Source organism: Cupriavidus sp. FW305-27, from assembly GCF_058787995.1.
Map to the genome: position 1 here is coordinate 1 of NZ_JBYTAG010000034.1, position 57,072 is coordinate 57,072.

Sequence of the window (57,072 nt, forward strand, 5' to 3'; positions counted from 1 at the left end):
CCTCGATCCCCAGCTTGCGCTTCAGGTTCAGCCGGTGCGTCTCCACCGTGCGCACCGAAACCCCCAGCTGCGCCGCGATCTCCTTGTTGGCCAGGCCCCGCCCGATGCCGCGCAGGATGTCGCGCTCGCGCGGCGTGAGCGCATCGAGCGGCCCTGCGGCGGGGCTCTGCTCGGCCATGCCGCGCGCAATGCGGGCGCTGTAGAAGACCCGTCCGGCCAGCACGGACTGGATCGCCGCCATCAGCTCGTCGGCGGGCGCGTCCTTGAGCACATAGCCGCGCGCACCCGCACGCACCGCCTGGCGCACGTATTCCAGGTTGTCGTGCATCGACACGATCAGCACCGCCAGTTCCGGATAGCGGTCATGCAGCGCCGCGGCCAGGGCAATGCCGCCCATGCCGCGCATGCCGATATCGGTGATGACCAGGTCGGGCAGCTCGGCGGCACCGGCTCGGTCCAGCCACGCCAGCGCGGCCTCGCCGTCGTCGGCTTCACCGACCACGCGCAGGCCGGGCTGCAGCGCCAGATGCATGCGCATTCCGTCGCGCACCAGCGCATGGTCGTCGATCAGTAATACGCGGGCGGGCACTTCGGCGGAGTCGGCTAGCTGGGTCATGACGGCGAGGGTCCTGCTGAAACGGGATCGTGCGCAATGGCCGCGGGCCTGGCCAGCGGCAGTGAAGCGACCAGCTGGGTGCCGCCCATGCCCGAAACGATGTCGAACTGCCCGCACAGCGCGGCGATGCGCTCGCGCAGGTTGCGCAGTCCGATGCCGCGCTGCGGGTCCTCCTGCATGCGCGCCACGTCGAAGCCATGCCCGTCGTCGCGCACGGTGAGGCGCGTGGCATCGGCATCGAAGGCCAGCGCCACCACGACCCGGCGCGCGCCGGCATGGCGCTCGACGTTGGTCAAGGCTTCCTGGGCGATCCGGAACAGCGCCGTGGCCTGCTCGTCGGGCAGTTCGCGCGGGGTGCCGCTCTGAGTCACCGCAATTTCCAGCCCGCTGCCGCCCTGCATCTCGCGCGCCAGGTGCTGCAGCGCGGCGTACAGGCCCAGGTCGTCGAGCAGGGCGGGGCGCAGGTTGCGCGCCACGCGGCGCACTTCATTGAACACGGTATCGAGCCGGTTCAGCGCCATGCCCAGCACCGGCGCCACCGCGGCGCCTTCGGCCGGGGCCAGGCGCAGGCGGTTGGTGGCGGTTTCCAGCACCAGCTTGACCGACACCAGCAGCTGGCTGATGCCGTCGTGCAGCTCGCGCGAGAGCCGGGCGCGCTCTTCTTCCTGCGACTGCACCACGCGCTGCGCCAGCTGGCGCAGCTTGGCGTCGGCCTCGCGGTGCTCGCTGACGTTCAGCGCCAGGCCGCTGGCGGCGACCAGCAGGATGCTGATGCCGGCAATCACGCCGATCCAGGCCATGGTCTGGCGGATATCGGTCTCGGCACGGGCATCGAGCTGGCGCAGCGTGCTTTCCACGTCATCCAGGTAGATGCCGGTGCCCACCATCCAGCCCCATTCGGGCACCGCCACCACATAGCCGAGCTTGGGCGCCAGCTGCTGCGACGAGGGCTTTCTCCACAGGTAGCGCACCGCGCCGCCACCGCCCTTGGCCGCGGCAATCAGTTGCTGGATGGTCAGCGCGCCCTGCGGGTCGCGCAGCGTCCACAGGTCCTGGCCGACCAGTTCGGGCTGACGCGGGTGCATCAGGTTGCGGCCGTGCAGGTCATACAGGAAGAAATAGCCGTCGGGGCCGTAGTCCAGCCGCGCAAGTGCCTCCATCGCGGCCTGCCGGGTGGCGGCGTCGGTGCGCCCGGAGCGCACCAGCGGCGCGATCGCGCTCTGCGCCAGTTCTACGTAGTGGCGCAGCTCGGTTTCCTTGCTCTGCAGGTAGGCGGCCTCGACCAGCGCGCGTTCATGCTGCGCGAGCTGCGTGGCCTGGAAGCGCACGGCAAGTGCGATGCCCAGCATGGCAACCGCAAGTGGCGCCACGGCTAGCAACAGGATCTTCTGGCGGAGTTTCATACGAGTGCGGGGGGACCGGGGGTAAACACCGATGCCGCGCAGGCGGCATGCCACCGTCGATTTGCGTAGTACTACGCAGAAGTGCTGCGTAGTTACGCGCTTGTGCGGGGTTTGGCGGGTGTCAATACTACACGCCGATCGCGCCGCCGCCCCAGCAGGGCGCATGCGCGGACGCAGCTGGTGCACCGTCCACACCCGGACGGTGCGTCGCCTGCCTGCAAGACGAGATCCGGAAACGACGACACAACCGGGCGCGCAGCAGCTATCCCAGGAGACACCCTCACCGCCGGATTGCCCCCGCTGCCCGCCCTCGGCGCACCCCCGCTGCCGATCCTGCCAGTTGCCTGTTACCAGTCTTTCGCCGCCGCAGGCTATCCATATCCCGGTCTGAGGAGACCCTTCACTATGAATCGCATCGGAGAACACCTGGTGTGGCTGGCTGTCGCCGTCCTTGGCGCGTTTGCCTTCGGCACTGTCGCGCTGGCGCGCGGCGAGGCCGTCAGCGCGCTGTGGATCGTGGTTGCCGCGCTCTGCATCTACCTGATCGCCTACCGCTACTACAGCCGCTTTATCGCCGACAAGGTGATGCAGCTCGATCCCAAACGGATGACGCCCGCGTGGCGCCATAACGACGGCCTGGACTACGTGCCGACCAACAAGGCGGTGCTGTTCGGCCACCACTTCGCCGCCATCGCCGGCGCCGGCCCGCTGGTCGGCCCGGTGCTGGCCGCGCAGATGGGCTATATGCCGGGCATGCTGTGGCTGCTCGCCGGCGTGGTGTTCGCCGGCGCGGTGCAGGACTTCATGGTGCTGTTCATCTCCACGCGCCGCGACGGCCGCTCGCTGGGCGACCTGGTCAAGTCCGAGATGGGCACGATCCCGGGCATGATCGCGCTGTTCGGCTGCTTCATGATCATGGTCATCATCCTGGCGGTGCTGGCGCTGATCGTGGTGAAGGCGCTGGCCGACTCGCCGTGGGGCACGTTCACCGTGGCGGTGACGATCCCGATCGCGCTGTTCATGGGCATCTATACGCGCTATATCCGCCCGGGCCGCATCGGCGAGGTGTCGGTGATCGGCTTCGTGCTGCTGATGCTGGCCATCATCGGCGGCCAGTACGTACACGAGAGCGCCGTGCTGGCGCCGCTGTTCACCTATGACGGCAAGGCGCTGACGTGGATGCTGATCATCTACGGCTTTATCGCCGCCGTGCTGCCAGTGTGGCTGCTGCTGGCGCCGCGCGACTACTTGTCGACCTTCCTGAAGATCGGCACCATCATCGCGCTGGCGGTCGGCATCCTGATCGTCGCCCCGGACCTGAAGATGCCGGCCTTCACGCAGTTCGCGCAAGGCGGCGGACCGGTGTGGTCGGGCAACCTGTTTCCGTTCCTCTTCATCACCATCGCCTGCGGCGCGGTGTCGGGCTTCCACGCGCTGATCTCGTCGGGCACCACGCCCAAGCTGCTGGAGAACGAGACCCACGCGCGCTTTATCGGCTACGGCGCGATGCTGGCTGAATCGTTCGTCGCGATCATGGCACTGGTAGCCGCCTCGGTGATCGAGCCGGGCGTGTACTTCGCCATGAACAGCCCGGCGGCCGTGATCGGCACCACGCCGGAAGCGGTGGCGCACGCGGTCTCGATCTGGGGCTTCGTGATCACGCCTGACGTGCTGGTGCAGACCGCCAAGGACGTCGGCGAAAACACCATCCTCTCGCGCGCCGGCGGCGCGCCGACGCTGGCCGTGGGCATCGCCCATATCCTGCACCAGGTGGTGGGCGGCCAGGCCATGATGGCGTTCTGGTACCACTTCGCCATCCTGTTCGAGGCGCTGTTCATCCTGACCGCCGTCGACGCGGGCACCCGCGCCGGCCGCTTCATGCTGCAGGACCTGCTGGGCAGCTTTATCCCGTCGATGCGCAAGACCGATTCGCTGGTCGCCAACCTGACCGCCACCGCGCTGTGCGTGGCGGCATGGGGTTACTTCCTGTACCAGGGCGTGGTCGATCCGCTGGGCGGCATCAACACGCTGTGGCCGCTGTTCGGCATCTCCAACCAGATGCTCGCCGCGGTGGCGCTGGTGCTGGGCACCTGCGTGCTGGTCAAAATGAAGCGCGGCCAGTACGCCTGGGTCACGCTGGTGCCGACCGTGTGGCTGCTGATCTGCACGCTGACCGCCGGCTGGCAGAAGCTGTTCCATGCCGACCCCAAGGTCAGCTTCCTGACCCACGCCGCCAAGTTCAGCGCCGCCATTGCCGAAGGCAAGGTGCTGGCCCCGGCCAAGTCGATGGAGCAGATGCACCGCATCGTCTTCAACGACTACCTGGACGCCGGCCTGTGCGCGCTGTTCATGCTGGTGGTGCTGTCGATCGTGTTCTACGGCTTCAAGACCGCGCTGCAGGCGCGCGCCGCGAAGCGCCCGACCGACAAGGAAACGCCGTTCGAGCCGCTGCCGGGCGCCGCCTCGGCCCAGTCCTGATACCGGAGCCCGCCATGCTGGAACAACTCGGAACGATGGGACGCTACCTGGGGCAGTCGCTCAGGCTGATGGTCGGGCTGCCCGACTACCAGACCTACGTGGCCCATATGGAAAGCACCCACCCCGACCGCGAGCCGATGAGCTACGAGGAATTCTTCCGCGAGCGCCAGGAGGCACGCTACGGCGGCGGGCAGGGCAAGTGCTGCTGAGCACACGCTGAACGCCGTCCTCCTGCGGGGCCGGCGGCATACAAAGCAGACAGGCGATCACTTGATCGCCTGTCTTTTTATCAAGTGTTGCGTGTTTACCGCGCTTTTGTAATGCACGGATACCGTTTCTGTAGCGGGTTACAGGGCTTTACAGGTAGTTACAGCAAGGGTGCGGCTCCTTCTCTACACTTGCGACACATCATGGCAATTCGAGGAAAAAAGATATGACTCGCCATCCCGTTCGCAATCTGACCATTGCCCTCGCCCTGGCGGCCTGCGCGCTGCCGGCCGTCGCGAGTGACATGAACAACGCCCTGGGCGGCGCACTCGGCGGCGTCGCCGGTGCCGCGGTGGGCGGCGCGCTGGGCGGCAGCACCGGCGCAGTGATCGGTGGTGCAGTGGGCGGCGGCGCCGGTGGCGCAGTGACCTCCAACCGCCGTGAGCGCACCGGTGCCATCATCGGCGGCGCGCTGGGTGGCGGTGCCGGCACCGCAGCTGGCAACGCCATGGGCGGCCGCACCGGTGGCCTGATCGGCGCCGGCCTGGGCGGCGGCGCGGGTGCGGCGCTGGGCGGCAATGTCTCGCGCAGCAACTCGTACGACGATGACCACCGCCGCTATTACAAGAGCAGCTACAAGCGCAAGAAGCACAAGCACCATCGCCACCACTACGACGACTAAGAAGTCGTAGTGGTCAGCAAAACGGGCCGTCATGGCCCGTTTTTCATTTGCGGCGTCTGGCATAATCATTCGCCAGTGCTTGCAAAGCCGCCGGATGCAGAAACAAAGAAGCCCGCAACCGGAACCGGTGCGGGCTTTTTCTCCAATAAAGGCGGAGAGGCTGCAAGGCGCTCCCCCAAGGACCTGTGGAGACCAGGTTTGAAGCAGGCGGGGCCGCACAAGCGGAGGAAGCGGCCCCGGGATCGCGCTGCCAGAGACCGCCGGGGAGGCAGGCCTGAGGCGGCCAGGCGGCCTTACAGCGGCGCGCGATCGGTAGTGGTGTCGTACTTGCCGCCTTCGGTGTAGGTGTCGAACTTGCCGGTGCGGGCGCCATCGACGTACGGATCGAACTTGCCGGTGCGGGCGCCATCGACGTACGGATCGAACTTGCCGGTGCGGGCGCCGTCGGTGTACGGATCGAACTTGGCTACCTTGGCGCCGTCGGTGAACACATCGAACTTGCCGTTCTTGGCAAAGGCCGGTGCGGCCGACAGGGCGGCGGCGAGGGTGGCGACAGCGATCAGGGCGTAGCGGTTGGTTTTCATGATTCAGGCTTTCTCTATTGCATGGATGCCTGAGCCGTCACTTCGACGAAAGACTATGTTGCATTGCGGCATCCGATGGCTAGATATTAGGCATTTCCCTCATATCAATAAATATCAGGATCCACAATGATTAGTTTTGATTCGAACAATAAAATAGGCTGATTACGTAAGAATTCAGCGCAGAACCGGGAGACTGTGTCATGGATCGCCTGCAATCGATGCGTGTGTTTTCCAAGGTGGTGGAACTGGGAAGCTTCGCGCGTGCAGCGCAGCAGCTGGAAATGTCCAACGCAGTGGTGACGCGCTACGTGGCCGACCTGGAGAGCCACCTGGGCACGCGCCTGCTCAACCGCACCACCCGCAGCCTGTCGCTGACCGACGCCGGCGAAACCTACCTGCAGCGCTGCCAGCAGATCCTGGAAGACGTGGAAGAAGCCGAAAGCGTGGTCACGGCGCGCAGCCAGTCGCTGTCAGGCACGCTGCGGCTGGTCACCCCGGTGATGTTCGGCCTGCACCTGCTGCCGGAATTGCTGGCGCGCTTCCAGCAGCTGTATCCGGACGTGGTGTTCGACGTGATCCTGTCGGACCGCAACGTCGATATCGTCGAAGAAGGCCGCGACGTGGCCGTGATGCTGTCCGACCTGGGCCTGGGCTCGCACCTGGTGGCGCGCCCGCTGCTGTCGGCCGAAGTGATCCTGTGCGCATCGCCGGGCTATGTGGCGGCGCACGCGCCGATCCGCCATGCCCATGAACTCAGCCACCACCGCTGCATTGCCATGCGCCTGCCCAGCGCCGAGCACGAATGGACGCTGCTGGGCCCGGAAGGCGAGGTGACCGTGCCGATCCGCCCGGGGCTGCTGTGCAGCAATGCCGAGCTGGCCCACCAGGCGGCGCTGGCCGACATGGGCGTGGCCATGCTGTCGTCCTACCTGGCGCGTCCCAATATCGAATCCGGCAAGCTGGTGCATGTGCTGCCGCAATACCAGCTGCCGCGGCGCGATGTCAGCGTGGTCTACCCGAGCCGCAAGTTCTTGCCGACCAAGGTGCGCGCCTTTATCGACTTCCTGCTCGAAGAAGGGCAGGTACGCGGCAAGGAAGCGCAGCCGGCGCCAGCCGCCAGCCACGGCACGCAAGCCGTGCGCACCTGAGCGGCTACCTAGGCCGATCCACCCAAAGCAAAACGCCCGGCGATGCCGGGCGTTTTGCCGTGACGCGCTGACGCTTACTCGCCGGCGGCCGCCGCGCGCGACTTCTTGGCCGCGGCGGTCTTGGCGGGGGCCTTCTTGGCTGCCGCCTTCTTGGCCGGTGCCTTGGTGGCCGGAGCCTTGGCGGCTGGCGTCTTGGCCGCGGTCTTCGCTGCCGTCTTGGTTGCCGGCGCCGCCTCGGCCGTGCCATTCGATGCCGCCTTGGCCGTGGTCTTCGCCGCCGTCTTGGCGCCCGCCTTGGGCTCGCGCGCCTCGAACTCGAAGCCGATCTTGCCGTCCGGCTGCTTGACCAGGAAGGCCTTGAAGTTGCGGCCGGTGCGCGACGACTTGAACCCCGTCAGCAGGTCGGTCTTGCCGTCGGTGAGCAGCTTGCCGATCTGCTCGCGGCTGATTTCCTGCTGCAGGATGATCTTGCCGGTGGTGAAGTCGCAGCTCTTGGGGCTGGTCGCGCTGTTCTCGCAGACGTACTTCATGCCGTGCTCGAACACCGAGCCGCCGCACTTCGGACAGGTGCCCACCGGCTCCTGGCCGCTGAAGTCGACCGGCTCGCCGTCGTTGTCGTCGTCGTTCTGGCCGAAGTCGAATTCCATCTTGTAATGGCCTTCGTCGTCCTTGCCCAGCTTGAGGATGGCGGCGAACGGACGGCCCATCTTGCTGCGGAAACCCTGCAGCGGACCGATTTCCTTCTTCAGCAGCAGTTCTTCGACCTCTTCGATCTCGAACTGGCGCCCGCCCGGGATCTTGCTGATCGAGAACTCGCACGCGGTGCAGGCAAAGCGGCGGTAGTTCTCCTTGACCTGTCCGCCGCATTGCGGGCACGGCGTGTCCAGCGTGGCGTAGTCGCCCGGGATGGTGTCGCTGTCGTATTCCTTGGCGCGCTTGACGATCTGCTGGGTCATCTGCGCGATCTCAAGCATGAACTCGTCGCGCTTCAGGCGCCCGCGCTCGATCTGCGAGAGCTTGTGTTCCCACTCGCCCGTCAGCTCGGCCTGCGTCAGTTCCTGCACGCCCAGGCCGCGCAGCAGCGTCATCAACTGGAACGCCTTGGCAGTCGGAATCAGCTCGCGGCCTTCGCGCACCAGGTATTTTTCCGTCAGCAGGCCTTCGATGATGGCCGCGCGCGTCGCCGGCGTGCCCAGGCCCTTGCCGGCCATGGCCTCGCGCAGCGCGTCGTCGTCCACCAGCTTGCCGGCGCCTTCCATCGCCGACAGCAGCGTGGCTTCGTTGTAGCGCGCGGGCGGCTTGGTGGTCAGGCCGACGCTCTCGACCTTGTCGGTCTTGACCTTCTCGTCCTTGGCCACCGGCACCAGGTTGGCGGCGTCCTTGTCGCCCTGCGCCTCGCGGCCGTAGATCACCAGCCAGCCCGGGTTGACCAGCACCTTGCCTTCGGTCTTGAAGTGGTGGCCGGCGACTTCCGTGATGCGGGTGGTGACCTGGAACTCGGCCGCCGGGAAGAACACCGCCAGGAAGCGGCGCACTACCAGGTCGTACAGCTTCTGCTCCGGTTCGGACAGGTTCTTTGGCGCCTGCAGCGTCGGGATGATGGCGAAGTGGTCGCTGATCTTGCTGTTGTCGAAGATCTTCTTGTTCGGCTTGACCCAGCCCTGCGCCAGAATCTTCTTGGCGTGCGGCAGGTAGTTGGGCGAGCTGTCGGCCAGCATGTCCATGGTCTGCTTGACCGTGTCCAGGTAGTCCTCGGGCAGCGCGCGCGCATCGGTACGCGGGTAGGTCAGGACCTTGTGCTTTTCATACAGCGCCTGCGCCAGGCCGAGCGTGTTCTTGGCCGAGAAGCCGAAGCGCGAGTTGGCCTCGCGCTGCAGCGTGGTCAGGTCGAACAGCGCCGGCGACTGCTGCGTCGACGGCTTGGATTCCTCGGTGACGGTGCCCGGCTTGTCGCGGCAGGCGGCGACGATGCTCTTGGCCTCGGCCTCGCTCCACAGGCGCGATTCGCGCGCCTCGGGATCGAACTCGCTCTTCTTGAACTTGGGGTCGAACCAGCGGCCTTCATACAGGCCGGCGGCGGCGATGAACTCGGCCCGCACTTCCCAGTAGTCGCGCGGCACGAAGTGCTTGATCTTCTCTTCACGCTCCACCACGATCGACAGCGTCGGCGTCTGCACGCGGCCCACGGTGGTCAGGAAGAAGCCACCGCCCTTGCTGTTGAAGGCGGTCATGGCGCGGGTGCCGTTGATGCCGACCAGCCAGTCGGCCTCGGAGCGGCAACGCGCGGCGTCGGCCAGCGGCAGCATGTCTTCGTCTTCGCGCAGGCTGGCGAAGCCATCGCGGATCGCCTGCTGCGTCATCGACTGCAGCCACAGCCGGCGCACCGGCTGCTTGGCCTTGGCCTGTTGCGCGATCAGCCGGAAGATCAGTTCGCCTTCGCGTCCCGCGTCACAGGCGTTGATCAGGGCGGTGACGTCCTTGCGCTTGATCAGCCGGTTCAGCACCTTCAGGCGCGACTCGGTCTTGGCGATCGGGCGCAGGTCGAAATGCGGCGGGATCACCGGCAGGTTGGCGAAACTCCACTTGCCGCGCTTGACCTCGTATTCGTCCGGCGCGGCGATCTCGACCAGGTGGCCGACGGCGGAGGACAGCACGTAGTCGTCGCTCTCGAAATACTCGTCGTGCTTGGTAAACCCCCCGAGGGCACGGGCGATATCCGCCGCGACCGACGGTTTTTCCGCGATGATGAGGGCTTTTGACATGGGAAGGGTCCTTGCGAGCTGCATCCGGCAACCCGCGAATTGCACTACAAACGAAGTAATCAGAACGCCGGGGGGCTATGAGGCGCCAATAATAAGCGCGCTTTCAACGGCGGTGCAAGCAAGCCCCGCCGCCGACCCTGTCGCCACCTAGGCGGCGCTGCTCCCCCCGGCAAGCAACCAGTCCAGCACCTGCGGCACGTCTTCGGCACTCGCCGGCATCGCCGCACCGCGGCTCAGCATGCGTTCCAGCACCTCGATGTGCGGCAGCAGGGTGCCATAGAACTGGGGCGTGCCGCCCGACGCAGGCTGCACCAGCAGCGTCGGGAAATTCTCAATATCGATATCGCCAAGCGCATCCGCGTGCGTCTCGATGTCGATCCAGACGAAGCAATCCTCCGGATGGCGCGAGGCCAGCGCGGTCAGCGCCGCCAGGTAGTCCCGGCACGTGCCGCACCACTGCGCGCACAGGCAGGCCACCAGGCGGCCCTGCGGCCGCGCTGCCAGGCACCCGGCAATGGCGCCTGCGTCACGTTCTGGAAAGTAAACGGTCATGGCATCGGAAACATGAGGCGCCCGCGGCACGCGGGCTGCCGGCGATTGTATCGGTATTGCGCTGCGGCTCACCCAAGCCGCCGAAACACGTTTCCCGGTAGACGCTCGGCGTGCCCGGCCAGTTCCAGTTCCAGCAGGCGCGCCGCGACGGCTTCCGGCGGCTGGCCGCTGCGCTCGCACAGCGCATCCAGCGTAACCGGATCGTAGCCGAGAGCGGCCAGCAGGGGGTCGGCGTGGCCGGCAAAGTCAGAAAGATCTGGTTGCTCCGGTACGGACGCGGGAACGCGCGCGGCAGCGGGGCGGGCAGGTGCCGGCAGCAGGTTGATCTCTTCCAGCACATCCTCCACGCGCTCCACCAGCTTCGCTCCCTGGCGGATCAGCAGGTGGCAGCCGGCTGACAGCGGCGCGTGGATCGAGCCCGGCACCGCAAATACCTCGCGCCCCAGGTCGGCCGCCAGCCGTGCGGTGATCAGCGAGCCCGAGCGCGCCGCGGCCTCCACCACCAGCACCCCGCGTGCCAGGGCGGCGATGATACGGTTGCGGCGCGGGAAGTTGGCGGGCAGGCCCTGCATGCCGAGCGGGAATTCGGTGACGATCGCGCCGCGCGCGGCCACTTCGTGGGCCAGCGCCAGGTTCTCGGCCGGATAGACCCGGTCGGCCCCCGTACCCGTAACAGCGACGGTACCGCCGCAACCCTGCAGCCCGCCGGCATGGGCGGCGGCATCGACGCCCAGCGCCAGCCCCGAGACCACCGCCAGCCCCGACTCGGACAGCGCCCGCCCGAAGGCCTGCGCATCGCGCTTGCCCTGCTCGGTGGCGCCACGCGCGCCGACGATGGCCACCGCAGGACGCGCCAGCAGCGCAGGATCGCCCTTGATATATAGCAGCGGCGGCGGGTCGGGCAGGTCGAACAGGCGGGCAGGGTAGGCGTCGTCGCCAAACGTGACCACGTGGTTGCCGGGCGTGCCGAGCCAGGCGAGGGTGCGTTCGACCAGTGCCGGCAGCCCGGTGCCGGGCCTGGCCAGCACCGCGCGGGCGTGTTTCTTGGGGACGACGGACGACAGCGCTGCCACGCTCTGCGCCAGGATCTGCTGCGGCAACCCGAATGCGGTCAGCAGCAGGCGCACCGTGACCGGGCCGACCCCGGGCGCGCAGGCGAGCTGCAGCCACGCCTTCAGCTCGTCGGGATCGCGCGTGGTGAGCTGCCGGGCAGCGCCTGCATGGCAAAGAGAAGCGGCGGCCGCCAGGGCCGCCTGCGATGTCGCCAAGACCGGCTCAGCGCGGCGAGGTCGCCCGGTCGCCGACCGCGATCACGTTGGAGGCGTCGGTGACCAGCGCATACGACACCCCCGGGAACACGCGGAAGACAAAGGCCAGGCCGTAGCGCTCGTCGGGCAGGCGGATGGCGCGGTTGCTGTCGGTCTTGTCGGCGACGGTCTCGCCAGTGCGCGACAGCGCCAGCACATGCCCGGGCTCCACCCCGGCCTGGCTGCCGAGGTTGAGCACCACCACCTGCTTGGCGCCGCCGAACTCGACCCCGCCATAGACCTTGGCCACGCGGCCGTCGAGTTGCGTATCGGGCGCGTGCGGCACATAGCGCGCCGCTTCGCGCGCGGGCTGCGGCATCAGCAGCGTGCCCACGCCCATTTCCTGCCTGGCCTGCGTGACCTGCATGGTCGAGACCGCATCCGGGCCCTGCGCAGCGCGCGCCAGGCGCACGTTGCCTTCGTATTCGGCCTCGTAGCCGAGCACGGCATTGGAGACGGGGTCGCGCACCGGGGTGACCGGACGGTAGGCCTGCCAGTCGCTGCCTTGCGGCGCGTCGGCGGGGATGCCGCGCGCGTAGCCGGTATCGTCGCGGCCAAGGATGACGCGCGACTCGGACACGGCGACGATGCGTGCCGAGGTGGCCAGCGTATCCTGGTCGACCACCAGCGGGCGGATCAGGAAGGGCTCGATATCGGAAGACGCGATGCTCAGGATGGCGGCGCCGTCGGCGGCGTTGCCGCGTATCTGCGGCGACAGGCGCACCGTGCCGCTGCCGGCGGGCGTGGTCGACAGCCAGGCGCGGCCGTCGCGCTGGATCAGGTACAGGATCTGTCCCGGATAGATCAGGTGCGGGTTGCGGATCTGTTGCCGGTTCATGCCCCATAGCTCAGGCCAGCGCCATGGCTGGCGCAGGAAGCGGCCCGAGATCCCCCACAGCGTGTCACCCGTGCGCACGGTGTACTGCGACGGCGCATTGGCAGCCAGGTCTGAAACGGGGATGCCCTGTTGGGCCGTGCGCTGGGCTTCGGCCTGCTGCGCCGGCGTGACCGTCAGGTCCGCAGCCAGGGCCGGAAGCGCGGCCGCCGCAGTGATGCCGGCGGCACTCAGCAACGCATAGGCAAGCTTAGGGATGAACGCGTGCAGCCTGCGGCCCGACGCCGCCTGGTGTTCTTTGGTAAGATCGCGCATTTTCCTGACCGGCCGGTGGTTTCGGCCAGATTGACCCGGGAGAGCGTGCCTGTTTCGGCGCGCCTTGAATTTTTGTACTTGCGCCCCGATTCTGCATGTAAACACCCGCCGCCGCAACGCGGCCCGGTTGCCGGCAGCAGCCGGCGTTGCGCCTGAGCATCATGGCAAAACTCGATATCCTGACCTACCCCGATCCCCGTCTGCACACCGTTGCCAAACCCGTTGCGGCAGTGGACGACCGCATCCGCCAGCTGGTGAAGGACATGGCCGAAACCATGTACGAAGCGCCCGGCATCGGGCTGGCCGCCACGCAGGTCAACGTGCATGAGCAGGTGGTGGTGATCGACGTCTCGGAAACGCGCGACCAGCTCCAGGTCTTTATCAACCCGGAGATCGTCTGGGCCAGCGACAACCGAAAGGTGTGGGAAGAGGGCTGCCTGTCGGTGCCCGAGGTCTATGACCGCGTCGAGCGCCCCGACCGGGTGCGCGTGCGCGCGCTCAACGAGAAGGGCGAGAGCTTCGAGCTCGAAGCAGACGACCTGCTGGCCGTCTGCATCCAGCATGAGATCGATCACCTGCGCGGCAAGGTCTTTGTCGAATACCTGTCGCCGCTCAAGCTCAACCGCATCAAGAGCAAGCTGCAGAAGCGCGAGCGCACCCGCATGTAAGCGGCGCCCTGCCACAAAGATGTAACAGCCCGCCCGGATTCCCGCCGCCAGCGCGCGGCACCCGCGCGGGGTCTGTTATCTTTATGACTTCCGAAGAACAAAAAAACCGGCCGCGATAGCGGCCGGTCCTGTTTCAGGCCACGGAACCTGCCATGTCCCAAGCCAGACCCCTGCGTGTTGCCTTTGCCGGCACGCCCGAGTTCGCGCGCGTCGCGCTGGAAGCCATCCACGCCGCCGGTTTTCCCATCGTGGCGGTGCTGACGCAGCCTGACCGCCCCGCCGGCCGCGGCCTGCAGCTGCACGCCAGCCCGGTGAAGCAGTTCGCCGCCGCCAGCGGCCTTGGGCCAGTGCTGCAGCCGCGCTCGCTGCGCCGCCAGGGCAAGTACCCGGAAGACGCCGCCGCGGCCATCGACGCGCTCGCCGGCACTGCGCCCGACGTGATGGTGGTGGCCGCCTACGGCCTGATCCTGCCGGCCGAGGTGCTGGCCCTGCCGCGCCTGGGCTGCCTGAATATCCACGGCTCGCTGCTGCCGCGCTGGCGCGGCGCGGCGCCGATCCACCGCGCCATCGAGGCGGGCGATGCCGAGACCGGCATCACGCTGATGCAGATGGACGAAGGCCTGGACACCGGCGACATGCTCACGCGCGCGGCCGTGCCGATCGGCCCGGACGACACCACCGGCACGCTGCACGACACGCTGGCCGCGCTGGGCGCGCGCATGACCGTGGCAGCGCTGCAGGAGCTCGCCGCCGGCCGCGCGCTGGCCGCCACGCCGCAGCCGGCCGAAGGCGTCACCTACGCCGAGAAGATCGCCAAGGACGAGGCCCCGCTGGACCTGCGCCGCCCGGCCGCGGCGCTGGCCAACCAGGTGCGCGCGTTCAACCCCTTCCCGGGCGCGACGGTGCAGGTCGGCGATACCGTGATCAAGTGCTGGCAGGCCGTGCCGCTGGCCGCCGCCAGCAGCCTGCCGCATCCGCCCGGCACAGTGCTGGCGGCCGACGCCGCCGGCGTCCTCATCGCCTGCGGCGAGGGCAGCGCACTGCAGGTCACCGAGCTGCAGAAGCCGGGCGGGCGCCGCCAGCCGGCGCAGCAGTTCCTGCAGGCCCTGCCGCTGCCGCCGGGCACGCGCTGCGCGGTACCCGGCAACGGCGCCGCGCAGGCATGATCGGACGGGCCTTGGCCGCACATGGCGGCATAAGTGCCGGCGGCACCGCCCCGGCCGGCGCAAGCGGCCACGGCTCCCCCCTGAAACCGTTGAACAGCCGTTGAATTTTCGGGTATCGCCCCCTATCTAACGGTCATCGCGTCCGCTTTCCCCCGGGACGCGGCTCACGATTACACGGAGATCACCGCAATGTTCAACTGGGTCAAGACCTTCATGCTGATGGCGGCCATCACGGCGCTGTTCATCGTCATCGGCGGCATGATCGGCGGGCGCAGCGGCATGATGATGGCGCTGCTGCTTGCGCTGGGCATGAACTTCTTCTCCTACTGGTTCTCGGACAAGATGGTCCTGCGCATGTACAACGCGCAGGAAGTCGACGCCGGCAGCGCGCCGCAGTTCTACGGCATGGTGCAGGACCTGGCGCAGCGCGCCGGCCTGCCGATGCCGCGCGTGTACCTGATCAACGAAGACGCGCCCAACGCCTTTGCCACCGGCCGCAACCCGGAGCACGCCGCGGTGGCGGCCACCACCGGCATCCTGCGGGTGCTGTCCGAGCGCGAACTGCGCGGCGTGATGGCGCATGAGCTGGCGCACGTGCGCCACCGCGACATCCTGACTTCGACCATCGCCGCCACCATGGCCGGTGCGATCTCGGCGCTGGCCAACATGGCGATGTTCTTCGGCGGCCGCGACGAGAACGGCAACCGCAGCAACCCGATCGCCAGCATTGCCGTGGCAATCCTGGCCCCGCTGGCGGCATCGCTGATCCAGATGGCAATCTCGCGCGCACGTGAATTCGAAGCCGACCGCGGCGGCGCCGAGATCAGCGGCGACCCGCAGGCACTGGCCAGCGCACTGGACAAGATCCACCGCTACGCCCAGGGCATCCCGTTCCAGGCGGCCGAAGAACACCCTGCCACGGCGCAGATGATGATCATGAACCCGCTCTCGGGCGGCGCCATCGCCAATTTGTTCTCGACCCACCCGGCCACCGAGGAGCGCATCGCGCGCCTGATGCAGATGGCCCAGACCGGCACCTATCCCGCCTGAGCGGCCGGAAATCCGGGGCAGGGCCCCCGCACAGGGTAAACTGCCCGCTGTTCCGCATGGACCGGCGGGCTTTTTTTGTGCCCGCGCCGGCCTGCTTCCCGATTCCAACGCCTGATCCGCCGCCTGACCGATATGCGCCTGCCTCCCGATTCGCTTGCCTTCCAGATGCTTGGCGCCGCCGCCGCGGTGCGCGCCGTCAGCGAAGGCGCAGCCCTGCCCCAGGCGATCGAGGACGCCGCCGCGCAGCTGCGGCTGGACCGCGTGCAGGATGCCACCACGCGCGGCGCGCTGCAGGACATCGCCTATCGCACCATGCGCCAGTTCGGTACGGCACGCGCACTGGTGACAAAGCTGGTCACGCGCCCGCCGGGCGCGCAGGTCGATTCGCTGCTGGCGGTGGCGCTGGCGCTGCTGCTGGAACACGCACCGGGCCCGCGCGACAAGCAGGACGGCGCGGACGCCGGCCGCCCGGGCTACAGCACCTTCACCGTGGTCGACCAGGCAGTCAGCGCCGCCGCCTCCGAACCCAAGACTGCGCATGCGCGCGGCCTGGTCAACGCGGTGCTGCGCCGTTTCCTGCGCGAACGCAAGGCGCTGCTGGCCGAGGTCAACCGCGACGAGCAGGCGCGCTGGAACCTGCCGCCGTGGTGGCTGCGCATGCTGCGCGAGGCCTACCCGGACCAGTGGATGGCCCTGGCCGCCAGCGCCAACGTGCGCCCGCCGATGACGGTGCGCGTCAACACCGCGCGCGTGTCCGTGCAGCAGTACCAGACCGATCTTGCCAACGCCGGCCTGGCCGGCCACGTGGTTGGCCCGCAGGCCGTGCGCCTGGTGCGCGCGGTGCCGGTGACGCAGTTGCCGGGCTTTGCCGAAGGCGTGGTCTCGGTGCAGGATGCCGGCGCGCAGCTGGCCGCGCCGCTGCTCGAGGTGGCCGACGGCATGCGCGTGCTGGATGCCTGCGCGGCGCCCGGCGGCAAGACCGGGCACCTGCTGGAACTGGCCGATATTGAAGTCACCGCGGTGGAAAGCGACCCGCAGCGCACCACCCGCATCGCCGAGAACCTGGCGCGCCTGGGCAAGCAAGCGCGGATCGTGGTCGGCGATGCCAGCCGGCCCGCCGACTGGTGGGACGGCCAGCCCTTTGACCGCATCCTGGCCGACGTGCCGTGCTCGGCTTCGGGCATCGTGCGGCGCCATCCCGATATCCGCTGGCTGCGCCGCGAGACCGATATTGCCAAGCTCGTCACCGAGCAGCGCCGCATCGTTTCGCAACTGTGGCCGCTGCTCAAACCGGGCGGCATCCTGGTCTATGTCACCTGTTCAATTTTCCCAACGGAAGGCGAGGAGCAGGCGCGCTGGTTTGGTGCGCAGCTGGCAGATGCGATACGATTGCAGGCGCCGGGGCAGCTGCTGCCCGGCACCCATGCCACGCAAGCCGCCGGCGCCAATGGCGAAAAGGACGCCACTGCCGGCACCAGCCTGCCGTCGGATCACGATGGCTTCTTCTACGCCCGCTTCCAGAAACGCGCCTGATCTGATCCGATGCTGAGCACGCCGCGCCTGTCAGACTTCCGCGTCATGGTGGACACGAACGTGGACACTGCCGCGGACCGGGCGTGCCTGCATCTGCGCCCCGGCGGCGCGGGCAGGCGTGGCCTGCTGGCGCGGTGGTGGCTGGCACTGGTGCTGGCGCTCGCCTCGCTACTGTGGCTGCCGCCCGTCGCGCGCGCGCAGGTCATCGAGGCCACCGAGGCGCGCATCGAATTCCAGGACGGCGGCTTCGAGCTTGCCGCCAGCTTCGACTTCGACCTGCCGCCCGCGCTGGAAGACGCATTGCACAAGGGCATCTCCCTCTATTTCGCGGTCGACTTCCAGCTCTCGCGCTCGCGCTGGTACTGGTTCGACGACAAGCCGGTCAACACCACCCGCAGCGTGCGCCTGTCGTACCAGCCGCTGACGCGCCAGTACCGTGTCTCCACCGGCGGCCTGCAGCTGCCGTTCACGCGCCTGAAGGGCGCGCTGCAGTTCATCCAGCGCGTGCGCGGCTGGCGCGTGTTCGAGCGCAATGTGGTCAAGCCGGGCGAGACCTACCACGCGGAAGTGCGCATGCGGCTGGACCTGTCGCAACTGCCCAAGCCGTTCCAGATCAACGCCGTCAACACGCGTGAATGGAACCTGGCCTCCGACTGGCGGCGCTTCGCCTATACGGTGCCGACGGACCTGAACGCAGCGCCGCCGCCGCCGCCGCCGCCGCCGCCCGCAGCGCCGCCGCCCGCGCCGGCCCCAGGCCCCGTGTCGCCGGCGCTGCCGGCCTCGCCCGCCGTACCCGCGCCTGCGTCGGCGCCTGCTGCTGCCATTGACGCACGCGGCCTGACCATGCAGACGGTGTCCTACGGACTGTCGCCCGCACTGCTGCTGCAGCCCGCCTCGAGCCAGCCATGAACAACTCGCTGTGGGACAGCCGGTTCCGGCGCGTGCTGTACCGCGTCGTGGCCGGGATCATCGTCTTCCTGGCACTGGTGCTGGTGGGCCTGCTGGCCGGCGCATCGGCCAACACCGAATTCTTCGATCGCTATTTCACGCTGCTGTTCAAGGTGAACCTGGTGATCGGCGCCCTGCTGGTACTGATCGTGGGTGCGCTGGCGCTGACGCTGTGGCTGCGCTATCGCCGCGGCAAGTTCGGCACGCGGCTGATGACCAAGCTCGCCGTGTTCTTCGGCGTGGTGGGCGTGCTGCCCGGCGTGCTGATCTACCTGGTATCGCTGCAGTTCGTCTCGCGCAGCATCGAGTCCTGGTTCGACGTGCGCGTGGAAACCGCGCTCGAGGCGGGCCTGAACCTGGGCCGCTCCACCATCGACAGCTCGCTCGCCGACCTGCAGGTCAAGGCACGCCTGATGGCCGAGCAGCTCGCCGGCGCCTCCGGCGTGGCCACTTCGCTGCAGCTGAACCGGCTGCGCGAGCAGTATGGCGTCCAGGAAGCCGCCATCTTCACCGGCAGCGGCCGCGTGCTGGCCACGGCGTCCAGCAACTACGCGTCGCTGGTGCCGGACCTGCCTTCGGGCGTGCTGGCCGAACAGGCGCGGCTGGCCGGCGGCTACGCGGCGGTGGAGGGCGGCACCGACCCGTCGGGCGACGGCAGCCCGAGCCCCGAACGCGTCGACAGCAGCCACCTGTACCGGCTGCGCGTGATCATTCCGCTGGGCGCCAGTCCAACCGCGGCACAGGATGACGCCGCAGGCGGCAGCGCCCCGCGCGCGCTGGCCAAGCCGCCGCGCTGGGCCGGCTCCGGCCTGTCCGTGGAGCGCCGCCCGGAGGAATCGCCGTCGAGCGGCTTCGGCCTGGTCGGCGAGACCGTGCGCGAGGAACGCTACCTGCAGGTGCTGCACCCCGTGCCGGCGGTGCTCGCGCGCAATGCCGACGAGGTCCAGCGCGCGTACCAGGAATACCAGGAGAAAGCGCTGGGCCGCACCGGCCTGCGCAAGATGTATATCGGCACGCTGACGCTGACGCTGTTCCTGGCCGTGTTCATCGCGGTGATGCTGGCGCTGCTGCTGGGCGGGCAATTGGCGCGGCCGCTGCTGATGCTGCTGCAGGGGACCAAGGAAGTGGCCGAGGGCGACCTCTCGCCCAAGCGCGAACTGAAAAGCCGCGACGAGCTCGGCATGCTCACGCAGCAGTTCAACCAGATGACGCGACAGCTGGCCGAGGCGCGGCTGGCGGTGGAAGAGAACCGCACCGCGCTCGAGCAATCGAAGGCCTACCTGGAAAGCGTGCTGCAGAACCTGACCGCCGGCGTGCTGGTGTTCGACCGCCGCTTTGTGCTGATTACCGCCAATCCGGGCGCGGAGCGCATCTTCCGCCAGCCGTTCGGCGCGGTGCTGGGCCTGCCGGTTGAGCAGATCCCTGGCATGGGGCCGTTCGGCGAGATCGTGCGCCAGGCCTTCTCGGACCAGAACACCAGCGAGGTGCTGGGCGGCGCCGAGCACTGGCAGAAGCAGATCGAGCTGCCGCAGGGCGAGGAACAGCCGCTTACGCTGCTGGTGCGCGGCGCACGCCTGCCCGGCGGCGAGCGCGATGAGCCCGGCTACGTGATCGTCTTCGACGATATCTCCGATGTGATTTCCGCTCAACGCTCGGTGGCCTGGGGCGAGGTGGCACGGCGCCTTGCGCACGAGATCAAGAACCCGCTGACGCCGATCCAGCTCTCGGCCGAGCGCCTGCAGATGAAGCTCTCGCCCAAGCTCGAAGGCACCGACGCCGATGTGCTCAAGCGTGGCGCGGCCACCATCGTCAACCAGGTGGCCGCGATGAAGCGCATGGTCGATGACTTCCGCGACTACGCGCGCACACCGCCCGCGGTGCTGCAGTCGCTGCAGCTCAACAGCCTGGTGGCGGAAGTGCTGCACCTGTATGGCATCGATGATCCCGCGGTGCACGAGCATCCGGTGATTCATCCGACGCTGGGCACCGCGCTGCCCGAGATCAAGGGCGATCCGACGCAGTTGCGCCAGGTCATCCACAACCTGCTGCAGAACGCACAGGATGCCGCCACCGAGAACGTCGCGGCCGGTAGGGCGGCGCCCCATATCACTCTGAACACCGAGACTGTAGAATACAAAGATTCTGCCGGCGAAAACCGGCAGGCCGTCAAGCTCACCATTGCGGACAATGGTCCCGGTTTTGCGCCACGAATCCTGAGCCGTGCGTTCGAGCCCTACGTGACCACGAAAGCCAAGGGCACGGGCCTGGGGCTCGCGATGGTAAAGAAGATCATTGACGAACACGGCGCGCGAATCGAGATGCGCAATCGCATGGAAGGTGCGGAGATCGTCGGTGCACAGATCTCGATCCTGTTCGTTAAACTGACATAGTCAACAATGGCGTCCGGTCCCGGAACGCTGCGGTGGGGTTAAGAGGGGAAGTATGGCAACGATCCTCGTAGTCGATGACGAAATGGGAATCCGGGAGCTGCTCTCGGAGATCCTCAGCGACGAAGGCCACGTGGTTGAACTCGCGGAGAACGCGCTGCAAGCGCGCGAATACCGCGCGGCGGGTACGCCCGACCTCGTGCTGCTCGATATCTGGATGCCCGATACCGATGGCGTGACCCTGCTCAAGGAATGGTCCGCGCAGGGACAGCTGACGATGCCCGTCATCATGATGTCGGGCCACGCCACCATCGACACGGCGGTCGAGGCGACCAAGATCGGCGCGCTCAATTTCCTTGAGAAGCCGATCGCACTGCAGAAGCTGCTGTCCGCGGTCGAGCAGGGCCTGGCCCGCGGCATCGAACGCCCGCGCAGCAGCTCGGCCACCACCGCCGCCCCCGCCACGGTCCCGTCTGCCGAACCCGGTTCGTCAGACATCGTGCCCGAGACCACTGCCGAGGCCGCCCCCAACGGCAGCCCCGCGCGCGTGCCCGAGGCCGAGATGCAGTTCTCCTTCGACATGCCGCTGCGCGAAGCGCGCGACCTGTTCGAGCGCGCCTACTTCGAATACCACCTGCTGCGCGAACACGGCAGCATGACCCGCGTGGCCGAGAAGACCGGGCTGGAGCGCACCCACCTGTACCGCAAGCTCAAGCAGCTCGGCGTCGAACTGGGCCGCAACAAGCCCGAGCCGGCCGAGCAATGAGGCTGTGACGCACATGACGCTTGACTGACCAAAAAAGTCCAGTTATAGTTTCGCTTCTTTGGCCCGGTAGCTCAGTCGGTAGAGCAGAGGATTGAAAATCCTTGTGTCGGCGGTTCGATTCCGTCCCAGGCCACCAGAACAAGAAAAGCCCGGCTCCCGCAAGAGCCGGGCTTTTTGCTTTGTGGCATCGCATAGGCAGATTTGTGTACAGGCAGCGCTGGGCCCTGTGAACCGGCGTTGGTAACCCGCCGCGAGGTACTGAACCATGTCGACGAAACGCAAAATCCATATCCCATCTGATGCCGAGGACAAGGCGCTGACGCTTGCCGCGCGCGCGGACGCGGACAACCCCCCGCTCACCGCCCGGGAACTGGCCCGCATGCGGCCGGCGCAGGAAATCCTGCCGAGACTGGTAGGGGATAAGATGGCCCTGGTCATGCTGCAGCCCCGCTGCCGGCGTGCTTGACCAACGCGCAACAGCCAACCCAGAAGTAAATATCTTCTACTTGGCAGCCGATATATGTATCTCTACGATGGCCTGACGCGCTGCCGCCCGGCGGCGCGGACCGAGCCGGCCAAGCCGCACCCATAACGCGGACAGCCGGTCCAGGGCTTACTTTCTTACCGGGGGGTCTGATGGATACGTTGATCGGGACAGACAACCGCTGGCCGCCGCAGACTGCGGGCGAAGAGCGCGGATTGTGGAAGAGCACCATGGCCGCGGCCAGCCACGCGCTGGGGGCGGCGGGGCGGGTGCAGCAGGCGGTCTCGCAGACGCTGAAGCTGCAGCACAAGATCCGCGCGCTGCGCGACGAGCTGCACCAGATGGAGGCCGAGCGCGACGTCTACCGCGAGCTGCATGCGCGCACGGTCGAGGAGCTGCACCAGGCGATCGACCGCAGCCCGGCAGAGATCCGGCGGCTGCGTGCGGAGACCGAGGCCATGCAGGTGCGCCACCGCGCCTACAAGCTGCTGGTGCAGCACTACATGCGCCTGGGCACGCCGATCGATCCCGGGGTCTTTGCCGAGCAGCGCAGCCGCGTGCAGCAGCACATCCTGTTCCAGCGCCGCAAGGGCATTCCGGTGGCACAGATCCGCGTCGAGGACATCGCGTTCCTGCTGCGCTGAGGCGCGCTGCAGCCGTCAAGCCATGCGCTTTGCCGCGATGGGCCAGGCTGCACTAACATGGCGGCAGCGATGCATCCCGCACTCGCATCCGACACTGCCAGGCCACCATGTTCGACATCCAGAACTACACCAGCTTCGTGCTCGCCATCCTGGTGTTCCAGCTGATCCCCGGCCCGGGCACGATCGCCATTCTCAACGCCACCGCGCGCAATGGCATGGCGGCCGGCATGGGCGCGGTCTGCGGCACGCTGCTGGGCGACCTTGTGTACATGCTCGCCGCGGTGGCGGGGCTGGCGGCGGTGATGCAGGCCAATCCGCTGCTGTTCCACGGCTTGCAATGGTTCGGTGCCGCGTACCTGTGCTGGATGGGGGTGCAGCTGCTGCGTACACGCTTTGCCGCGGACGCCGGCGTGCCCGAGCCGCGCAAGTCCACGCGCGTATACCTGCGCCAGGGCTTCACGGTGAGCCTGACCAACCCCAAGGTAGTGCTGTTCTTTGTCGCGTTCTTCCCGCTGTTCCTGCGCCCGGATGCGTCGCCGGCCACGCTGGCGGCGATGATGGCCCACGTCACGGTGCTCAGCCTTGCCTACCAGGCGGCGCTGGTGCTGGCGGGCAACGCGGTGGCCAGCCGGCTGCGGGCGCTGCCGTTCGCGCGCACGCTGGCAACGCGACTGGCCGGGATCGCGCTGGTCGGCTTCGGCCTGCGGCTGGCGGCCAGCAACCGGTAACGGCCCGCGGCCAGCGCCGCGATTCGATACCGCGCGTCTGCACACAACAAAGCGGCCACGCATTGACGCGCTCCGTGCACGAACGGAACACTGTCGCGTCCGCGCTCACCGCATGTGCGCGGGCTTGCTACTGAACCGCCACCGTTCGAGGCGTCGTCTCAGGCGACGTTGTCCATCTTGCCGCTGCACGTTTTCCTTACTGCCTTTGCCGCGATCTCGCGGTCGCTCTCGTATCCCGTTCGTTGCTCCGCTTTATCGCTGCCGCGCGCCGTCAACGGAGCGCAGCGATGAGTACGCTCGTACGCCGCCTGGTGGCCGAAGGCCTGGGCACGGCCCTGCTGGTGGCGATCGTGGTGGGCTCCGGCATCCGTGCCGAGCGCCTCGCCGCAGGCGACACCGCGCTGGCGCTGCTGGCCAATTCGCTGGCCACCGGGGCTGGGCTGGTGGCGCTGCTGGTGTCGCTGGGCCCGGTGTCGGGCGGCCATTTCAATCCGGTGGTGAGCCTGTCGGCGCTGCTGCAGGGCACGCTGCCGCCGCGCGATGCGCTGCGCTATGTGCTGGTGCAGGTGGCGGGCGGAGTCTGCGGCGTGCTGGCCGCCCATGCGATGTTCGGCGAGCCGGCGCTGGCCTGGTCGGCCCAGAGCCGCACCGGCGCGGCGATGTGGTGGAGCGAGTGCGTGGCCACCTTCGGCCTGGTCGGCGTGGGCATCGGCACGCTGCGCAGCCGGCCGCAGCTGGTGCCGTTCGTGGTGGCAGGCTATATCACCGCGGGCTACTGGTTCACGTCGTCGACCTCGTTTGCCAACCCGGCGCTGACCATCGCCTGCGCGCTGACCGATACCTTCACCGGGATCCGGCCGCAAGACGTGCCGGGCTTCGTGCTGGCCCAGATCGGCGGCGGGCTGGCTGCCACGCTGCTGTTCCACTGGCTGTGCCGCAAACCCGCTGCGGCCGCCACGGCGCAGGCCGACTGGCGCGCTGCGCCCGCCAGCGCCCCTACCAGCGCCGATTGAGCTGCACGCCGAAGATCGAGCCGCTCGCCTGCGAGGCCCACGCGTCGGCCGGCGCGGTGTAGCCGATGCCGTCGACGTCGCTGGCACGGCTATAGGTGTAGAAGGCGCGCAGGTTGGCATTGCCGGCCGACTTGCCCAGCGTCAGCGTGGGCGCCACGGTCAGCGCGGTGCGCTGGCCGCTGACGCCGAAGCCGGACGAGATCTGGTCGTGCGAGACCTCGAAGTTCAGGCGGAACTGGTTGCTGGCCACGTAAGCAGGACGCAAGCGCGTGGTGGTCCACTGCAGCGTGCCGACCGGCGACCGGTCGAACTGCAGGCTTTGCTCCACCGCGCCGCTCAGCCCTGAACGGCCCCTCCATTCCATCGATTCCGCCACGCGCGTGCGCGACAGTGCCGGTCCCATGCCGGTGTAGCCGGTCATGGCGTTGCGCGATCCCGATCCGAACTGCACCCCGAACCGGTTGGTGCCGTACAGCACGCCTTTCTGCTCATGCAACGCAGACGCCCACCATGCACCGCCGGGGTCCTGCACCAGCGGCTGCGCCTCCACCCGCGTGAAGCCGAGCTGGATCGAACCCTGTTCGTTGGTGTTGATGGGCGCGGTGCGCAGCGAGTGGTAGCTGGGCAGGTTCTGGCCGTTCTGGTCGGCGCGCGCGGTGTACTGGTAGCTCAGGCCGATATCGCCGATCACCTTGGCGTTGTCGATGCCGAAGCGCATCGCCGTGGAATTGGGCGGCAGCAGGCCGGACGACAGCAGGAACGGCGCATTGTCGCGCCGGCCGGCCCACATGGTGGCGCCGTCCAGCACCGCCAGGCCGCTGACGGCGGTATAGAACTGCGGCACCAGGGCGTAGGGATCGATCGCCGCGGGGCGGCCATTGACCGTGGTGGCGTCGGTGCCGCGCGCCTGCGCGATCAGCATCACCTGCGCGCCGCCATCCAGGTCCAGCACCGATTCGCGGATCTTGACCTCGCCGGCGCTGCGGCAGGCCAGGCCGTTGCCGATGCCGGTGGAAAGCGCACCGCCGGGGCAGGCGCGCATGGTGGCCGGGCGTTCCTCGGCCGCGGCGCGGCCGCTGTAGCCGAGGCGCCACACGGAATCCCCGGCGGGGTCGTCGGCGGGCAGCTGCGAGTGCAGTACCGGCGGGGCGTCCGGCGGTATGCCACCGGTGGTGCTGTCCGCCGGCTCGGCGGGCGCCTCGGCCTGGAACTGGCCGAGCCGGGGCGGGAAAAGCACCAGTGGCGGCGGCGGCTGGGGTGGCGGTTCAGGCGGTCCGACGAAGCTCGGGTCGACAGCGGAGCTGGTGCCGGCCAGGGTTGCCGGCGCGCTGCCGTCAGGCTGCACGCCGGGCTGGGCAGCCGGCTCGCCCGTGGTACCTGGCGCCGGTGCCGCTGGCACGGTCACGCTGGCCGCGGGTGCCGCTTCGCCGGCGATCAGCGCCGCCAGTGGATCCTCCGTGCTTGCCGTGGCCGGCGTGGCAGGCTCGGCGGCTTGCGCCGAACCAGCGGTCACCACCGGCGGCACCGCCGGACGCGGTTCGATGCGGGGCGGCGGGGTGGTCGCGCTGGTCGTCGCATCCCCGGTCTGCGCGCACGCGACCAGGCCCCACGCGGCCAGCACGGCAAAACCGAGGCGGCGCAGGGGCAGGCCACCGCGTCCGGCAGGGCCGGGACAAAGCGGGATGGCGGGAATCCGACGAGAGACTGGCGGCAATTCGGACAGCAATTCAGTCAAGCAACATCGATGGCCGGAGCAGGCAAGGGCTCCGGAGGCGGGACTGTTTTTTATCAGCCGACCCATTTGACCGCAAGCCGGGTTACAAAATCCATCACACTGTGCGCCGTCTCACAATGCGAAAAACCCCCGGATATGGCGCGATTGACTAGCGAAAACCCGCACTTGCGCGATACCCCGTGGCGAAAGAGCCACCGCTATAATCGGCTGGCTTGTCTTTCGGGTAAGACAGCCCTTTGCCGTGGCCCGCGTCCGGCGCCAGGCATGCTGGGCACGCCGCCGTGCCCGTTCGCAACAGGCACAGCGTTGCGCAAGCCGCTGTACCCCGGCGGCTGGTGCGTCACGGTCCGGCGCGCGGCATCATGCAAGCCGCGAGCCTGCATCCGAATCAATATCTATAAGAGGAGAAGTGGAGATGGAACGTCGTTCCTTTCTGTTGAAAGCGTCGGCCGTGGCCGCCACCGGGGCACTGGCCGCGTGCGGCAAGGGTGAAGAGAAGGCTGCACCTGCCGCCGCCAGCGGGCCGGCAGCGCCGGCCGTGGTCGGCAGCAACCCGGCCGTGGAATGGCGCCTGGCCTCGAGCTTCCCCAAGTCGCTCGACACCATCTTCGGCGGTTCCGAACTGCTGTCGGCCCGCGTCAAGGAACTGACCGACGGCAAGTTCAACATCAAGGTCTTTGCCGCCGGTGAAATCGTGCCGGGCCTGCAGGTGCTGGACGCGGTGCAGAATAACACCGTGCAGATAGGCCACACCGCCGGCTACTACTACTTCGGCAAGAACCCGACGCTGTGCTTCGACACCACGGTGCCGTTCGGCCTGACCGCACGCCAGCAGAACGCCTGGATGATGCAGGGCAACGGCATGAAGCTGATGCGCGAGTTCTTCAAGGAATACAACGTCGTCAATTTCCTGGGCGGCAACACCAATGCACAGATGGGCGGCTGGTTCCGCAAGGAAATCAAGACCGTGGCCGACCTGCAGGGCCTGAAGTACCGCATCGCCGGCTTTGCCGGCGTGGTGCTGTCGCGCCTGGGCGTGGTGCCGCAGCAGATCGCCGGCGGCGACATCTACCCTGCGCTGGAAAAGGGCACCATCGATGCAGCCGAGTGGGTGGGCCCGTACGATGACGAGAAGCTGGGCTTCTACAAGGTGGCGCCGTACTACTACTACCCGGGCTGGTGGGAAGGCAGCGCGCAGCTGTCGTTCTACGCCTCGGCCACCGAGTACGAGAAGCTGCCGGCGCTGTACAAGCGCGCGCTGGAAACCGCCACCATCGAGGCGCACACCAACATGATGGCCAAGTACGACACGGTCAACCCGCAGGCGCTGGCCCGCCTGCTGGAAAACGGCGTCAAGCTGCGCCCGTTCTCCAAGGAGATCATGGAGGCCTGCTTCAAGGCGACCCAGGAATCCTACGCCGACGAAACCGCCAAGAACCCGTCGTTCAAGAAGATCTACGACGACTGGCGCGTGTTCCGCAACAACCAGGCCGCCTGGTTCAACGTGGCCGAGCAGGGCTTCGCGCAGTTCAGCTTCGCGCGCAAGCTGTAAGCGGCACACTGCCCCGGGCCGCACGGGGCTTGCCGCAAACCCCATGTTCCCTCGGGAGCATGGGGTTTTTTGTTGGCCACGGCAGGCGGGCGCCCGCCGGGCGGGGATCGCGCGGCGCCGGTAGAATCGCCGGCATCTACCGGAAATCCCTATGCAACTCGGCATTCTCTACGCCCTCCTGGCCTACATCATCTGGGGGCTGCTCCCGCTCTATATCAAATCGCTGCCCGGCATTGCGCCGCTGGAGATCCTGCTGCATCGGATGGTGTGGTCGCTGGTATTCCTCGGCCTGATCCTGACCTGGCGGCACCAGTGGGCGTGGCTCGGCCGGGTGCTCAGGGACCGGCGCCTGCTGCTGTCGTTCGGCGCCAGCGCGGCGCTGCTGTGCGCCAACTGGTTCCTCTACATCTGGGCGGTGTCGGCCAACCGCGTGGTCGATGCCAGCCTGGGCTACTTCATCAACCCGCTGTTCAGCGTGCTGCTGGGCGTGGTGTTCCTGCATGAGCGGCTGCGCCTGGTGCAATGGCTGTCGATCGCGGTAGCCGCGGCCGGGGTGGCCTGGCTGACGGTGGCGGCAGGCCAGCTGCCGTGGATCGCGCTGGGGCTGGCGGCCAGTTTCGGCGGCTATGGCCTGCTGCGCAAGACCGGCGCGCTGGGTGCGCTGGAAGGGCTGTCGCTGGAGACGCTGCTGGTGTTCCCGATGGCCGCGGCGGCACTGGCCTGGCTGTTCGCGACCGGCCAGGACAGCTTCACCCACGCAGCGCCGGGTACGCAGTGGCTGCTGCTGCTGGCCGGGCCGGTCACGGCGGTGCCGCTGCTGTTCTTTGCGGCCGGCGCGCGGCGCATTCCGCTGTCGTTGCTGGGCCTGCTGCAGTACACCGGGCCGACGCTGCAGCTGCTGCTGGGCGTGTGGCTGTGGAACGAGCCGTTCCCGGCGCAGAAGCAGGTCGGCTACGCGCTGATCTGGCTATCGCTGGCCTTGTATGCAGCCGAGGGGCTATGGATGAATACGCGGCAGAAGCCCGCTATCATCCAGTCGACCAATGAAATCAACTAAAAATCAACTCATTTCATTTGTCACACGCATAACTGATACGGTGCCTGGCCACCATGTCTGCCCCGCCTGATGCCACTCCCGCAGTCCAGCGCAAGATCATCCATTGCGACTGCGACTGTTTCTACGCCTCGGTCGAGATGCGCGACGACCTCTCGCTGCGCGGCCGCCCGATGGCCGTGGGCGGCTCGCCCGACCGGCGCGGGGTGATTGCCACCTGCAACTATGAAGCGCGCGCCTTTGGCGTGCGTTCGGCGATGCCGTCGGCGCAGGCGCTCAAGCGTTGCCCGGACCTGCTGATCGTGCGCCCGGCGATGGACAAGTACCGCGAGGTCTCGCGCCGGATCTTCGCGATCTATCGCGAATACACCACGCTGGTCGAACCGCTGTCGCTGGACGAAGCCTACCTGGACGTGAGCCTTTGCACCCGCCACGCCGGCAGCGCCACCCGCATCGCCGAGGAAATCCGCCAGCGTGTGCGCGATGAAGTGGGCGTGACGGTATCGGCCGGGGTGGGGCCGAGCAAGTTCGTGGCCAAGATCGCCAGCGACTGGAACAAGCCCGACGGGCTGTTCGTGGTCAAGCCGGCGGCGGTCGATGGCTTTGTCGCCGCGCTGCCGGTGGAACGCATCCACGGCGTAGGCAAGGTCACCGCGGCCAAGCTGCGGCGCCTGGGTGCCGGGACCTGCGGCGACCTGCGGCCGTGGTCGCCGGACCGGCTGCACCGCGAGTTCGGCGTCTTCGGGGCGCGGCTCTACAAGCTGTGCCGCGGGGTCGACGAGCGCGAGGTCACGCCCGAGCGCGAGCGCAAGTCGATCAGCGTGGAAGAGACCTATGCCGACGACCTGCCCGACCTGCAGGCCTGCATGGCCGAGCTGGAACCGCTCATCGCCATGCTGGAAGCCCGCATTGAGCGGGCTCAGGCACACGACACCATCGACAAGCTGACCGTGAAGCTGCGCTTCTCTGACTTCCGCCAGACCACGGTGGAATGCCGCGGCCACGCGCCGGACCGCACCGTCTACGCGCGCCTGCTGGCCGAGGGCCATGCGCGCCGGGGCTTGCCAGTGCGGCTGCTGGGGGTGGGGGTAGGGACCAGCGACCGGGATACGTCGCAGCTGGAACTGTTCGACTGAGCGCAGGATTATTCGAGCGAATAATCAACACACCTTAAATAATGGTGTATTGATAAATCGCATCAATAGCCAAGCTATTGCAGGTCGTTGCGCATCACCAGCAGCCACGGCATATGCGAATTGGTGACGCCGTCGAGCCGGCCCGAATCGCCCAGCTCGATCTCCTCCATCGACACCGACTGCTGGACATTGCCGCCGATGGCACGCACCACGCGCGTGGCCGGATCCACGCCGACCACGATGTCGCAGTGCATAGGGGTGGTGCCGAAGCCGATTTCGGCGATGTCCTCCAGATAGCGGTCGCGTCCGCGCCCGGCGCAGATGATGTCGCCGGGCCGGGGCATGGCGGGGACGGGCTCGATATGGAAGGCTGGCCTGGGCAGGATGCCGTCGCGGGCATCGACCACGTACATCGAGTGCGACTGCCCGGTCAGGAACTGGCGCTCGTCCAGCCCCGCCTTGCGCAGCACCCATGAGATAAACACCGCCGACCAGGCCCAGGATCCCTGCGTCACCTGCCGGCAGCCGGGCGCTTCGCCGACGATGCCCCAGTAGCGGCGCGCCAGCGAGCAGCCCAGGGGCGTGGCTTCCATGCCGGTGCCGTCCGGAAAGGACAGGCAGCTGGCGGCCGGTGGCGGATTGCCGTTGGTCTTGGATTCGGTATCGGTGGTGGCGGCAGCGGGTGCCCCGGCCTCCGCGGGGGACGGTGGCTGGGCCTCCGGGATCTCTGGCAGTGGCGCAGGCAGTTCCGGTGCGGGCACCGGGCTGTAGGTGACGCAGGAGGTGTCGTCCCGGCCCAGCCGCACCACCTGCCCGCCCCAGCGGGCCCATTCCTGCGTGGCGATCTCGACGATGCGTTCGCGCGGCGTGGCGCCCGGGCGCGTCACCGGCCTTTCGGTGTCGGGCAGCGCGCGCGCCTGCGGCCGCACCGGCTCGCTGACGGTGGTGCAGGCACTCAGCAGTGCCAGCGCCACGGCAACACAGGCCGCGCGCATGGTGCCTGCAGCCTGTGGAGAAAGCTGTGGAACCGGCTGTGGAAAGCGCTGTGCATAACGCTGTGGAGATCTGCGGCGCGGCGGACGGGCAAGCATGGAGGCCCCATGTGGCACGGCACCCGGTCCGGCCTGTCACGGCCACGGCTGGACGCCTGTTGGAAGACTTCGCGCGCGATCGCTCCGGCGACGGATTCAGCGATGCGGCGGATACTGCAGAAAATCAGCTTACCGCTGTGGATAACGTCCCCCGCCTGGCGCTCGCCAGCGCCCTCGGGCACCGGGCGGCGGCATGGCGGGGTCTGACAATTCGGGCCCTGCAGTGCAGCCCGTCAGGCTCACTGGTTGACAGCGTCCTTGAACTTCTGGCCAGCCTTGAACTTCACGGTCTTGGCTGCTTCGACCTTGATTTCTTCGCCGGTACGCGGGTTGCGCGCCATGCGCTCGCCACGCTCGCCCTTGCTGAACGTGCCAAAGCCGATGAGGCTCAGCGTTTCGCCCTTGGCCACGGCGTCCATGATGGCCGACAGGGTCACGTTCAGTGCCTGTTCCGCCTTGGACTTGGTCAGACCGTCCACCCCGGCTGCGATAGCGTCGATCAGTTCGGTTTTCGTCATGCTTCACTCCGTATCGAGTTGATAAAACACAGGCGTCCGCATGCCGGGCGGCCTGACTGGCACCGCTCCGGCAAAGACACCGCGGGCCACATGATACCGTGTCGGACAAGGCGCACCGGGAACAGATTGTTACCTGGCAGTTTCCGCGAGGCCGCGCCAGGCTGGGCTTCGCGGCAAATCGACGCAGCTGGGTACAGCCATCGCAAGCCGCGGAAGGTGACGAAAGCGTCCTAAGCTGACAGGCAGGGGCCCCCAGGTCGCGCAGGCGAGATAGCGGGCGGGCCGCGTACCTAGCCTCTCACCCATCCCTCGCCAGAGGCCCTCAGAGGCCCTCTGCCCACGCGCAGGCGCATTGGACAGGGCTGGAGAGCTACTGACGGCCAGAAACGCTTGCAGGCGCTCTGGCAGCCTCGGAGGCGCAGACTGCACTATGTTGCATGTTGTCGGATCATTGGGCTGGCGGCGAACCCAGCCGCTATTCGGCGCATGCATGGCACCTTGCCGGGGCGGTTTACGAACCGGCTCCAGATCCTGCGGGCGGCGTATACGTGAAAGTCGGTGTGGTTGGGCGTATACGCCCGAGGTATACGCCGAATCTTCAAATCCAAAACCACAAAGCTTCGCGCTATCGCGACGTTTACAGTCCCGGCCATTTGGATGATGCCTTGGGGGCATTCTTTTGCTGACGCCGTTGGTTCGTTCTTTCGGTTTACCTTCTTCTTTCATGTATACAAATAGTAGTAGTAAGTAAACACCCGCCCCCGCTGTGGAAAACCACGTAAACGTCTTTCGGTTCAACGGTTTACGTAAACGAGAAGTGGTCGTATCCAATGTTGGTCGAGGTGGATGACTCAACCATCCGGAGGAGGCCAGTGCCGCAAGCCCTCCGACTTATGCCTGAGGCATCCCCATGCCAGCCCCAGGCAGCCCACATCCAATCCGCGTGCTTGTCCACAGTTCGAGGCGGGGTTATCCACACGCGGGGACGTAAACGGGCGTCGCGGCTGAGGCGGAAATGGGGTGCCGTATACGTGTCAATCGCAACCAGGGCGTATACGGTGAGGTCGCCGGAAAGGGGTGTTACGTATACGTGTCACGGTTGCACCGGTATCATCCCCGATCGCGCCGGAACGGCCGGCACAGCGGGCCACTCAGGCAAACAGGCGACGAGCACGGAAAGGCAAATGGCGGACAAGGCAAAGCGCAAGGCAGCGGACGAGGGCAAGAAGAAGACGGCGAGCGACCGGATCGAGGTGCGCCAGTCAGGCGTGCACGGCAAGGGCGTCTATGCGATCGGCCAGATCGCCGAAGGCGAACGCGTGATCGAGTACAAGGGCGAGCACATTTCGTGGAAGAAGGCGCTGGAGCGCCATCCGCACGATCCCAGCGATCCCAACCACACTTTCTACTTCAGCCTGGACGACGGCAGCGTCATCGACGCCAAGTACGGCGGTAACCGCGCGCGCTGGATCAACCACGCCTGCGAACCCAACTGCGAAGCGCGCGAGAAAAAGGGCCGCGTCTTCATCCACGCGCTGCGCGACATTGCCGAGGGCGAGGAGTTGTTCTACGACTACGGCCTGGTCATCGACGCGCGCTATACCGCCAAGCTGAAGAAGGAGTTCGAGTGCCGCTGCGGCAGCCCGCAATGCCGCGGCACCATGCTGGCACCGAAGGAAAAGAAGAAGAAGGCCAAGTAAGGCGCGCGTCCCAACCCGCGCCGCCGCCAGCGCAGCGGCGGGTTCAGGCCACCGATCCTGGCGGTTCGCAGGGGATCCGGATCACGAAGCGCATGGTCGGCCGCCGTTCGGGCGCGCCGTCCGCGGCCGGGGTATCGCCGGCCGCACCTGGAACCGGCGGCACGTCCTCGATGCGGATGGTGCCCTGGTGCAGCGTCACGATCTCATGGACGATGGCCAGCCCCAGCCCGGCGCCGCCGCTATGGGCCGCCCGCCCGCCGCCCGGCTCAGGGGCGCGGTCGCCGCGGAAGAAGCGCTTGAAGACTTCCTCGCGCCGCTGCGGCGGGATGCCGGGGCCGTTGTCTTCCACCATCACCACCGCCATGCCGCGGTGACCCATGGCCTCGCCGCCGGCGCGCACCGTGATGCGCCCGCCCGCGGGCACGTACTTCACCGCGTTGTCGATCAGGTTGGACAGGGCCTCGCGCATCAGCAGCCGGTTGCCGCGCACCACCGCGGGCGCGCTGCCGGTGAAGGTGGGGCCGGGCAGGATCTCGAAGCCCAGGTCGATGCGTTGCGCCAGCGCCTGCGGCACCCACTCGGCGCCGATCTCGAAGGCCAGCTCGGCCAGGTCGAAGTGTTCCACCGGCCCGAGACGCTCCAGCGACAGCCCCGGCTCGGCGCGCGCCAGCGACAGCAGCTGGTTGGACAGCCGCACCGCGCGGTCGGCGGCGGTCTGCACCTCGCGCAGCGCATGCCGGGCAACTTCCAGCGAATCGGCTTCCTGGGCCCGGTCGGCATGCAGCTTGACCGCGGTCAGCGGGGTGCGCAGCTGGTGCGCGGCATCGGCAATGAACTTGCGTTGCGCGTCGAGTGCGTCGCGCAGCCGCGCCAGCAGCGCATTGAGGCCGCGGATCAGCGGCGCCACCTCGGCCGGCACCTGGGTCTCGTCGAGCGCGGCGAGTGAGCGGGCAGTCTGCCGGTTGAGCTTGTCGGCCAGGATCTGCAGCGGCACCAGCTCTTCCTTGAGCACGTGCGACAGGATCAGGCTGCCGACCAGCAGCAGCAGGATCAGCGGCACCGACACCGACAGCAGGATCTCGTTGGCGGCGGTCTCGCGCCGGTCCAGCAGCTCCGCCACCTCCACCACGATCGGCCCGCGCGCGGGTTTGCCGGCCTCGCTGGTGCCGAGTTCGTCCACCGCGGCGCTGGGCAGCATCACCGGCAGCCGCACCGCGCGCACCTGGCGCCCGCTGAACCAGGCGTAGAACAGGCGCGCATCGTGCAGTGTGGTCTGGCCGGTGCCGTAGCCCAGCCAGGTGTCCATGCCGCCGATCAGCCCGTCGGGGCCATGGATGCGCCAGTAGATGCGGTCGGTGCCCTCGGCCTCGACCAGCGTCTGCGCGATCATCGGGATGTCGTGCTCCAGGCGCGGGCCGGCAATGCGGATCTGCTGGGCGATGTTGTTGGCCACGCCATACAGCGCGCGGTCGAACACCTGCGTGGTGTAGTGCGCCGCCAGCCAGTACGACAGCGAGCCGCTGGTCAGCACCAGTGCAAACAGCGGCGTGGCCAGAGCGCGCAGCAGGTGCGCGCGCAGGCTGATGTTGGAGCCAGGGCGGGACGCCTGGCGCGTCGCCGCGGGGGTGTCGCCGGCGGCGTCAGCGGTGGCGGAGGCCGGGGGCACGTTCCGCGTTGCGATGCGGGAGGCCGTGCGCCAGGAAACCCGGGAGGAGGTGCGGGAGCGAGGCCACATTGCCGGCTAGGCCGAAGGGCAGGGCCGCGTGTCGGATGACCGTGGCGGCCGGAGCGGTTTCATTGTCCGGCGCGGATCTGCAGCAGGTAGCCGAAGCCGCGCACGGTGACGATCTCGACATCGCTGTCCTCGAGCTTCTTGCGCACGCGGTGCACATAGACCTCGATCGCGGTGTCGCCCACGGTGTCGCCGCCTTCGCCGGCGGGGTGGGCAAAGGTGGCCAGGTGGTCCTGCAGCTGCGCCTTGCTGACCACGCGGCCCTGGCGCTGCAGCAGCAGTTCCAGCACCGCGAACTCGCGCGGCGACAGCTCCAGCGGGCGGGCGTCGATAAACATGCGGCGGTCGTTGCCCGACAGCCGCAGGCGCCCCAGGCGCACGTCGCGCTCGGGGGCGGCCTCGCCCTGCTGGCTGCGGCGCAGCAGCACGCGCACGCGCGCTTCCAGCTCGGGCAGGGCGAACGGTTTGATCAGGTAGTCGTCGGCGCCGGCGTTCAGGCCCGAGAGCTTGTCTTCCAGCTCGTCGCGCGCGGTCAGGATGATGACCGGGGTGGTGCGGTTGCGGGCGCGGTAGCGCGCCAGCAGGGTCATGCCGTCGATGCCGGGCAGGCCCAGGTCGAGGATGACCAGGTCGTGCTGCTCGCGCAGCAGGTGTTCGGTGGCATAGACGCCGTCGTGGACGACGCGCATCTGGTGGCCAGCGCGGGACAGGCCGGCTTCGACGCCGCTGGCAATCTGGCGGTCGTCCTCGATCAGCAGGATACGCATGGCGGCAGCTCGGGCAGGAAGTTGGGCATGGCTGGAGGGAAGGCCTCTTGGCGCACACGGGAGGTGCGGGCCTGCCGCAGATTGTACTAGGCGCGGGCCTCCGCTTCCTTACGGATTGCCTACAGCGGCCCGATCCGGCGCTGCCGCCGCGCCCGCGCTTAGTCGGTCACCGCGTCGGCGGCGCGCTCGATGAAGTGGGCCAGGTCGATATCGCGCTGGGTCAGGCCGTTGGCATCGTGCGTGGACAGCGTGATGTCGACCCGGTTGTAGACGTTGAACCATTCCGGGTGGTGGTCGGCCTTCTCGGCCTGGATCGCCACGCGGGTCATGAAGCCGAAGGCGGCATTGAAGTCATGGAAGGTGAAGCGCTTGAAGATCGCGTCGCGGTCCGGGACGGTGGTCCAGCCGGGCAGGTCTGCCAGCAGCGTGGCACGGGCTTGCGGGGAAAGCGGAGTCATAGGGGGCTCGATCTGGTCGTAACGAAAACGAAGGCCGCAAATCAATGCGGACAGCCGGCCCGCCCGCGCCGTGGCGGCGGGCATGCCGGCATTGTTTCACAAAGCGGGAAGCGGGGCAGGGCGCCCCGGGTTTGCCGGCGAGGGCCGGATCAGATGTCTTCGGTATCGGCCCAGCCTTCGCGGGTGCCGACATTGAGCACCTGGTCGCCCGGGGCCACGTCGCCCGCGCCCAGCGTCGGCTGCGCGCGCAGTTCTTCGTAGAGCGGGGCAAAGTCCGGCCGGGTGGCGTCGAACAGCTGTTCGAAGCTGTCGATCACGAAGTAGGTCTTCTGGAAGGTGTCGATGCGGTAGCGCGTGCGCATGATGCGGCGCACATCGAAGCCGATCCGGTTGGGGCTGGCCGAATCCAGGCTGTAGATCGACTCGCCCTGGCTCGACAGGATGCCCGCTCCGTAGATGCGCAGGCCCTGCGCGGTGCGGATCAGACCGAATTCAACCGTGTACCAGTACAGCCGCGACAGCATGTCCAGCGCCCCCAGCCCGTTCGCCTTCAGGCCGCCCTTGCCGTAGGCCTCCATATAGTCGGCAAAGACCGGGTTGATCAGCAGCGGCACATGGCCGAACACGTCGTGGAAGCAGTCCGGCTCCTGCAGGTAGTCCAGCTGCTCGGGCTTGCGCATCCACCAGCTGGCCGGGAAGCGGCGGTTGGCCAGGTGCTCGAAGAACACCTGGTCCGGCACCAGGCCGGGCACGGCCACGACCTGCCAGCCGGTGGCGCGCATCAGGGTTTCATTGAGCTGGTCGAAATCGGGGACGCGGTCCTTGTCCATGCCCAGCGTGGCCAGGCCCTGCAGGAATTCATCGCTGACACGGCCCTGCAGCATCGCGGCCTGGCGCTCGTACAGCTTGCGCCAGATGGCGTGGTCGGTGCTGGTGTAGCGGTGCACCGGCTGGGCGATGGTGAAGTCCGGGCGCAGTTCCTGGCCGGACAGCAGGCCGGCGTCGAACTGTTCCTTGAGCTTGTCGGTCAGGGTGCCCTGGAAGGCGCCGGGGGCTTCGGTGGCCGTGGCGATGGACATAGGTGCGCGTCTCCTTGTAATGCGTGCTTGCTGCATCGGTGGCAGCATCAATGCGGATTTACTGCGTAGTTTAGACATCCAGGCGCGCAGAAAGGCCGCAAAATCCGCTTATATTGGTGTTGTGACGCATATAATGTGCATTATTCAACTGAAGAATGCGGGATTTGTGTATGACTGCCTCCGGCGTCTCCCTGGACCCCTTCGACCTCGCGCTGCTGGCCGTCCTGCAGGCCGACGGCCGCACCACCCACCAGCAGCTGGCCGAACGCGTGCACCTGTCGCCCAGCCAGGTCGGGCGCCGGCTGGCGCGGCTGGAAGCCGACGGCGTCATCACCGGCTACCGCGTCAACCTGTCATCGCAGGCGCTGGGCCTGGGGGTGATGGTCTTTATCAGCGTCAAGCTGGCCCACCATGCCGACACCATCATCGAACGCTTCCGCGAAGAGATCCTGCTGCTGGAAGAGGTGCAGGAGTGCTATTCGGTGGCCGGCGAGGCTGACTACCTGATCCGCGTGGTCGTGCCCGACCTGCCCACGCTGGCCGAATTCACCATGAAGCGGCTGATGCGGGTGCCGGGCGTGGAAAGCGTGCGTTCGAACATCGTGCTGACCGCGATCAAGTGCGACGGCCCGCTGCCGCTGTCGCACCTGCGCTGAATCTTTTCCTGCGGCGCGTTGCAGGTTTGCGTGCCGGTCTTGCGCTCCTGTGGCGTGCGTGTCACCCTCGCCGGGTGCCGCAAACGTGGCGGGAACGGAGGATGGCAGGATGAAGGGAATCGTCGCCCGAGCCGATCGGGGTCTTGGCAGGATGCCAATGCAATTGCATGCGCGGCGCGCAGTCCTGGCCCTGGTGGCCACGCTTGGAATCCTGGCGGCGGGCGGCGCGCAGGCCGCGCAGGTGACGCGCTTCTCCCCTGAAGGCACGGTCGGGCAGGTGCGGCAGGTGGCGATCCGCTTTGACGAGGCCATGGTGCCGATGGGCGACGTCCAGGCCACCGCGCCCGCGGCGGTTTCCTGCACCGGTGCCGGCACCGGCGGGCAGGCCCGCTGGATCGATGCGAAGAACTGGGTCTATGACTTTGCCAGCGACCTGCCGCCGGGCGTGCGCTGCACCGTGCGCATGCGCACCGGCCTGCGCAGCGTGGCCGGCACCGCCTATGCCGGCAAGCCGGAGTACCGTTTCGAGACCGGCGGCCCGACGGTCGTGTCCAGCCGGCCTGCGGGCGGCGAGATCGAGGAAGACCAGGTCTTTGCGCTGCGCTTCAATGGCGCCGCCACCGCGGCCTCGGTGCGCGAGCACGCCTGGTGCCAGGCGCAGGGGCTGGGCGAGCGCATCCCGGTGCGCTTGCTCGCCGGCAAGGAGCGCGATGCCGTGCTCGACGCCATCCACTGGGAACGCATCGCCAAGCAGGCGCCCGATGCCGTGCACCTGCTTGCCTGTCAGCAGCGGCTGCCGGCCGCGGCGCGGGTGCAACTGGTGCTGGGCGCGGGCATTGCCACGCCCTCCGGCGTGGCCACGCGCGACGAGCGCCGCTTTGACTACACCGTGCGCGAACCCTTCACCGCCAGCTTCAGCTGCGAGCGTGAACACGCGCAGTCGCCGTGCACGCCGCTGCGGCCGATGTCGGTCAGCTTCTCCTCGCCGGTGCCGCGCAAGCTGGCCGAGAGCGTGGTGCTGAAGACGCCGTCCGGCCCGCGCGCGCCGCAGTTCGATCCCGACCTGGCGCCGGACGCCAGCGTCAGCGCGCTGACCTTTGCCGCGCCGTTCGCGGAGAAGGCCCAGTTCACCATCGAAGTGCCGCGCAACCTGAAGGACGACAGCGGCCGCACGCTGGCCAATGCCGACCTGTTCCCGCTCAAGGTGGCCACGGCATCGATGCCGCCGCTGGCCAAGTTTGCCGCGGCGCCGTTTGGCGTGGTGGAACGCTTCGGCGAGCTGCCGCGCGGCAAGGCGCCGGCCGACTACCCGCCGCTGCTGCCGGTGACGCTGCGCAACGTCGAGGCTGACCTCGCCGTGCGCGGCGTGCAGGCCAGGGCCGGCACCGTGATGAAGCTGCGCGTGGACGACGACACGGCCGTGATGCAATGGTTTGGCCTGGTGCGCCGCATGCATGAGGCCAGCTATACCCGGGCCGAGCTCGACGCCGTGCTGGGGGGCCGCTCCCCGTATCGCGTCAACAACCCGCGCAATGCGGTGTCGATCGAGACGCGCTCGGTGTCTCTGCTCGAGCGCGACCCCGGCGTGCAGAAGCTGGCCGTGCCCAAGCCTTCGGGCGATGCGCCGCGGCCGTTCGAGGTGGTGGGCATCCCGCTGCCGGAACCGGGCTTCCATGTGGTGGAGATCGCCTCGCCGATGCTGGGCGAGTCGCTGCTGGGCAAGCGTGCGCCGATGTACGTGCGCACCGCGGCGCTGGTCACCAACCTGGGCGTGCATTTCAAGCTCGGCCGCAGCGCCGGCAATGAAGACGATGGCAGCCGCAGCGGGCTGGCCTGGGTCACAGCACTGGACGACGGCAAGCCGGTTGCCGATGCCGCCGTGACGGTGCGCGACTGCAGCGGCCGCCTGCTGGGCGAAGGGCGTACCGATGCCAGCGGCGTGGTGCGCTTTGCCAGGCTGGCTGCCGCGCCCGAGGGCGCCTGCGAGCAGAACGGGCTGTCGGGCTATTTCGTCTCGGCCCGCATCGGCGTCGGCCACCCGCAGGCACGCGGCAAGGCCGACATGGCCTTCGTGATGTCGGACTGGAACCGCGGCATCGAGAGCTGGCGCTTCAATGTGCCGACCGACACCGGCACCGCACCCACGGTGCGCGCCCACACCATCTTCGACCGCACGCTGCTGCGCGCCGGCGAGACCGTGTCGATGAAGCACCTGATCCGCGCCGAGACCGCGCAGGGCTTTGCCCTGCCGCCGGCCAGCCGACCGCTCCCCACGCGCGTGGTGATCCGCCATGAAGGCAGTGGCCAGACCTACGAGCTGCCGCTGCAATGGCGCCAGACCGCGACCGGCGGGCGCAGCGCGGAAAGCACCTTCCAGGTGCCGGCGGCGGCCAAGCTGGGGGTCTACAGCGTCGAGCTGGAAACGCAGAAGGGTGAAGGCGCGCAGGACAATGGCGGTGCGCGCGGCTACACCAGTGGCAGTTTCCGGGTCGAGGCATTCCGCTTGCCGGTGCTGGCCGGCACGCTACAGGTGGCAGGCAAGGCGGGGCCCGTGGTGGCGCCTGCCGAACTGCCGGTCGGCGTGGAGATCCACTACCTCTCCGGCGGCGGTGCGGCCGGGCTGCCCGTGCGTGTGTCCGCGCTGCTGCGCGACAAGTACGTCAGCTTCCCCGGCTATGACGAGTTCTCGTTCAACCCGCCGCGCGCGCAGCGCGAAAGCGCCAGCGGCGACGAGGAGATGGATGAGGACGAGCAGGGCGATGCCAGTGCCGACAGCCAGAAGCTGGTTGCCGACAAGCTGCCGGTGACGCTCGACAAGAACGGCAACGGCACCGTCACGCTGCGCAAGCTGCCCAAGATTGAAGCCCCGCGCGACCTGCTGCTCGAAGCCGGCTTTGCCGACCCCAACGGCGAGATCCAGACGCTGCGCCAGACCGTGCCGGTGTGGCCGGCGGCGGTGGTGGCCGGCATCCGCACCGATGGCTGGGTCTCGGTCAAGCAGAAGCTGGCCGTGCACGGCGTGGTGCTGGACGTCAACGGCAAGCCGGTGGCGGATGCGCCGGTCAAGATCAACGCGCGGGCACGCATCACCACCTCGGCGCGCAAGCGCGTGGTGGGCGGCTTCTACCGCTATGACAACCGCTCCGAGACGCGCGACCTCGGCACCGTGTGCGAGACCCGCACCGATGCGCAGGGCCGTGCGCGCTGCGACGTGGCGCTGGAGCAGGCCGGCCAGATCGAACTGGTGGCGAGCGCGCGCGACAAGGACGGGCGCACCGCGCAGGCGGCCTCGACGGTCTGGGTCACGCGCCAGGGCGAGCTCTGGTTCGGCGGCGAGAACCATGACCGCATCGACCTGCTGCCGGAGAAGAAGTCCTACGCGCCGGGCGACACCGCCGTGTTCCAGGTGCGCATGCCGTTCCGCCATGCCACCGCGCTGGTGGCGGTGGAGCGCGAGGGCATCTACCAGACCCAGGTGGTGGAACTGCATGGCAGCGATCCCACCGTGCGCGTGCAGGTGAAGCCGGAGTGGGGGCCCAACGTCTACGTGTCGGTGCTGGCCTTGCGCGGGCGCCTGCATGAGGTGCCCTGGTATTCGTTCTTCACCTGGGGCTGGCGCCAGCCGGGCGAGTGGTGGCGCGCGTTCCGCAGCGAGGGCCGCGAATACGCCGCGCCGACCGCGCTGGTGGACCTGTCCAAGCCGGCCTTCCGGCTGGGGCTGGCCGAGATCCGCGTCGGCAATGCGGGCCACCGGCTCGACGTTACCGTGACGCCGGACAAGGCCAGCTATCCGGTGCGCGGCAAGGCGCGCGTGGCGATCCAGGTGAAGCTGCCAGACGGCAAGCCCGCCGCCAACGGCGAAGTGGCGCTGGCCGCGGTGGACCAGGCCTTGCTGGAACTGATGCCCAACACCAGCTGGGATCTGCTCGATGCGATGCTGCAGCGGCGCGGCTACGGCGTGGAAACGTCGACCGCGCAGATGGAGATCATCGGGCGCCGCCACTACGGGCGCAAGGCGGTGCCGGCGGGCGGCGGCGGCGGCAAGAGTCCCACGCGCGAGCTGTTCGACACGCTGCTGGTATGGAACCCGCGCGTGCAGCTCGACGCCGAGGGCCGCGCCAGCATCGAGGTGCCGCTCAACGATTCGTTGACCAGCTTCCGCATCGTCGCGGTGGCGGACCTCGGCCTCGGCCGCTTCGGCACGGGCAGCGCCACCATCGCCGCCACGCAGGACCTGCAGGTGATTTCCGGCCTGCCGCTGCTGGTGCGCGAGGACGACCGCTACCGAGCCATGTTCACGCTGCGCAATACCACCAGGCGCGCAATGACGGTGCAGGCCAGCGCGCGCGGCACGCTGCTCGGCAATGAGGCCAGCCTGCCGGCGCAGACCGTGCAGATCCCTGCCGGCGAAGCGCGCGAGATCGGCTGGGACGTGACCGCGCCAGCGTTGCTGGCGTACTCACGCAGCGGCACCGTGATGTGGGAAGTGCAGGCGAGCGAGCAGGGCACGGGGGGCGCGGCCGACCGCATCAAGGTGTCGCAGCAGATCGTGCCGGCGGTGCCGGTGACAGTGCAGCAGGCCACGCTGGCGCAGGTGTCGCCGTCGCTGTCGGTGCCGCTCAAGGCACCGCCGGGCGCGCTGGCGGATCCTGCGGGCAAGGTGCGCGGCGGGCTGCAGGTGAACTTCCAGTCGTCGCTGGCGGGCGGCATGCCGGGCGTGCGCGAGTGGTTCCGCAACTACCCGTTCACCTGCCTGGAGCAGCGCGCATCGAAGGCCATCGGCCTGAACGACACCGCCGCGTGGGACGCGCTGATGACGCAGCTGCCGTCCTACCTCGATGCCAACGGGCTGGCCTCGTACTTCCCGCTGAACGCCGACGGCGACTTCGGCAGCGAAGTGCTGACCGCCTACCTGCTGGCGGTCACCGACGAGGCCGCGCGCGCCGGGCTGGCGCTGCGCATCCCCGACGCGCAGCGCACGCAGATGGAGCGCGGGCTGACCGACTTCGTCGAAGGCCGCATCCGCCGCGACAGCTGGGCCCCGGTGGCCGGCACGCAGTACCTGGACGCGCGCAAGCTGGCCGCGCTCGAGGCGCTGTCGCGCGCCGGCCATGCGCAGGCGCGCATGCTGGGCTCGATCCAGATCCTGCCGGCGCAGTGGCCGACCTCGGCGCTGCTGGACTGGACCCTGCTGCTCACGCGCATGCAGGACATCCCGCAGCGCGAGCAACGCCTGGCCGAGGCGCAGCAGCTGCTGCGCTCGCGCCTGACGGTGCAGGGCACGCGCCTGGCGTTCTCCACCGAGCGCAACGACAACTGGTGGTGGATGATGGCCGGCGGCGACACCAATGCCGCGCGCCTGCTGGCGCTGGCGTCGGAACTGCCGGGCTGGAAGGAAGATGCGCCGCAACTGGCCACCGGGCTGCTGGGCCGGCAGGTGCATGGTGCCTGGGGCACCACCACTGCCAACGCGTGGGGCATGCTGGCGGTGACGCGCTTCTCGCAGGCGTTCGAGAAGACCCCGGTGGCGGGCACCACGCGGGCGAGCGTGAGCAATGCGGCCGACGCCTCGCGCAGTTTCGACTGGGCGCGCGCGCAGCGCACCGACGGCGTGGCCCAGGGCAGCGTCGACCTGCCGTGGCCGACCGGCGCCGACGGCGGCACGCTGCAGGTGGAGCACGCCGGCGCCGGCCAACCGTGGGCCACGGTGCAGGCGCTGGCGGCGGTGCCGGTGACCGCGCCGCTGGCCGCGGGCTACCGCATCAGGCGCACCGTGACGCCGCAGGAGCAGGCGGTGCAGGGCAAGTGGTCGCGCGGCGATGTGTACCGCGTCAAGCTGGAGATCGATGCGCAGGCCGACATGACCTGGGTGGTGGTCAGCGATCCGGTGCCTGCCGGCGCCACCATCCTCGGCAGCGGCCTGGGCCGTGACTCCACGATCGCCACGCGCGGCGAGCGGCGCAAGGGCGCGGCCTGGCCGGCCTACACCGAGCGCACGCCGCAGGCCTACCGCGAGTACTTCGGCTACCTGCCCAAGGGCACGGTATCGGTCGAATACACGGTGCGGCTGAACAACGCCGGCGACTTCGCGCTGCCGCCCACGCGCGTGGAAGCGCTGTACGCGCCCGACGTGTTCGGCGTGGCGCCCAATGCGCGGCTGGCGGTGGGGGCGCGCCCATGAGCTGGCTGGCAATGATGATGCCGGCACGCGTGCGCGAGTGGTGGCTCGCGGGCACGCTGGCCGGCATCATCTACGGCGCGCTGCTGGTGCAGGTGGCGATCGAGCTGCCTGAAGGCGCGCCGCTGACCGGGCATATCGCCATGCAGCCCGCGTGGAAGACCGCGATGGCGCTGCTGCTGGCACGCGCCGCGTGGTTCCACCGGCCGCTGGTTGAGCGCCGCTGGCTGGTCACTGCGCTGCTGTTCTCGGCCCTGGGCGACCTCCTGCTGGCGCTGCCGACGCTGACGTTTTCGTTCATGGGCGGGCTTGGCGCCTTTTTGCTCGCGCACCTGGCCTACCTGCGCGTGCTGGTGCCGCTGGCGGGCGACACGCGTCCGCACCGGCTGATTGCGTGCGGCGCCATGCTGGGCGTGGCGGGCACCATGCTGGGCCGCTTCTGGCCCAATATGGGCCCGCTGACGGTGCCGGTGGCGGTATACGTGGGCGTGCTTGCGGCGATGGCCTGCAGCGCGCTGGTGGCGCGCCTGCCCACGCCGCTGGCGGCGCTGGGGGCGCTGTGCTTTGCCGCATCGGACATGATGATCGGCATCGCGCGCTTCCTGGTGCCGTTCGAATCTTTCCAGCTTGGCATCTGGTGGACCTACGCCGCGGCCCAGGTGCTGCTGGTGGCGGGCATCGTGGCGGGACGCGAGCAGGCATGAAGCAGCGCTGTATTCGCATGGTGCTGGCGACGGCGTTGATCTGGTCCGCGCCGGCCATGGCGCTGCCGTCCTTCGAGCAAGTCCGTACCGACTGGCGCAGTGCCGACGTGGTGGTGCTGGACCGCCACGGCGATACCGTGGGCCGCGTGCGCGACGACTTCCGCGCGCGCCGCGGCGACTGGGTCGCGCTGGCCGATACCTCGCCCGCGCTGCGCACTGCCATCGTGCTGTCGGAGGACCGGCGCTTCTATGCCCACAGCGGGGTCGACTGGCAGGGCGTGGCGGCCGCGGCCTGGGCCAACCTGTGGAACACACGCACGCGCGGCGCCTCGACGCTGACCATGCAGCTGGCGGGCCTGCTCGATGAGGACCTGCGCCGGCCGGGCGCGCCGGGGCAGGGCCGCAGCTTGACGCAGAAGCTGGGGCAGGCCGCCGGTGCGGCGGCGCTGGAGCGCAGCTGGAGCAAGGACCAGATCCTGGAGGGCTACCTGAACCTGGTGCCGTTCCGCGGCGAGCTGGTGGGCCTGTCTGCGATGTCGCAGGTGCTGTTCGGCAAGTACCCCGAAGGGCTCAACGCGAGGGAATCGGCCCTGGCGGTGGCGCTGGTGCGCGCGCCCAATGCCAAGGCCGCCCAGGTGGCAAGCCGCGCCTGCGGCATCCTGCGCGAGATGCGCCTGCCGCGCGAGTGCGAAGGCCTGGAAGGCTTTGCGCAACTGGCGCTGCTGCGCACCGGGCCGGTCGCACAGCGCGCCGCGGCCGCCACGCCATCGGCGGCGTCGCCGCAGCTGGCACCGCACCTGGCACGGCGCCTGGTCGGCGAAGCGCGCTCGCAACTGGCCGCGGGCGTACCCATGCCTGCGCGCATCGCGTCCACGCTCGATGCCCGCCTGCAGCGCGAGGCTGCCACCAGCCTGGACCGGCACCTGCGCGAACTGGCCGGGCGCAATGTCGAGGACGGCGCGGTGGTGGTGATCGACAATGCCAGCGGCGACGTGCTGGCCTATGTGGGCTCGTCGGGCACGCTGTCAGGCGCCGCGCAGGTGGACCACGCGGCGGCGCTGCGGCAGGCGGGCTCGACGCTCAAGCCCTTCCTGTACGAGCAGGCGCTGGAAGAGAAGCGGCTGACCGCGGCTTCGCTGCTGGACGACCGGCCGGTGAACCTGCCGGTCGGCGGCGGGCTCTACGTGCCGCAGAACTACGACCACCGCTATGCCGGCTGGGTCAGCCTGCGCGCGGCGCTGGCCGCGTCGCTGAACGTGCCCGCAGTGCGCACGCTGGTGATGGTGACCCCGCACCGCTTCCACAAGCGGCTGGTGGCGTTGGGGCTGCCGTTGACCGAGGCCGGCGACTACTACGGGTTCAGCCTGGCGCTGGGCAGCGCCGACGTGTCGCTGCTGGCGCTGACCAATGCGTACCGGGCACTGGCCAATGGCGGGCGCTACGCGCCGCCACGGCTGCGGGAAGGGGCGCCGCCAGCCGCATCGATGACAGTGGTGATGCAACCAGGCGCCAGCTACGTGATTGCCGACATCCTGTCGGACCGCCATGCGCGCGCGCGCACCTTCGGCCTGGACAGCCCGCTCACCACGCGCTTCTGGACCGCGGTGAAGACCGGCACCAGCAAGGACATGCGCGACAACTGGTGCATCGGCTGGTCGCAGCACTACACCGTGGGCGTGTGGGTCGGCAATGCCAGCGGCGCCAGCATGCACGAGGTCTCGGGCGTATCGGGCGCAGCGCCGGTCTGGCACGACATCATGGAAGCGCTGCACCGCACGCGCGCCAGCCACGCGCCCGCCATGCCCGACGGCGTGCAGCGCGTGGCGCTGAGCTTCGACGACGGGCTGGAGCCGGCGCGCGATGAAGTCTTTCTGGCCGGCACGGCGATCCGGCGCGTCAGCGTGAGCGCACCCGCCGCGCGCCCGACCGCACCCGTGATCGCCAATCCCGCCGACGGCACCGTGTTTGCGCTGGACCCCGACATGCCGCCCGCGGCGCAGCGGGTCTGGTTCCATGCCGAGGGCGTGGCCGGCCAGACCGCGCGCACGGTCAGCTGGCGCATGGACGGCAAGCCGCTGGGGCGCGGCGGCGAGGTGGCATGGCTGCCGTGGCCGGGGCGGCACCAGGTGGAGCTGCTCGATGCGTCTGGCAAGGTGGTGGACCGCATCGGCATCGAGGTGCGTGGCGCGTCAGTGCGCGCGCCGGTGCCAGCGGCCAAACGCTGAGGCCGCTGGCGCTCTGTGCGCAATAATGGCGCTTCGCAACGTCTTGCCGGAGCCAGCGCATGTCCCTCGTCCCCCTCGATGCCGCCAGCACCGCGGCGCGCCTGCCGTATCCCGAACTGGCGCAAGCCATCGCCGACATGCTGGCCGAGCTGCGCGACGGCACCGCCATGGCGCCGCCGCGCATTGCGCTGCCGGTGGGCGATGCGCAAGGCGGCGAAGGCACGCTGCTAGTGATGCCCGCGCGCAACCGCGGCCTGGTGATGACCAAGAACATCACCGTCCATCCCGGCAACCCGCAGCGCGGGCTGCCCAATATCCTCGGCGAGGTGGTGGTGGCCGACGCGCACACCGGCGCGCGCATCGCCATGCTCGACGGCCCCACGGTGACGGGACGGCGCACTGCGGCCGTGTCGCTGCTGGCGGCGCAGTGCTTTGCCGCGCGCAAGGATTGCGAGTTGCTGATCGTCGGCGCCGGCGTGCAGGCGCTGACGCACCTGGAGGCCTTCGTGGCCGGGCTGGGCGTGCGCAAGGTGTGGCTGCATTCGCGCACGCGCGACAAGGCCGAGGCACTGGCCGCGCACGCGCGCACGCTGGGCGTGGAAGCGCAGGTAGCCGAGTCGGTCGCTGCAGTATTGCCTCGTGTATCGATGGTGGTCACGGTCACGTCCAGCCGCAGCCCGGTGCTGCCGGACCTGGACAGCGGCCTCTGGCGCGACGATCACTTCATTGCCGCGGTCGGTGCGTTCCGGCCCGACATGTGCGAACTGCCGCCGGCGCTGTGCCATGCGGCCGCGGATAGCGGGCGGCTGCTGGCCGATACCCTGTTCGGGATCGAGGACGAAGCCGGCGACCTGCTGCAGGCCGGCATCGACTGGGCCGACGTGCAGCCGTTCGAGACCGCGATCCTGCAGGCCGATGCCATCCGTGCGCGGGCCGGCAGCCCGCTGGTGTTCAAGAGCGTGGGCTACGCGCTGTGGGACCTGGCGGCCTGCGTGCTGGCCAGCCGCGGGTGACTAACCCGCGCCATCGCGGGCACGCAGCCAGTCGCTGAAAAGCTCGCGCGCCGGTGCCAGGAAGCCGGCGATCGGTTCGCTGCGGTCGCTGGCATACCAGTGGCAGTAGCAGCCGTGGATGGTCGCCACCATCAGGCGCGCCATCGGCGCGGGCAGTGGGCGCCCGGGGGCGGACAGCGCATCGACCAGGTCCTGCACATGCGCGTCCCAGCTGCGGCGGATCTCCTCGCGCACGCTGGGCGGCACGCTGCCTGAGAACAGCAAGGCCAGCACGACACCCTTGGCTTCCGGATTGGCCGTGAAATAGTCGGCCACCCGGTCGAAGGCGTTTTCCAGCCGCCGCGCCGCGGTCTTGCCCCGGTGCGGCTCCGTGCCGAGCTCCTCGCCGATATCCCGGAACAGGCTGGTTGCGGCCTCCGCCAGCAGCATTTCCTTGCTGCCGAAATGCCACAACAGGCTGCTCTTGGCCACGCCGGCCTCGGCGGAAATCTGGTCGAGGGTCACCTCGGCGTAGCCGTGTGCGCTGATCAGCCCGCGCGTCACGGCAAGGACGCGTTCCCGGGTTTCCAGGCCGCGGCGGTTCTTGGTGACGGAGGCTGGAGGCTTTTGTGCGGCCGGGCGGGTCGGTGGCATGGGCGGGGGCGGAAGACAGGTGGTGCCGGCAGCAATTTATGAGTATTCGGGCCGGATGCCTATTTGACAGCGGCCGGGGTCTGCCAGCAAACTCCAGTATTGTACTGAACGTTCAGCACAATTACGGAAGTGTTGCAGGCCGGATACGGACATCCGGCCCAGGATTTCCAGGAGACCAGGATGTCGTACCCGACTGCCATTGCCGCCGCCGCCGCCGCGCTGGCTGCAGCCGCCATCAGCCTTGCCGGCACCGCCGGCGCCGCACCTGCCCCGGCCACCGCGGGCAATCCCGCCACCGATGCCACCGCCCGTGCCAATGCGGCCGTGCTGCAACAGCTGCCGTTCCAGGACCGGCGTGACTTCGAGGCCGCGCGCCGTGGCTTTATCGGCACGCTGGATAACACCGAGATCCGCGATGCCAAGGGCAATGTGGTTTGGGCGCTGGCCCCCTATGGCTTCCTCAAGCAAGACCGGGCGCCGGCCACCGTGAACCCCAGCCTGTGGCGCCAGGCGCAGCTGAACATGCACAACGGGCTGTTCCAGGTGACGGATCGGATCTACCAGATCCGTGGCTTCGATATCGCCAACATGACGATCATCGAGGGCGATACCGGCCTGATCGTGATCGACCCGCTGACAGCGATGGAGACCTCGCGCGCCGGCCTCGACCTGTACTTCAAGCACCGGCCCAGGAAGCCCGTGGTCGCGGTGATCTATACGCACAGCCATGGCGACCACTTCGGTGGGGTCAAGGGCGTCGTCAGCGAAGACGACGTCAAGGCCGGGCGGGTCAAGGTGCTGGCCCCGGAAGGTTTCATGGAAGAGGCCGTCAGCGAGAACGTCTTCGCCGGCAACGCCATGAGCCGGCGCGCGCAGTACATGTATGGCTTCAACCTGCCGCGCTCGGCAACCGGGCAGGTGGATGCGGGGCTGGGCAAGGGGGTGGCGCACGGCACGCTGACGCTGATCCCGCCGACGGACCTGATCCACAAGACCGGCGAGACGCGCACCATCGATGGTGTGCAGATCGAATTCCTGATGGCGCCGGGCACCGAGGCCCCGGCCGAGATGCTGATGTACTTCCCGCAGTGGAAGGCACTGTGCGCCGCCGAGGACGCCACCCACAACCTGCACAACCTGTACACCATCCGCGGCGCCCAGGTGCGCGACGCCAACCAGTGGTGGCGCGCGCTGGACGAGACCATCGACCGCTTCGGCGGCCGCACCGAGGTCCTGTTCGCCCAGCACCACTGGCCTACCTGGGGCCGCCAGGACATCGTCACTTACCTGGGCAAGCAGCGCGACGGCTACAAGTACATCCATGACCAGTCGCTGCGGCTGGCCAACATGGGCTATGTGCCGGCCGAGATCGCCGAGCGCGTGAAGCTGCCGCCGTCGCTGGCCGCCGAATGGCATCTGCGCGACTACTACGGCACCGTCAGCCACAACGCCAAGGCGGTATACCAGCGCTACCTCGGCTGGTATGACGCCAACCCTGCCAACCTGAACCCGCTGCCGCCGGAAGAGGCGGGCAAGCGCTATGTCGAATTCATGGGCGGCGCGGCGCGCGTGCTGGAGCAGGCGCGTGCGGCGTATGCGCGTGGCGAATACCGCTGGGTGGCCGAGGTGGTCAAGCACGTGGTCTTTGCCGATCCGTCCAACCAGGCTGCCCGCCGGCTGGAAGCCGACGCGTTGGAGCAGCTCGGCTACCAGGCCGAATCCTCGACCTGGCGCAATGCCTACCTGACCGGTGCCGCCGAACTGCGCAGCGGCCCGCCCCAGGCCGGCCGCCGCGCCGGCAGCCCGGACGTGCTGCGCGCCATGACCGACACCATGTTCCTGGACTACCTGGCGATCAGCCTGAATGGCGACCGCGCCGCGGGCAAGACGCTGGCGCTGAACTGGGTACAGCCGGACACCGGCAAGCGCTTTGCGCTGACGGTGGAGAACGGCGTGTTCCGCTACAAGCCCGACGCGCAGCACGCGTCCCCGCAGGCCACGCTTACCATGCCGCGCGCCGTGCTGATGGGCGTGCTGGCCGGCCAGACCACACTGCAGGCCGAGACCCAGGCGGGCCGCGCCCGTGTGGACGGCGACCCGCAGGCGCTGGCGACGTGGACGGCGCTGATGGACAAGTCCGAGCCGAACTTCAGTATCGTGACGCCCTGACCGCACCGGGATGGGGCAGGCGCGCGGCCATTGTTGCGCACCTGCCCCATAAAACCTCTTTTACCTGAGGGTTTTTTCCTGCGCACGGCATAAACCGTTGTGCGGATGCCTCGGTGAACGGCCCTGAGAGCCGCTCCCATGCTGGTTTCTTAGTGGTTAACCCTCCCTTTAGGGGGCGTCCTCTACGAATCAGTGTCATCGGTGAAACAGTCGTGCTCCGGCTGGCCGGATAATGCACACGGCAGTAACCGAAAGAGGAGTAAGAGGATTATGAAATCGACCTATAAGAAGATGCTGGCGGCAGGCGCTGTCATGGCGCTGGCCGGAGCCGCACACGCGCAGTCCGCCGGCAGCAATATCGTCAGTCTGGGCTGGTTCCGCGTGATGCCGAACAGCTCCGCCGATCCGCTGACTGTCGACAGCATCAACGGCCGCCCGGTCGGCATGACCCGGCCGAACACCGGCGCGGAGATCGAATCCGCCGACACGCTGGGCCTGGCCTTCACGCACTTCTTCACCGACAACATCTCCGGTGAAATCGTCGCGGGCATTCCGCCCAAGCATGACGTCAAGGGCACCGGCAACTATGCCCAGTATGGCAAGCTCGGTTCGGTCAAGCAGTGGAGCCCGGCGCTGTTGGTCAAGTACCACTTCTTCGACGCCAAGACCAGGTTCCGTCCCTATGTCGGCATCGGCGTGAACTACACCTGGTTCACCGACGAGACCATCACCAACCAGAACTTCGTGAACCGCGAGTTCTTGCCGGGTGCGCGCATGACCGCCAGCGCCAAGCCGTCGTGGAACCCGGTCTTCAACATCGGCGCCAACTACGCCATCAACGACAACTGGTTCGTCGGCCTGTCGGTCTCGTACGTGCCGCTGTCGACCCGCGCGTCCTTCACCACCCAGGCGGGCCCGGTAACGATCCAGTCACACACCAAGATCAAGATCGATCCGGTGGTGACCTTCCTGAACGTGGGCTACCGCTTCTGAGCGCGGCACACTGACGGCAGAAAGGGCACCCGGGGGTGCCCTTTCTTGTTGGCGCCGGCTGCGGTGGCCAGCTTACGCCACCGACTTGACCGGATAGCCGGCCTCTTCGATGGCATCGCGCAGGGCCTCTGGGTCGGCGCTGCTCTCGACGCGTACGGCCTGGGCGGGCACATCCGCGCTGACACGCGCGGCCGGGTCAACCGCCTGTACGGCACGCGTGATGGCGCCCACGCAGTGGTTGCACGACATGCCTTCGACCTGGAACTGGATCATGGTGGGACTCTCCTGAACGGGATGAGACGGGCGGCGGGTGCCGCGACAGATGCAGTTTGAACCTTCCCATGGTGGGAAGCGCAAGAGGAATTTGTTGGCGCCGATGTGACGGTAACACCTTGTGCATCCGGCCTTGACCTTCCAATGATGGTAAGGTCCATGATGCTGACATCGACACTGTGGATGACTCAGGACCCATGCCAAATTCCAGCGCTGTGCTCGCTTCACCACCTGTCCGGCCGGCTGACCGGCCGGCCGACGAAATGCCCGAATGGCGCCTGCCGGTCGACGGCATGACCTGCGCCTCATGCGTGCGCCGCGTGGAGAACGCGCTGGCCCGGGTGCCGGGCGTGCGCGACGTGGCCGTCAACCTGGCAACTGAAGCCGCAACGCTGCGCGCCGACTCGGGCGCGGTGCTGCCGCCCGCCGCCCGTGCCGTGGCCGATGCCGGCTACACGGTGCCGCAGGACACCATCGAACTGAATATTGCCGACATGACCTGCGCCTCATGCGTGTCCCGGGTCGAAAAGGCGCTGCGCGCCGTGCCGGGCGTGATGGAGGCGCAGGTCAACCTGGCGACCGAGCGCGCCAGCGTCACGCTGCTGCGCGGCGCGGCGGATACTGCGGCGCTGGTGGCCGCGGTCGCGCGCGCCGGCTATGGTGCGACGTCGGTGGCCGATGCCGCATCGCAGGCGCCGCAGGCCGCGCAGGGCACTGCCTTCTGGGATGGCCCCTGGCCGGTGGCGATCTCGGCGGCGCTGTCGCTGCCGCTGGTGGCACCCATGGTGCTGGAATGGCTCGGCGTGCACTGGATGCTGCCGGCATGGGTGCAGTGGCTGCTGGCCACGCCGGTGCAGTTCGTGTTCGGCTGGCGCTTCTACAAGGCTGGCTGGAAGGCGGTGCGCGCCGGCGCCGGCAATATGGATTTGCTGGTGGCGCTGGGCACGACGGCGGCCTATGGGCTGTCGCTGTGGCTGATGTGGCGCACGCCGGCCGACGCCATGCCGCACCTGTACTTCGAAAGCGCGGCGGTGGTGATCACGCTGGTGCGCCTGGGCAAGTGGCTGGAGACCCGCGCCAAGCGCCAGACCGCCGATGCCATCCGCGCGCTCGCGGCGCTGCGTCCCGATACTGCCCGCGTGCGCCGCGGCGGCGTGGAGCAGAGCGTGCCGCTGGCGGCGGTGCGCGTGGGCGACGAGGTGGTGGTGCGCCCCGGCGAGCGCATCCCGGTGGACGCCGAGGTGATCGAAGGCAACAGCCACGCGGACGAATCGATGCTGACCGGTGAAAGCGTCCCGGTGCCGAAGAAGCCCGGCGACCGCATCACCGGCGGCGCCATCAATTTCGAAGGGCTGCTGGTTGCGCGCACCGAGGCGGTGGGCGCCGAGACCGTGCTGGCACGCATCATCCGCATGGTCGAGCACGCACAGGCGGCCAAGGCGCCGATCCAGCGCATGGTCGACCAGGTCAGCGCGGTGTTCGTGCCGGTGGTGCTGGGCATCGCGCTGCTGACGGTGCTGGGCTGGGGCCTCTTTGCCGGCGACTGGGAAACCGCATTGCTCAACGCGGTGGCGGTGCTGGTGATCGCCTGCCCGTGCGCGCTGGGCCTGGCCACGCCCACGGCAATCATGGCCGGCACCGGCGCCGGCGCGCGCGCCGGCATCCTGATCAAGGATGCCGAGGCACTGGAGGTGGCGCACCGCGTCAGCGTGGTGGCATTCGACAAGACCGGCACGCTCACGGTCGGCAAGCCGGAAGTGGTGGCGCTGCATGCGGCCGATCCCGCCGATGCCGACGGCAGCGCGCTGCTGGCGCGGCTGGCCGCGCTGCAGGCCGGCAGCGAGCATCCGCTGGCCCGCGCCGTGCTGGCCGCAGCGCAGGCGCGCGGCATTGCCGCGCCGCAGGCCACGGAAGTGCAGGCCCTGCCAGGCCGCGGCATTGCCGGCGTGGTGGACGGCCAGGCGCTGCAACTGGGCAGCGAGCGCCTGCGTGAGGCGCTGGGCGCAGCGGCAGGCACGCTGGCAACGCTGGCGGAGCAGTTGCGCGCGGACGGCCGTACCGTGTCGTGGCTGGTCGAAACCACGCTGCCGCGCGTGGCCGGGCTGGTCGCGTTCGGCGATGCCATCAAGCCGGGCGCGCCGGCGGCGATCGCCAGGCTGCGCGCGGCCGGTGTGCGCACCGTGATGCTGACCGGCGACAATGCCGGCGCGGCGGCGCGCGTGGCGCAGGCGCTGGGGCTGGACGACGTGCAGGCCGAGGTGCTGCCCGAGGACAAGGCTGCCCGGGTGCAGGCGCTGGGGCGCGATGGCGCGGTGGTGGCGATGGTGGGCGACGGCATCAACGATGCGCCGGCGCTGGCGGCGGCGGATGTGGGCATTGCCATGTCGACCGGCACCGACGTGGCCATGCACGCCGCCGGCATCACGCTGATGCGCGGCGACCCGGCGCTGGTGGCCGATGCGCTGGCGGTCTCGCACCGCACCGTGCGCAAGATCCGGCAGAACCTGTTCTGGGCTTTTTTCTACAACGTGGTAGGCATTCCGCTGGCAGCGGCCGGGTTGCTGAATCCGGTGGTGGCGGGTGCGGCGATGGCTTTCTCCAGTGTCAGCGTGGTCAGCAATGCGCTGCTGCTGCGCCGCTGGCGTCCGCAGGCCGGGGCTGCCACGGCACAGGGAGGCGAGCGATGAATATCGGCGAAGCGGCGCAGGCGTCGGGCGTGTCGGCCAAGATGATCCGGCACTATGAATCGATCGGGCTGGTGGCGGCACCGCCGCGCACCGAGGGCGGCTACCGTCGCTATGACGAACGCGCGGTGCACAACTTGCGCTTCGTGCGGCGCGCCCGTAATCTGGGATTCTCGCTCGACGAAATCCGCAACCTGCTGTCGCTTTGGCATGACCGCGGCCGCGCCAGTGCCGACGTCAAGGCGCTGACGCTGCGGCATGTGGCCGACCTTGAGCTGCGCATCGCTGAACTGGCCGCCATGCGCGACACGCTGCGCGAGCTGGCGCAGCACTGCAGCGGCGACGATCGGCCGGATTGCCCGATCCTCGCCGATATGGCGCAGCCGGAAGCGCAGGGCAGGCTTGCCTGCCACGGTTGAGCGGGACAGAGTGCAAGGCAGGCAGCAGGCAGCACCACAAAGAATAACGACAGCCGGCGCCAGCCTTTTGCTGGCGCTCCGTGCCGGGAGGAGACTTGCGCGAATGGAACAACCGATGACGGACGATCCTGCTATTGCCGGTGTTGCCGGCATGCCTGCCGATACCCCAGCCGGCACGCACGCGCCGGTACAGAGCCGCCAGCGCATGCGCGACGGCACCGAGCTGCTGCTGCGCACCTGGCAGCCCGATCCGGCGCGCTTTGCCGAGCCGCTCGGCTCGGTGCTGCTGGTGCATGGGCTTGCCGAGCATGCCGGACGCTACCAGCATGTGGCCGATGTGCTGTGCGGGCTGGGCCTGCGCGTGCGCGCGCACGACCTGCGCGGCCATGGCGCCAGCGGCGGCGCGCGCATGGTGGCGGACCATCAGGATGCCTACCTCGACGACCTCGCCGAGATCTATGATGCCGCGGTGCCGGGCTGGAACGAGTTGCCGATCCTGCTCGGCCACAGCATGGGCGGGATGATCGCGGCGCGCTTTGCCACCGCGCGCGTGCGCCCGGTGCGCGCGCTGGTGCTGTCCTCGCCTGCGCTGGCGCTGCGCCTGTCGGGCCCGATGCTGGCGCTGCACCGCGTGCTGCTGGCGCTGGCGCCGCGGCTGCGCGTGCCCAATCCGATCGATGCGCGGCTCTTGTCGCACGATCCCGCCGTGGTGGCCGCCTACCGCTCAGACCCGCTGGTGCAGACCACCATCACCGCCAGCGTACTGGAGAGCTTTATCCGCGGCATGGCGCAGGCCCAGGCCGATGCCGCGCTGCTGGAGGCCCCCATGCTGATGCTGGTCGGTGGCGCCGACCGCGTGGTGGACCCGGCCGGCAGCCGCAGCTTCTTCGACCACGCGCCGCCGGAGTTGCGCGAACAGGTCTGGTTCGAGCACGGCTACCACGAGATCTTCAATGAAGCGCAGCCGCTGCGCGGCGAAGTGTTCGCGGCGCTGACCGGCTGGCTGCAGCGTCACCTGCAGCAGCAGGGACACTAAGTCCGGAACACCGACTCGGCCACGCCGAACACTGCCGCGACGACCGGGTCGTCGCGGCGCGTGGCCAGGCATACCAGCGTCAGCTCGGTCTGCACCGAGACCCCTTCAACGATCACCAGCCCGTGCGCATGCGATTCGCGCAGCGCGATCGCGTCGCGCACCAGCGACAGCCCCACGCCGGAGCGCACCAGGTCCAGCATCGAAGCCTCCTGGTCGACATGCGCCACCTTGGGCACGCCGGCCGGGTCGACGCCGGCCTGCGCAAAGCGCGCGGACAAGAGCCGGTTGTGCGCCGATTCGGGCGGCGTCCAGATCCACGGCAGCGTTGCCAGCTGCGCCCATGAGCGCAGCGCGGTGCGCTCTTTCCAGCCCTTGGGTGCCACCACATAGTAGGAGAACGGCGTCAGCGTCAGCGCATGGAAGCCGGCGTCAGGCGGCTGGCCCAGGTAGAAGCCCACGTCGAGCGCGCCGCTGCGTACCTGTTGCAGCACCCAGCCCGACATGCCGTGGCGCAGTTCTGTGCCGATCTGCGGGTGGCGTTCCACCAGCGTGCGCAGCATCGGGCCCAGCCGCGTGAATTCCGGATCGAGGATGGTGCCGATCGCCAGCCGGCCGCGCACGGTGTGATGCATCGCGCTGACGGTGTGCTGCAGGTCGCCCACGCCGTCGAGGATGCGTTCGGCCAGCGGCAGCAGTGCGGCGCCGTCGGCGGTCAGCGTCAGGCCCGCGGCAGTGCGCTCGAACAGCCGGATGCGCCACGCCGATTGCAGCGCCTTCAACTGCAGGCTGACTGCGGGCTGGGTCAGGTGCAGCCGCTGCGCGGCGCGGGTCAGGTTGCCCTCGCGCGCGACGGCAACGAAGGCGCGCAGGTGGTGGAGGTCCAAGGCAGTGTCGGGGCGAAAGGTGGCGCAGGGGCGAGGCGTGGTGCGGCGCAATATTTTGCGCGGCTTATATTGCGATTGACGATAAATCATTGGACGGGGCCGCGCAA

General features: G+C 68.6%; 46 protein-coding genes and 1 tRNA gene. 30 read left to right on the forward strand and 17 right to left on the reverse strand.

Going from position 1 to position 57,072, the window contains the following annotated elements; translation table 11 throughout:
• Both AC3WRI_RS17475 and AC3WRI_RS17480 read right to left on the reverse strand, forming a co-directional pair.
• Nucleotides 1-616 (reverse strand): response regulator (locus AC3WRI_RS17475; RefSeq protein WP_492293696.1); only part of this gene is annotated, 616 nt, incomplete at its 3' end.
• Nucleotides 613-2,019 (reverse strand): cache domain-containing protein, encoded by a 1,407-nt coding sequence (locus AC3WRI_RS17480; protein ID WP_010811335.1) that lies wholly within the window; start codon nt 2,017-2,019, stop codon nt 613-615. The genes AC3WRI_RS17475 and AC3WRI_RS17480, both read right to left, overlap by 4 nt.
• 405 nt (nt 2,020-2,424) lie before the next feature.
• On the opposite strand from AC3WRI_RS17480, the gene AC3WRI_RS17485 reads away from it, so the two are divergent.
• From AC3WRI_RS17485 to AC3WRI_RS17495, 3 genes are all read left to right on the forward strand, one after another.
• Nucleotides 2,425-4,497 carry a carbon starvation CstA family protein gene (locus tag AC3WRI_RS17485; protein WP_492293698.1) on the forward strand — a complete coding sequence of 691 codons (2,073 nt, stop codon included), beginning with the start codon at nt 2,425-2,427 and terminating at the stop codon, nt 4,495-4,497.
• Between the two features lie 14 nt (nt 4,498-4,511).
• Nucleotides 4,512-4,706 carry a YbdD/YjiX family protein gene (locus tag AC3WRI_RS17490; RefSeq protein WP_010811333.1) on the forward strand — a complete coding sequence of 65 codons (195 nt, stop codon included), beginning with the start codon at nt 4,512-4,514 and terminating at the stop codon, nt 4,704-4,706.
• Between the two features lie 224 nt (nt 4,707-4,930).
• Nucleotides 4,931-5,386, forward strand: a complete 456-nt coding sequence (locus AC3WRI_RS17495) for a YMGG-like glycine zipper-containing protein (protein ID WP_010811332.1) — start codon at nt 4,931-4,933, stop codon at nt 5,384-5,386.
• 293 nt (nt 5,387-5,679) lie between these two features.
• On the opposite strand, the gene AC3WRI_RS17500 is transcribed toward AC3WRI_RS17495, so the two are convergent.
• Entirely contained in the window at nt 5,680-5,970 is a 291-nt protein-coding gene (locus AC3WRI_RS17500; RefSeq protein ID WP_492293699.1) for a hypothetical protein, read from the reverse strand.
• 200 nt (nt 5,971-6,170) lie between these two features.
• Between AC3WRI_RS17500 and AC3WRI_RS17505 the strand changes: the two genes are divergently transcribed.
• Nucleotides 6,171-7,118 carry a LysR family transcriptional regulator gene (locus AC3WRI_RS17505; protein WP_058697422.1) on the forward strand — a complete coding sequence of 316 codons (948 nt, stop codon included), beginning with the start codon at nt 6,171-6,173 and terminating at the stop codon, nt 7,116-7,118.
• Between the two features lie 74 nt (nt 7,119-7,192).
• On the opposite strand, the gene AC3WRI_RS17510 is transcribed toward AC3WRI_RS17505, so the two are convergent.
• The 4 genes from AC3WRI_RS17510 to AC3WRI_RS17525 all read right to left on the reverse strand — a co-directional run bounded on the left by AC3WRI_RS17510 (nt 7,193) and on the right by AC3WRI_RS17525 (nt 12,889).
• The gene (locus AC3WRI_RS17510; protein ID WP_439671087.1) at nt 7,193-9,880 is read right to left on the reverse strand and encodes a DNA topoisomerase III; all 2,688 of its coding nucleotides are present in this window, start codon (nt 9,878-9,880) and stop codon (nt 7,193-7,195) included.
• A gap of 147 nt (nt 9,881-10,027) precedes the next feature.
• The gene (locus AC3WRI_RS17515) at nt 10,028-10,432 is read right to left on the reverse strand and encodes a thioredoxin family protein (protein WP_011616267.1); all 405 of its coding nucleotides are present in this window, start codon (nt 10,430-10,432) and stop codon (nt 10,028-10,030) included.
• 68 nt (nt 10,433-10,500) lie between these two features.
• A complete protein-coding gene (dprA, locus tag AC3WRI_RS17520) occupies nt 10,501-11,700 on the reverse strand; it encodes a DNA-processing protein DprA (RefSeq protein WP_011616266.1) in 1,200 nt (399 codons plus the stop codon).
• Nucleotides 11,701-11,707: 7 nt separating this feature from the next.
• Nucleotides 11,708-12,889 (reverse strand): LysM peptidoglycan-binding domain-containing protein, encoded by a 1,182-nt coding sequence (locus AC3WRI_RS17525; RefSeq protein ID WP_010811326.1) that lies wholly within the window; start codon nt 12,887-12,889, stop codon nt 11,708-11,710.
• Nucleotides 12,890-13,050: 161 nt separating this feature from the next.
• Here AC3WRI_RS17525 and def point away from each other — a divergent pair, with 161 nt between their 5' ends.
• From def to AC3WRI_RS17585, 12 genes are all read left to right on the forward strand, one after another.
• On the forward strand, nt 13,051-13,557 hold the full coding sequence (def, locus tag AC3WRI_RS17530) for a peptide deformylase (protein ID WP_010811325.1): 507 nt from the start codon (nt 13,051-13,053) through the stop codon (nt 13,555-13,557).
• A gap of 152 nt (nt 13,558-13,709) precedes the next feature.
• On the forward strand, nt 13,710-14,723 hold the full coding sequence (gene fmt, locus AC3WRI_RS17535; RefSeq protein WP_010811324.1) for a methionyl-tRNA formyltransferase: 1,014 nt from the start codon (nt 13,710-13,712) through the stop codon (nt 14,721-14,723).
• 189 nt (nt 14,724-14,912) lie between these two features.
• Nucleotides 14,913-15,773: a zinc metalloprotease HtpX gene (gene htpX / locus AC3WRI_RS17540; protein WP_010811323.1), complete on the forward strand. Its 861-nt coding sequence runs from the start codon at nt 14,913-14,915 to the stop codon at nt 15,771-15,773.
• A gap of 132 nt (nt 15,774-15,905) precedes the next feature.
• Nucleotides 15,906-17,306: a 16S rRNA (cytosine(967)-C(5))-methyltransferase RsmB gene (gene rsmB, locus AC3WRI_RS17545; protein ID WP_492293701.1), complete on the forward strand. Its 1,401-nt coding sequence runs from the start codon at nt 15,906-15,908 to the stop codon at nt 17,304-17,306.
• A gap of 9 nt (nt 17,307-17,315) precedes the next feature.
• A complete protein-coding gene (locus AC3WRI_RS17550) occupies nt 17,316-18,215 on the forward strand; it encodes a DUF4390 domain-containing protein (protein ID WP_492293703.1) in 900 nt (299 codons plus the stop codon).
• Complete coding sequence (locus tag AC3WRI_RS17555) at nt 18,212-20,644, forward strand: sensor histidine kinase (protein WP_010811320.1); 2,433 nt, start codon at nt 18,212-18,214, stop codon at nt 20,642-20,644. Before AC3WRI_RS17550 ends, AC3WRI_RS17555 begins: the two co-directional genes overlap by 4 nt.
• A gap of 52 nt (nt 20,645-20,696) precedes the next feature.
• Complete coding sequence (locus AC3WRI_RS17560; RefSeq protein WP_011616260.1) at nt 20,697-21,407, forward strand: response regulator; 711 nt, start codon at nt 20,697-20,699, stop codon at nt 21,405-21,407.
• A 60-nt stretch (nt 21,408-21,467) separates the two neighbouring features.
• Nucleotides 21,468-21,543: transfer RNA gene (locus AC3WRI_RS17565), tRNA-Phe, on the forward strand.
• Nucleotides 21,544-21,672: 129 nt separating this feature from the next.
• Nucleotides 21,673-21,873: a hypothetical protein gene (locus AC3WRI_RS17570; protein ID WP_041687849.1), complete on the forward strand. Its 201-nt coding sequence runs from the start codon at nt 21,673-21,675 to the stop codon at nt 21,871-21,873.
• A 170-nt stretch (nt 21,874-22,043) separates the two neighbouring features.
• Nucleotides 22,044-22,535 (forward strand): hypothetical protein, encoded by a 492-nt coding sequence (locus AC3WRI_RS17575; RefSeq protein WP_011616259.1) that lies wholly within the window; start codon nt 22,044-22,046, stop codon nt 22,533-22,535.
• Nucleotides 22,536-22,642: 107 nt separating this feature from the next.
• The gene (locus AC3WRI_RS17580; protein WP_010811316.1) at nt 22,643-23,263 is read left to right on the forward strand and encodes a LysE family translocator; all 621 of its coding nucleotides are present in this window, start codon (nt 22,643-22,645) and stop codon (nt 23,261-23,263) included.
• Nucleotides 23,264-23,550: 287 nt separating this feature from the next.
• Nucleotides 23,551-24,276, forward strand: a complete 726-nt coding sequence (locus tag AC3WRI_RS17585; RefSeq protein WP_010811315.1) for an aquaporin — start codon at nt 23,551-23,553, stop codon at nt 24,274-24,276.
• On the opposite strand, the gene AC3WRI_RS17590 is transcribed toward AC3WRI_RS17585, so the two are convergent.
• Complete coding sequence (locus AC3WRI_RS17590; RefSeq protein WP_439671082.1) at nt 24,260-26,077, reverse strand: carbohydrate porin; 1,818 nt, start codon at nt 26,075-26,077, stop codon at nt 24,260-24,262. The genes AC3WRI_RS17585 and AC3WRI_RS17590 overlap by 17 nt on opposite strands.
• A 349-nt stretch (nt 26,078-26,426) precedes the next feature.
• Between AC3WRI_RS17590 and AC3WRI_RS17595 the strand changes: the two genes are divergently transcribed.
• The 3 genes from AC3WRI_RS17595 to dinB all read left to right on the forward strand — a co-directional run bounded on the left by AC3WRI_RS17595 (nt 26,427) and on the right by dinB (nt 29,753).
• Nucleotides 26,427-27,563: a TRAP transporter substrate-binding protein gene (locus AC3WRI_RS17595; RefSeq protein ID WP_010811313.1), complete on the forward strand. Its 1,137-nt coding sequence runs from the start codon at nt 26,427-26,429 to the stop codon at nt 27,561-27,563.
• Between the two features lie 151 nt (nt 27,564-27,714).
• Nucleotides 27,715-28,620: an EamA family transporter RarD gene (rarD, locus tag AC3WRI_RS17600; RefSeq protein ID WP_011616255.1), complete on the forward strand. Its 906-nt coding sequence runs from the start codon at nt 27,715-27,717 to the stop codon at nt 28,618-28,620.
• A gap of 53 nt (nt 28,621-28,673) precedes the next feature.
• Complete coding sequence (dinB, locus tag AC3WRI_RS17605; RefSeq protein ID WP_492293704.1) at nt 28,674-29,753, forward strand: DNA polymerase IV; 1,080 nt, start codon at nt 28,674-28,676, stop codon at nt 29,751-29,753.
• A 74-nt stretch (nt 29,754-29,827) separates the two neighbouring features.
• On the opposite strand, the gene AC3WRI_RS17610 is transcribed toward dinB, so the two are convergent.
• Nucleotides 29,828-30,844 carry a DUF2272 domain-containing protein gene (locus tag AC3WRI_RS17610; protein WP_011616254.1) on the reverse strand — a complete coding sequence of 339 codons (1,017 nt, stop codon included), beginning with the start codon at nt 30,842-30,844 and terminating at the stop codon, nt 29,828-29,830.
• A gap of 239 nt (nt 30,845-31,083) precedes the next feature.
• Nucleotides 31,084-31,362 carry an HU family DNA-binding protein gene (locus AC3WRI_RS17615; protein ID WP_010811309.1) on the reverse strand — a complete coding sequence of 93 codons (279 nt, stop codon included), beginning with the start codon at nt 31,360-31,362 and terminating at the stop codon, nt 31,084-31,086.
• A gap of 1,184 nt (nt 31,363-32,546) precedes the next feature.
• Here AC3WRI_RS17615 and AC3WRI_RS17620 point away from each other — a divergent pair.
• A complete protein-coding gene (locus AC3WRI_RS17620) occupies nt 32,547-33,062 on the forward strand; it encodes an SET domain-containing protein (protein ID WP_010811308.1) in 516 nt (171 codons plus the stop codon).
• 43 nt (nt 33,063-33,105) lie between these two features.
• Here the strand turns inward: AC3WRI_RS17620 and AC3WRI_RS17625 are convergent, their stop codons facing one another.
• From AC3WRI_RS17625 to phhA, 4 genes are all read right to left on the reverse strand, one after another.
• The gene (locus AC3WRI_RS17625) at nt 33,106-34,728 is read right to left on the reverse strand and encodes a sensor histidine kinase (RefSeq protein ID WP_010811307.1); all 1,623 of its coding nucleotides are present in this window, start codon (nt 34,726-34,728) and stop codon (nt 33,106-33,108) included.
• A 128-nt stretch (nt 34,729-34,856) separates the two neighbouring features.
• Nucleotides 34,857-35,561, reverse strand: coding sequence for a response regulator transcription factor (locus AC3WRI_RS17630; protein WP_010811306.1), 705 nt, complete (start codon nt 35,559-35,561; stop codon nt 34,857-34,859).
• 158 nt (nt 35,562-35,719) lie between these two features.
• Nucleotides 35,720-36,019 (reverse strand): 4a-hydroxytetrahydrobiopterin dehydratase, encoded by a 300-nt coding sequence (locus AC3WRI_RS17635; protein ID WP_010811305.1) that lies wholly within the window; start codon nt 36,017-36,019, stop codon nt 35,720-35,722.
• 149 nt (nt 36,020-36,168) lie between these two features.
• On the reverse strand, nt 36,169-37,098 hold the full coding sequence (gene phhA, locus AC3WRI_RS17640; RefSeq protein WP_010811304.1) for a phenylalanine 4-monooxygenase: 930 nt from the start codon (nt 37,096-37,098) through the stop codon (nt 36,169-36,171).
• 170 nt (nt 37,099-37,268) lie between these two features.
• Between phhA and AC3WRI_RS17645 the strand changes: the two genes are divergently transcribed.
• From AC3WRI_RS17645 to AC3WRI_RS17665, 5 genes are all read left to right on the forward strand, one after another.
• Nucleotides 37,269-37,754, forward strand: coding sequence for an Lrp/AsnC family transcriptional regulator (locus AC3WRI_RS17645; protein ID WP_010811303.1), 486 nt, complete (start codon nt 37,269-37,271; stop codon nt 37,752-37,754).
• A gap of 109 nt (nt 37,755-37,863) precedes the next feature.
• The gene (locus AC3WRI_RS17650; protein ID WP_492293705.1) at nt 37,864-43,935 is read left to right on the forward strand and encodes an alpha-2-macroglobulin family protein; all 6,072 of its coding nucleotides are present in this window, start codon (nt 37,864-37,866) and stop codon (nt 43,933-43,935) included.
• Entirely contained in the window at nt 43,932-44,636 is a 705-nt protein-coding gene (locus AC3WRI_RS17655) for a lysoplasmalogenase (protein WP_011616248.1), read from the forward strand. Before AC3WRI_RS17650 ends, AC3WRI_RS17655 begins: the two co-directional genes overlap by 4 nt.
• Nucleotides 44,633-46,861, forward strand: a complete 2,229-nt coding sequence (pbpC, locus tag AC3WRI_RS17660) for a penicillin-binding protein 1C (RefSeq protein WP_439671078.1) — start codon at nt 44,633-44,635, stop codon at nt 46,859-46,861. The genes AC3WRI_RS17655 and pbpC overlap by 4 nt, the downstream gene beginning before the upstream one ends.
• 59 nt (nt 46,862-46,920) lie before the next feature.
• Entirely contained in the window at nt 46,921-47,874 is a 954-nt protein-coding gene (locus AC3WRI_RS17665; protein WP_492293707.1) for a delta(1)-pyrroline-2-carboxylate reductase family protein, read from the forward strand.
• On the opposite strand, the gene AC3WRI_RS17670 is transcribed toward AC3WRI_RS17665, so the two are convergent.
• Nucleotides 47,875-48,507, reverse strand: coding sequence for a TetR/AcrR family transcriptional regulator (locus AC3WRI_RS17670; protein ID WP_037025237.1), 633 nt, complete (start codon nt 48,505-48,507; stop codon nt 47,875-47,877).
• Nucleotides 48,508-48,687: 180 nt separating this feature from the next.
• Between AC3WRI_RS17670 and AC3WRI_RS17675 the strand changes: the two genes are divergently transcribed.
• Together AC3WRI_RS17675 and AC3WRI_RS17680 are read left to right on the forward strand one after the other, a co-directional pair.
• The gene (locus AC3WRI_RS17675; protein WP_058697415.1) at nt 48,688-50,676 is read left to right on the forward strand and encodes an alkyl/aryl-sulfatase; all 1,989 of its coding nucleotides are present in this window, start codon (nt 48,688-48,690) and stop codon (nt 50,674-50,676) included.
• Between the two features lie 270 nt (nt 50,677-50,946).
• A complete protein-coding gene (locus AC3WRI_RS17680; protein WP_010811296.1) occupies nt 50,947-51,669 on the forward strand; it encodes an OmpW/AlkL family protein in 723 nt (240 codons plus the stop codon).
• 72 nt (nt 51,670-51,741) lie between these two features.
• On the opposite strand, the gene AC3WRI_RS17685 is transcribed toward AC3WRI_RS17680, so the two are convergent.
• Nucleotides 51,742-51,942, reverse strand: coding sequence for a heavy-metal-associated domain-containing protein (locus AC3WRI_RS17685; RefSeq protein ID WP_010811295.1), 201 nt, complete (start codon nt 51,940-51,942; stop codon nt 51,742-51,744).
• Between the two features lie 197 nt (nt 51,943-52,139).
• Here AC3WRI_RS17685 and AC3WRI_RS17690 point away from each other — a divergent pair, with 197 nt between their 5' ends.
• From AC3WRI_RS17690 to AC3WRI_RS17700, 3 genes are all read left to right on the forward strand, one after another.
• Nucleotides 52,140-54,629, forward strand: coding sequence for a heavy metal translocating P-type ATPase (locus AC3WRI_RS17690; RefSeq protein WP_492293709.1), 2,490 nt, complete (start codon nt 52,140-52,142; stop codon nt 54,627-54,629).
• Nucleotides 54,626-55,045, forward strand: a complete 420-nt coding sequence (gene cueR / locus AC3WRI_RS17695; protein WP_010811293.1) for a Cu(I)-responsive transcriptional regulator — start codon at nt 54,626-54,628, stop codon at nt 55,043-55,045. Before AC3WRI_RS17690 ends, cueR begins: the two co-directional genes overlap by 4 nt.
• 103 nt (nt 55,046-55,148) lie before the next feature.
• Nucleotides 55,149-56,081: an alpha/beta hydrolase gene (locus tag AC3WRI_RS17700; protein WP_010811292.1), complete on the forward strand. Its 933-nt coding sequence runs from the start codon at nt 55,149-55,151 to the stop codon at nt 56,079-56,081.
• Here the strand turns inward: AC3WRI_RS17700 and AC3WRI_RS17705 are convergent.
• Nucleotides 56,078-56,965 carry a LysR family transcriptional regulator gene (locus AC3WRI_RS17705; RefSeq protein ID WP_010811291.1) on the reverse strand — a complete coding sequence of 296 codons (888 nt, stop codon included), beginning with the start codon at nt 56,963-56,965 and terminating at the stop codon, nt 56,078-56,080. The genes AC3WRI_RS17700 and AC3WRI_RS17705 overlap by 4 nt on opposite strands.
• Between the last annotated feature and the right edge of the window lie 107 nt (nt 56,966-57,072).

What these genes read in the sequence shown, in the direction of transcription:
- AC3WRI_RS17675 (WP_058697415.1), top strand. Translation starts at nt 48,688, where the DNA reads ATGTCGTACCCGACTGCCATTGCCGCCGCCGCCGCCGCGCTGGCTGCA.
- AC3WRI_RS17595 (WP_010811313.1), top strand. Translation starts at nt 26,427, where the DNA reads ATGGAACGTCGTTCCTTTCTGTTGAAAGCGTCGGCCGTGGCCGCCACC.
- AC3WRI_RS17505 (WP_058697422.1), top strand. Translation starts at nt 6,171, where the DNA reads ATGGATCGCCTGCAATCGATGCGTGTGTTTTCCAAGGTGGTGGAACTG.
- AC3WRI_RS17650 (WP_492293705.1), top strand. Translation starts at nt 37,864, where the DNA reads ATGAAGGGAATCGTCGCCCGAGCCGATCGGGGTCTTGGCAGGATGCCA.
- pbpC (WP_439671078.1), top strand. Translation starts at nt 44,633, where the DNA reads ATGAAGCAGCGCTGTATTCGCATGGTGCTGGCGACGGCGTTGATCTGG.
- AC3WRI_RS17550 (WP_492293703.1), top strand. Translation starts at nt 17,316, where the DNA reads ATGCTGAGCACGCCGCGCCTGTCAGACTTCCGCGTCATGGTGGACACG.
- AC3WRI_RS17495 (WP_010811332.1), top strand. Translation starts at nt 4,931, where the DNA reads ATGACTCGCCATCCCGTTCGCAATCTGACCATTGCCCTCGCCCTGGCG.
- AC3WRI_RS17690 (WP_492293709.1), top strand. Translation starts at nt 52,140, where the DNA reads ATGCCAAATTCCAGCGCTGTGCTCGCTTCACCACCTGTCCGGCCGGCT.
- AC3WRI_RS17570 (WP_041687849.1), top strand. Translation starts at nt 21,673, where the DNA reads ATGTCGACGAAACGCAAAATCCATATCCCATCTGATGCCGAGGACAAG.
- fmt (WP_010811324.1), top strand. Translation starts at nt 13,710, where the DNA reads ATGTCCCAAGCCAGACCCCTGCGTGTTGCCTTTGCCGGCACGCCCGAG.
- AC3WRI_RS17615 (WP_010811309.1), bottom strand. Translation starts at nt 31,362, where the DNA reads ATGACGAAAACCGAACTGATCGACGCTATCGCAGCCGGGGTGGACGGT.
- AC3WRI_RS17490 (WP_010811333.1), top strand. Translation starts at nt 4,512, where the DNA reads ATGCTGGAACAACTCGGAACGATGGGACGCTACCTGGGGCAGTCGCTC.
- dinB (WP_492293704.1), top strand. Translation starts at nt 28,674, where the DNA reads ATGTCTGCCCCGCCTGATGCCACTCCCGCAGTCCAGCGCAAGATCATC.
- AC3WRI_RS17500 (WP_492293699.1), bottom strand. Translation starts at nt 5,970, where the DNA reads ATGAAAACCAACCGCTACGCCCTGATCGCTGTCGCCACCCTCGCCGCC.
- AC3WRI_RS17685 (WP_010811295.1), bottom strand. Translation starts at nt 51,942, where the DNA reads ATGATCCAGTTCCAGGTCGAAGGCATGTCGTGCAACCACTGCGTGGGC.
- AC3WRI_RS17700 (WP_010811292.1), top strand. Translation starts at nt 55,149, where the DNA reads ATGGAACAACCGATGACGGACGATCCTGCTATTGCCGGTGTTGCCGGC.
- rsmB (WP_492293701.1), top strand. Translation starts at nt 15,906, where the DNA reads ATGCGCCTGCCTCCCGATTCGCTTGCCTTCCAGATGCTTGGCGCCGCC.
- AC3WRI_RS17645 (WP_010811303.1), top strand. Translation starts at nt 37,269, where the DNA reads ATGACTGCCTCCGGCGTCTCCCTGGACCCCTTCGACCTCGCGCTGCTG.
- AC3WRI_RS17620 (WP_010811308.1), top strand. Translation starts at nt 32,547, where the DNA reads ATGGCGGACAAGGCAAAGCGCAAGGCAGCGGACGAGGGCAAGAAGAAG.
- AC3WRI_RS17580 (WP_010811316.1), top strand. Translation starts at nt 22,643, where the DNA reads ATGTTCGACATCCAGAACTACACCAGCTTCGTGCTCGCCATCCTGGTG.
- AC3WRI_RS17525 (WP_010811326.1), bottom strand. Translation starts at nt 12,889, where the DNA reads ATGCGCGATCTTACCAAAGAACACCAGGCGGCGTCGGGCCGCAGGCTG.
- def (WP_010811325.1), top strand. Translation starts at nt 13,051, where the DNA reads ATGGCAAAACTCGATATCCTGACCTACCCCGATCCCCGTCTGCACACC.
- AC3WRI_RS17575 (WP_011616259.1), top strand. Translation starts at nt 22,044, where the DNA reads ATGGATACGTTGATCGGGACAGACAACCGCTGGCCGCCGCAGACTGCG.
- rarD (WP_011616255.1), top strand. Translation starts at nt 27,715, where the DNA reads ATGCAACTCGGCATTCTCTACGCCCTCCTGGCCTACATCATCTGGGGG.
- AC3WRI_RS17560 (WP_011616260.1), top strand. Translation starts at nt 20,697, where the DNA reads ATGGCAACGATCCTCGTAGTCGATGACGAAATGGGAATCCGGGAGCTG.
- AC3WRI_RS17630 (WP_010811306.1), bottom strand. Translation starts at nt 35,561, where the DNA reads ATGCGTATCCTGCTGATCGAGGACGACCGCCAGATTGCCAGCGGCGTC.
- AC3WRI_RS17555 (WP_010811320.1), top strand. Translation starts at nt 18,212, where the DNA reads ATGAACAACTCGCTGTGGGACAGCCGGTTCCGGCGCGTGCTGTACCGC.
- phhA (WP_010811304.1), bottom strand. Translation starts at nt 37,098, where the DNA reads ATGTCCATCGCCACGGCCACCGAAGCCCCCGGCGCCTTCCAGGGCACC.
- htpX (WP_010811323.1), top strand. Translation starts at nt 14,913, where the DNA reads ATGTTCAACTGGGTCAAGACCTTCATGCTGATGGCGGCCATCACGGCG.
- AC3WRI_RS17670 (WP_037025237.1), bottom strand. Translation starts at nt 48,507, where the DNA reads ATGCCACCGACCCGCCCGGCCGCACAAAAGCCTCCAGCCTCCGTCACC.
- AC3WRI_RS17610 (WP_011616254.1), bottom strand. Translation starts at nt 30,844, where the DNA reads ATGCTTGCCCGTCCGCCGCGCCGCAGATCTCCACAGCGTTATGCACAG.
- cueR (WP_010811293.1), top strand. Translation starts at nt 54,626, where the DNA reads ATGAATATCGGCGAAGCGGCGCAGGCGTCGGGCGTGTCGGCCAAGATG.
- AC3WRI_RS17480 (WP_010811335.1), bottom strand. Translation starts at nt 2,019, where the DNA reads ATGAAACTCCGCCAGAAGATCCTGTTGCTAGCCGTGGCGCCACTTGCG.
- AC3WRI_RS17510 (WP_439671087.1), bottom strand. Translation starts at nt 9,880, where the DNA reads ATGTCAAAAGCCCTCATCATCGCGGAAAAACCGTCGGTCGCGGCGGAT.
- AC3WRI_RS17485 (WP_492293698.1), top strand. Translation starts at nt 2,425, where the DNA reads ATGAATCGCATCGGAGAACACCTGGTGTGGCTGGCTGTCGCCGTCCTT.
- AC3WRI_RS17515 (WP_011616267.1), bottom strand. Translation starts at nt 10,432, where the DNA reads ATGACCGTTTACTTTCCAGAACGTGACGCAGGCGCCATTGCCGGGTGC.
- AC3WRI_RS17635 (WP_010811305.1), bottom strand. Translation starts at nt 36,019, where the DNA reads ATGACTCCGCTTTCCCCGCAAGCCCGTGCCACGCTGCTGGCAGACCTG.
- AC3WRI_RS17680 (WP_010811296.1), top strand. Translation starts at nt 50,947, where the DNA reads ATGAAATCGACCTATAAGAAGATGCTGGCGGCAGGCGCTGTCATGGCG.
- AC3WRI_RS17590 (WP_439671082.1), bottom strand. Translation starts at nt 26,077, where the DNA reads ATGGGTCGGCTGATAAAAAACAGTCCCGCCTCCGGAGCCCTTGCCTGC.
- AC3WRI_RS17655 (WP_011616248.1), top strand. Translation starts at nt 43,932, where the DNA reads ATGAGCTGGCTGGCAATGATGATGCCGGCACGCGTGCGCGAGTGGTGG.
- AC3WRI_RS17585 (WP_010811315.1), top strand. Translation starts at nt 23,551, where the DNA reads ATGAGTACGCTCGTACGCCGCCTGGTGGCCGAAGGCCTGGGCACGGCC.
- AC3WRI_RS17665 (WP_492293707.1), top strand. Translation starts at nt 46,921, where the DNA reads ATGTCCCTCGTCCCCCTCGATGCCGCCAGCACCGCGGCGCGCCTGCCG.